Source organism: Vibrio sp. B1REV9 (assembly GCF_905175395.2).
Lineage (GTDB): Bacteria > Pseudomonadota > Gammaproteobacteria > Enterobacterales > Vibrionaceae > Vibrio > Vibrio alfacsensis.
In genome coordinates this window covers 57,672-115,342 of record NZ_HG992746.1, presented here as the reverse complement: position 1 = coordinate 115,342, position 57,671 = coordinate 57,672, and the positions used below count along the sequence as shown (strand labels likewise).

General features: G+C 44.3%; 56 protein-coding genes (1 of these 56 only partly in view). 31 read left to right on the top strand and 25 right to left on the bottom strand.

Annotated features, from left to right (window positions below; translation table 11 throughout):
- Nucleotides 1–138: the 5' end (the start) of a heme utilization cystosolic carrier protein HutX gene (hutX, locus tag KHN78_RS14665; RefSeq protein ID WP_211916692.1), read on the bottom strand. The gene continues 366 nt to the left of window position 1, outside the view; 138 of the gene's 504 nt are visible here — the first part of the coding sequence; the start codon lies at nucleotides 136–138; its stop codon lies beyond the left edge, outside the window.
- Between the two features lie 42 nt (nucleotides 139–180).
- Entirely contained in the window at nucleotides 181–1,548 is a 1,368-nt protein-coding gene (gene hutW / locus KHN78_RS14660; protein ID WP_211916690.1) for a heme anaerobic degradation radical SAM methyltransferase ChuW/HutW, read from the bottom strand.
- Between the two features lie 167 nt (nucleotides 1,549–1,715).
- Here hutW and KHN78_RS14655 point away from each other — a divergent pair, with 167 nt between their 5' ends.
- From KHN78_RS14655 to KHN78_RS14630, 6 genes are read left to right on the top strand one after another with little or no spacing between them, the layout of a single operon-like run.
- Entirely contained in the window at nucleotides 1,716–2,489 is a 774-nt protein-coding gene (locus KHN78_RS14655) for an energy transducer TonB (RefSeq protein ID WP_211916688.1), read from the top strand.
- Nucleotides 2,489–3,187, top strand: coding sequence for a MotA/TolQ/ExbB proton channel family protein (locus tag KHN78_RS14650; RefSeq protein WP_211916686.1), 699 nt, complete (start codon nucleotides 2,489–2,491; stop codon nucleotides 3,185–3,187). Before KHN78_RS14655 ends, KHN78_RS14650 begins: the two co-directional genes overlap by 1 nt.
- Nucleotides 3,184–3,594 (top strand): ExbD/TolR family protein, encoded by a 411-nt coding sequence (locus KHN78_RS14645; RefSeq protein WP_211916684.1) that lies wholly within the window; start codon nucleotides 3,184–3,186, stop codon nucleotides 3,592–3,594. The genes KHN78_RS14650 and KHN78_RS14645 overlap by 4 nt, the downstream gene beginning before the upstream one ends.
- A gap of 26 nt (nucleotides 3,595–3,620) precedes the next feature.
- Nucleotides 3,621–4,511, top strand: coding sequence for a hemin ABC transporter substrate-binding protein (locus KHN78_RS14640; protein WP_211916682.1), 891 nt, complete (start codon nucleotides 3,621–3,623; stop codon nucleotides 4,509–4,511).
- Nucleotides 4,512–4,520: 9 nt separating this feature from the next.
- On the top strand, nucleotides 4,521–5,558 hold the full coding sequence (locus KHN78_RS14635; RefSeq protein ID WP_211916680.1) for a FecCD family ABC transporter permease: 1,038 nt from the start codon (nucleotides 4,521–4,523) through the stop codon (nucleotides 5,556–5,558).
- On the top strand, nucleotides 5,558–6,340 hold the full coding sequence (locus KHN78_RS14630) for a heme ABC transporter ATP-binding protein (RefSeq protein ID WP_211916678.1): 783 nt from the start codon (nucleotides 5,558–5,560) through the stop codon (nucleotides 6,338–6,340). The genes KHN78_RS14635 and KHN78_RS14630 overlap by 1 nt, the downstream gene beginning before the upstream one ends.
- Nucleotides 6,341–6,505: 165 nt before the next feature.
- Here the strand turns inward: KHN78_RS14630 and KHN78_RS14625 are convergent, their stop codons facing one another.
- A complete protein-coding gene (locus KHN78_RS14625; RefSeq protein ID WP_211916676.1) occupies nucleotides 6,506–6,967 on the bottom strand; it encodes a TetR/AcrR family transcriptional regulator in 462 nt (153 codons plus the stop codon).
- 527 nt (nucleotides 6,968–7,494) lie between these two features.
- On the opposite strand from KHN78_RS14625, the gene KHN78_RS14620 reads away from it, so the two are divergent.
- Entirely contained in the window at nucleotides 7,495–7,794 is a 300-nt protein-coding gene (locus KHN78_RS14620) for a YfcZ/YiiS family protein (protein WP_128813184.1), read from the top strand.
- A gap of 72 nt (nucleotides 7,795–7,866) precedes the next feature.
- Here KHN78_RS14620 and KHN78_RS14615 read toward each other — a convergent pair whose 3' ends face one another.
- The gene (locus KHN78_RS14615; protein WP_211916674.1) at nucleotides 7,867–8,142 is read right to left on the bottom strand and encodes a DUF1496 domain-containing protein; all 276 of its coding nucleotides are present in this window, start codon (nucleotides 8,140–8,142) and stop codon (nucleotides 7,867–7,869) included.
- Between the two features lie 231 nt (nucleotides 8,143–8,373).
- On the opposite strand from KHN78_RS14615, the gene KHN78_RS14610 reads away from it, so the two are divergent.
- Nucleotides 8,374–8,922 (top strand): hypothetical protein, encoded by a 549-nt coding sequence (locus KHN78_RS14610; protein WP_211918807.1) that lies wholly within the window; start codon nucleotides 8,374–8,376, stop codon nucleotides 8,920–8,922.
- A 349-nt stretch (nucleotides 8,923–9,271) separates the two neighbouring features.
- On the opposite strand, the gene KHN78_RS14605 is transcribed toward KHN78_RS14610, so the two are convergent.
- Entirely contained in the window at nucleotides 9,272–10,381 is a 1,110-nt protein-coding gene (locus KHN78_RS14605) for a 1-acyl-sn-glycerol-3-phosphate acyltransferase (protein ID WP_211916672.1), read from the bottom strand.
- Nucleotides 10,382–10,569: 188 nt separating this feature from the next.
- Here KHN78_RS14605 and KHN78_RS14600 point away from each other — a divergent pair, with 188 nt between their 5' ends.
- The gene (locus KHN78_RS14600) at nucleotides 10,570–11,178 is read left to right on the top strand and encodes an AraC family transcriptional regulator (RefSeq protein ID WP_211916670.1); all 609 of its coding nucleotides are present in this window, start codon (nucleotides 10,570–10,572) and stop codon (nucleotides 11,176–11,178) included.
- A 131-nt stretch (nucleotides 11,179–11,309) separates the two neighbouring features.
- On the opposite strand, the gene KHN78_RS14595 is transcribed toward KHN78_RS14600, so the two are convergent.
- From KHN78_RS14595 to KHN78_RS14585, 3 genes are all read right to left on the bottom strand, one after another.
- Entirely contained in the window at nucleotides 11,310–11,954 is a 645-nt protein-coding gene (locus tag KHN78_RS14595; RefSeq protein WP_211916668.1) for a GntR family transcriptional regulator, read from the bottom strand.
- Nucleotides 11,955–12,302: 348 nt separating this feature from the next.
- Nucleotides 12,303–12,785: a hypothetical protein gene (locus tag KHN78_RS14590; protein WP_128813191.1), complete on the bottom strand. Its 483-nt coding sequence runs from the start codon at nucleotides 12,783–12,785 to the stop codon at nucleotides 12,303–12,305.
- A gap of 29 nt (nucleotides 12,786–12,814) precedes the next feature.
- Nucleotides 12,815–13,348, bottom strand: coding sequence for a nicotinate-nicotinamide nucleotide adenylyltransferase (locus tag KHN78_RS14585; RefSeq protein ID WP_211916666.1), 534 nt, complete (start codon nucleotides 13,346–13,348; stop codon nucleotides 12,815–12,817).
- 207 nt (nucleotides 13,349–13,555) lie between these two features.
- Here KHN78_RS14585 and nadE point away from each other — a divergent pair, with 207 nt between their 5' ends.
- The gene (gene nadE, locus KHN78_RS14580) at nucleotides 13,556–14,386 is read left to right on the top strand and encodes an ammonia-dependent NAD(+) synthetase (protein ID WP_211916664.1); all 831 of its coding nucleotides are present in this window, start codon (nucleotides 13,556–13,558) and stop codon (nucleotides 14,384–14,386) included.
- Between the two features lie 124 nt (nucleotides 14,387–14,510).
- Here nadE and KHN78_RS14575 read toward each other — a convergent pair whose 3' ends face one another.
- Complete coding sequence (locus KHN78_RS14575) at nucleotides 14,511–16,328, bottom strand: hybrid-cluster NAD(P)-dependent oxidoreductase (RefSeq protein WP_211916662.1); 1,818 nt, start codon at nucleotides 16,326–16,328, stop codon at nucleotides 14,511–14,513.
- 289 nt (nucleotides 16,329–16,617) lie between these two features.
- Here KHN78_RS14575 and KHN78_RS14570 point away from each other — a divergent pair, with 289 nt between their 5' ends.
- The gene (locus KHN78_RS14570; RefSeq protein ID WP_005453437.1) at nucleotides 16,618–16,782 is read left to right on the top strand and encodes a YqaE/Pmp3 family membrane protein; all 165 of its coding nucleotides are present in this window, start codon (nucleotides 16,618–16,620) and stop codon (nucleotides 16,780–16,782) included.
- A gap of 155 nt (nucleotides 16,783–16,937) precedes the next feature.
- Entirely contained in the window at nucleotides 16,938–17,966 is a 1,029-nt protein-coding gene (gene pyrC, locus KHN78_RS14565) for a dihydroorotase (protein ID WP_211916661.1), read from the top strand.
- 157 nt (nucleotides 17,967–18,123) lie between these two features.
- Here pyrC and KHN78_RS14560 read toward each other — a convergent pair whose 3' ends face one another.
- Nucleotides 18,124–19,032 (bottom strand): DUF808 domain-containing protein, encoded by a 909-nt coding sequence (locus tag KHN78_RS14560; protein WP_211916659.1) that lies wholly within the window; start codon nucleotides 19,030–19,032, stop codon nucleotides 18,124–18,126.
- Between the two features lie 174 nt (nucleotides 19,033–19,206).
- Between KHN78_RS14560 and KHN78_RS14555 the strand changes: the two genes are divergently transcribed.
- Nucleotides 19,207–20,127 (top strand): M14 family metallocarboxypeptidase, encoded by a 921-nt coding sequence (locus tag KHN78_RS14555; RefSeq protein ID WP_211916657.1) that lies wholly within the window; start codon nucleotides 19,207–19,209, stop codon nucleotides 20,125–20,127.
- A 218-nt stretch (nucleotides 20,128–20,345) separates the two neighbouring features.
- Here KHN78_RS14555 and KHN78_RS14550 read toward each other — a convergent pair whose 3' ends face one another.
- Nucleotides 20,346–21,170, bottom strand: a complete 825-nt coding sequence (locus tag KHN78_RS14550; protein ID WP_211916655.1) for a DUF2971 domain-containing protein — start codon at nucleotides 21,168–21,170, stop codon at nucleotides 20,346–20,348.
- Between the two features lie 553 nt (nucleotides 21,171–21,723).
- Here KHN78_RS14550 and KHN78_RS14545 point away from each other — a divergent pair.
- Nucleotides 21,724–22,359, top strand: a complete 636-nt coding sequence (locus KHN78_RS14545; RefSeq protein WP_211916653.1) for a hypothetical protein — start codon at nucleotides 21,724–21,726, stop codon at nucleotides 22,357–22,359.
- A 108-nt stretch (nucleotides 22,360–22,467) separates the two neighbouring features.
- On the opposite strand, the gene KHN78_RS14540 is transcribed toward KHN78_RS14545, so the two are convergent.
- Entirely contained in the window at nucleotides 22,468–23,256 is a 789-nt protein-coding gene (locus KHN78_RS14540) for an AraC family transcriptional regulator (protein WP_211916651.1), read from the bottom strand.
- Nucleotides 23,257–23,354: 98 nt separating this feature from the next.
- On the opposite strand from KHN78_RS14540, the gene KHN78_RS14535 reads away from it, so the two are divergent.
- The 3 genes from KHN78_RS14535 to KHN78_RS14525 all read left to right on the top strand — a co-directional run bounded on the left by KHN78_RS14535 (nucleotide 23,355) and on the right by KHN78_RS14525 (nucleotide 25,332).
- Entirely contained in the window at nucleotides 23,355–24,260 is a 906-nt protein-coding gene (locus KHN78_RS14535; protein ID WP_211916649.1) for a DMT family transporter, read from the top strand.
- Nucleotides 24,261–24,390: 130 nt separating this feature from the next.
- Nucleotides 24,391–24,885 carry an acyl-CoA thioesterase gene (locus KHN78_RS14530; RefSeq protein ID WP_211916647.1) on the top strand — a complete coding sequence of 165 codons (495 nt, stop codon included), beginning with the start codon at nucleotides 24,391–24,393 and terminating at the stop codon, nucleotides 24,883–24,885.
- A 201-nt stretch (nucleotides 24,886–25,086) separates the two neighbouring features.
- A complete protein-coding gene (locus tag KHN78_RS14525; RefSeq protein ID WP_211916645.1) occupies nucleotides 25,087–25,332 on the top strand; it encodes a hypothetical protein in 246 nt (81 codons plus the stop codon).
- 381 nt (nucleotides 25,333–25,713) lie between these two features.
- Here KHN78_RS14525 and malG read toward each other — a convergent pair whose 3' ends face one another.
- The 3 genes from malG to malE all read right to left on the bottom strand — a co-directional run bounded on the left by malG (nucleotide 25,714) and on the right by malE (nucleotide 29,451).
- Nucleotides 25,714–26,604: a maltose ABC transporter permease MalG gene (gene malG / locus KHN78_RS14520; protein ID WP_128813212.1), complete on the bottom strand. Its 891-nt coding sequence runs from the start codon at nucleotides 26,602–26,604 to the stop codon at nucleotides 25,714–25,716.
- 12 nt (nucleotides 26,605–26,616) lie between these two features.
- On the bottom strand, nucleotides 26,617–28,194 hold the full coding sequence (gene malF / locus KHN78_RS14515; RefSeq protein WP_211916643.1) for a maltose ABC transporter permease MalF: 1,578 nt from the start codon (nucleotides 28,192–28,194) through the stop codon (nucleotides 26,617–26,619).
- Nucleotides 28,195–28,272: 78 nt separating this feature from the next.
- The gene (gene malE, locus KHN78_RS14510; RefSeq protein ID WP_128813214.1) at nucleotides 28,273–29,451 is read right to left on the bottom strand and encodes a maltose/maltodextrin ABC transporter substrate-binding protein MalE; all 1,179 of its coding nucleotides are present in this window, start codon (nucleotides 29,449–29,451) and stop codon (nucleotides 28,273–28,275) included.
- 664 nt (nucleotides 29,452–30,115) lie between these two features.
- On the opposite strand from malE, the gene malK reads away from it, so the two are divergent.
- The 6 genes from malK (at nucleotide 30,116) to KHN78_RS14480 (ending at nucleotide 35,892) form a co-directional block, all read left to right on the top strand.
- Complete coding sequence (gene malK, locus KHN78_RS14505; protein ID WP_211916641.1) at nucleotides 30,116–31,231, top strand: maltose/maltodextrin ABC transporter ATP-binding protein MalK; 1,116 nt, start codon at nucleotides 30,116–30,118, stop codon at nucleotides 31,229–31,231.
- A 147-nt stretch (nucleotides 31,232–31,378) separates the two neighbouring features.
- On the top strand, nucleotides 31,379–31,699 hold the full coding sequence (gene yqfB / locus KHN78_RS14500) for a N(4)-acetylcytidine aminohydrolase (RefSeq protein ID WP_045457329.1): 321 nt from the start codon (nucleotides 31,379–31,381) through the stop codon (nucleotides 31,697–31,699).
- A 49-nt stretch (nucleotides 31,700–31,748) separates the two neighbouring features.
- A complete protein-coding gene (locus tag KHN78_RS14495; RefSeq protein WP_211916639.1) occupies nucleotides 31,749–32,384 on the top strand; it encodes a TetR/AcrR family transcriptional regulator in 636 nt (211 codons plus the stop codon).
- A 101-nt stretch (nucleotides 32,385–32,485) separates the two neighbouring features.
- Nucleotides 32,486–33,517, top strand: coding sequence for an NADP-dependent oxidoreductase (locus KHN78_RS14490; RefSeq protein WP_211916637.1), 1,032 nt, complete (start codon nucleotides 32,486–32,488; stop codon nucleotides 33,515–33,517).
- Nucleotides 33,518–33,533: 16 nt separating this feature from the next.
- A complete protein-coding gene (locus KHN78_RS14485) occupies nucleotides 33,534–34,151 on the top strand; it encodes a glutathione S-transferase family protein (RefSeq protein WP_211916635.1) in 618 nt (205 codons plus the stop codon).
- 304 nt (nucleotides 34,152–34,455) lie between these two features.
- On the top strand, nucleotides 34,456–35,892 hold the full coding sequence (locus KHN78_RS14480; RefSeq protein WP_009704876.1) for a catalase: 1,437 nt from the start codon (nucleotides 34,456–34,458) through the stop codon (nucleotides 35,890–35,892).
- A 180-nt stretch (nucleotides 35,893–36,072) separates the two neighbouring features.
- Here the strand turns inward: KHN78_RS14480 and KHN78_RS14475 are convergent, their stop codons facing one another.
- On the bottom strand, nucleotides 36,073–36,957 hold the full coding sequence (locus KHN78_RS14475) for an NAD(P)-dependent oxidoreductase (RefSeq protein ID WP_211916633.1): 885 nt from the start codon (nucleotides 36,955–36,957) through the stop codon (nucleotides 36,073–36,075).
- Between the two features lie 164 nt (nucleotides 36,958–37,121).
- The gene (locus tag KHN78_RS14470; protein WP_211916631.1) at nucleotides 37,122–38,993 is read right to left on the bottom strand and encodes a fructose-specific PTS transporter subunit EIIC; all 1,872 of its coding nucleotides are present in this window, start codon (nucleotides 38,991–38,993) and stop codon (nucleotides 37,122–37,124) included.
- 200 nt (nucleotides 38,994–39,193) lie between these two features.
- On the opposite strand from KHN78_RS14470, the gene KHN78_RS14465 reads away from it, so the two are divergent.
- Both KHN78_RS14465 and KHN78_RS14460 read left to right on the top strand, forming a co-directional pair.
- A complete protein-coding gene (locus KHN78_RS14465) occupies nucleotides 39,194–39,493 on the top strand; it encodes a PTS fructose transporter subunit IIB (protein WP_211916629.1) in 300 nt (99 codons plus the stop codon).
- Between the two features lie 9 nt (nucleotides 39,494–39,502).
- Nucleotides 39,503–40,279, top strand: a complete 777-nt coding sequence (locus tag KHN78_RS14460) for a PTS sugar transporter subunit IIA (RefSeq protein ID WP_211916627.1) — start codon at nucleotides 39,503–39,505, stop codon at nucleotides 40,277–40,279.
- A gap of 23 nt (nucleotides 40,280–40,302) precedes the next feature.
- On the opposite strand, the gene KHN78_RS14455 is transcribed toward KHN78_RS14460, so the two are convergent.
- Nucleotides 40,303–41,145, bottom strand: a complete 843-nt coding sequence (locus KHN78_RS14455) for a helix-turn-helix domain-containing protein (RefSeq protein ID WP_211916625.1) — start codon at nucleotides 41,143–41,145, stop codon at nucleotides 40,303–40,305.
- 382 nt (nucleotides 41,146–41,527) lie between these two features.
- On the opposite strand from KHN78_RS14455, the gene KHN78_RS14450 reads away from it, so the two are divergent.
- Together KHN78_RS14450 and manA are read left to right on the top strand one after the other, a co-directional pair.
- The gene (locus tag KHN78_RS14450) at nucleotides 41,528–43,435 is read left to right on the top strand and encodes a fructose-specific PTS transporter subunit EIIC (RefSeq protein WP_211916623.1); all 1,908 of its coding nucleotides are present in this window, start codon (nucleotides 41,528–41,530) and stop codon (nucleotides 43,433–43,435) included.
- Nucleotides 43,436–43,504: 69 nt separating this feature from the next.
- A complete protein-coding gene (gene manA, locus KHN78_RS14445; protein WP_211916621.1) occupies nucleotides 43,505–44,737 on the top strand; it encodes a mannose-6-phosphate isomerase, class I in 1,233 nt (410 codons plus the stop codon).
- 97 nt (nucleotides 44,738–44,834) lie between these two features.
- Here manA and melB read toward each other — a convergent pair whose 3' ends face one another.
- On the bottom strand, nucleotides 44,835–46,250 hold the full coding sequence (melB, locus tag KHN78_RS14440) for a melibiose:sodium transporter MelB (protein WP_211916619.1): 1,416 nt from the start codon (nucleotides 46,248–46,250) through the stop codon (nucleotides 44,835–44,837).
- Nucleotides 46,251–46,359: 109 nt separating this feature from the next.
- Nucleotides 46,360–47,718: an alpha-glucosidase/alpha-galactosidase gene (locus tag KHN78_RS14435; protein WP_211916617.1), complete on the bottom strand. Its 1,359-nt coding sequence runs from the start codon at nucleotides 47,716–47,718 to the stop codon at nucleotides 46,360–46,362.
- 294 nt (nucleotides 47,719–48,012) lie between these two features.
- Between KHN78_RS14435 and melR the strand changes: the two genes are divergently transcribed.
- Nucleotides 48,013–49,014 carry a transcriptional regulator MelR gene (melR, locus tag KHN78_RS14430; protein WP_211916616.1) on the top strand — a complete coding sequence of 334 codons (1,002 nt, stop codon included), beginning with the start codon at nucleotides 48,013–48,015 and terminating at the stop codon, nucleotides 49,012–49,014.
- Between the two features lie 24 nt (nucleotides 49,015–49,038).
- Here the strand turns inward: melR and KHN78_RS14425 are convergent, their stop codons facing one another.
- Together KHN78_RS14425 and KHN78_RS14420 are read right to left on the bottom strand one after the other, a co-directional pair.
- Entirely contained in the window at nucleotides 49,039–49,557 is a 519-nt protein-coding gene (locus tag KHN78_RS14425) for an RNA methyltransferase (RefSeq protein WP_211916615.1), read from the bottom strand.
- 161 nt (nucleotides 49,558–49,718) lie between these two features.
- Entirely contained in the window at nucleotides 49,719–50,450 is a 732-nt protein-coding gene (locus tag KHN78_RS14420; protein ID WP_211916614.1) for a nucleoside phosphorylase, read from the bottom strand.
- Between the two features lie 234 nt (nucleotides 50,451–50,684).
- Here KHN78_RS14420 and KHN78_RS14415 point away from each other — a divergent pair, with 234 nt between their 5' ends.
- Nucleotides 50,685–51,365, top strand: coding sequence for a Crp/Fnr family transcriptional regulator (locus tag KHN78_RS14415; protein WP_211916613.1), 681 nt, complete (start codon nucleotides 50,685–50,687; stop codon nucleotides 51,363–51,365).
- Nucleotides 51,366–51,492: 127 nt separating this feature from the next.
- Here the strand turns inward: KHN78_RS14415 and KHN78_RS14410 are convergent, their stop codons facing one another.
- Both KHN78_RS14410 and KHN78_RS14405 read right to left on the bottom strand, forming a co-directional pair.
- The gene (locus KHN78_RS14410) at nucleotides 51,493–52,698 is read right to left on the bottom strand and encodes a NupC/NupG family nucleoside CNT transporter (protein WP_411912353.1); all 1,206 of its coding nucleotides are present in this window, start codon (nucleotides 52,696–52,698) and stop codon (nucleotides 51,493–51,495) included.
- A gap of 5 nt (nucleotides 52,699–52,703) precedes the next feature.
- Entirely contained in the window at nucleotides 52,704–53,246 is a 543-nt protein-coding gene (locus KHN78_RS14405) for an NAD(P)H-dependent oxidoreductase (protein ID WP_211916612.1), read from the bottom strand.
- A 660-nt stretch (nucleotides 53,247–53,906) separates the two neighbouring features.
- Between KHN78_RS14405 and KHN78_RS14400 the strand changes: the two genes are divergently transcribed.
- Nucleotides 53,907–55,325, top strand: a complete 1,419-nt coding sequence (locus KHN78_RS14400) for a solute carrier family 23 protein (protein WP_223917803.1) — start codon at nucleotides 53,907–53,909, stop codon at nucleotides 55,323–55,325.
- Nucleotides 55,322–56,689, top strand: a complete 1,368-nt coding sequence (gene guaD / locus KHN78_RS14395; RefSeq protein ID WP_211916611.1) for a guanine deaminase — start codon at nucleotides 55,322–55,324, stop codon at nucleotides 56,687–56,689. The genes KHN78_RS14400 and guaD overlap by 4 nt, the downstream gene beginning before the upstream one ends.
- 382 nt (nucleotides 56,690–57,071) lie before the next feature.
- Here the strand turns inward: guaD and KHN78_RS14390 are convergent, their stop codons facing one another.
- Complete coding sequence (locus KHN78_RS14390; protein WP_206513221.1) at nucleotides 57,072–57,443, bottom strand: hypothetical protein; 372 nt, start codon at nucleotides 57,441–57,443, stop codon at nucleotides 57,072–57,074.
- Nucleotides 57,444–57,671 lie beyond the last annotated feature (228 nt).

The following is a 57,671-nucleotide window of genomic DNA, read 5'->3' as shown; positions in this document are numbered from 1 at the left end:
GGCAACGGCCACCATATCTTTTGGTAGCACAGCCACGACATCAAATTCTGACACACCAAGACGCTCCGCCATTGCAGCTGGCAGTAATTGAGGTTCTTGCTCTAGTAGGGTTTCAACCTGTTGTTTAATTGATTCCATTATTGTTTCCATTTCTTTTTAATTAATGATTATTTTTTCAGACTAGTGATTAGATGCCTGAGGCACCGCAATGTTCATTTCTGATGTCAGCACTTGAATACAAGCTTGAGCCAAAGACACAGCCCAGAAACTGCCTGCTAGCGTCAGCACAAGGCTACGTTCTTGCAGTTCCACTAAGCCTTTGTCATGCCAAACTTTAAATAGTGGCATAAGGAAGTTAAACGTATCCTCCCCCATAAACACTGGCAGTTTACTTGCTTGGATAACGCCTCGGTCGAAACCGGATTTAAGCGAAGCAAAGAGCGGTTCTAGTGGGCTTTGCTTCATCATCATGGCAATGGTGCTTTGCCCCTCATTCACCGCATTCATATAGGTTGCTAAGGTTCTGCGTTGCATCATGCCGTAACCACCGATATTGCCACCGGCCCCACAACCTACAGGTAATACCTCCGCATAGGTTTTCGCTAAGCTGTTATACAGACTGCGTTCTCGGTTATCGATTGCCCAGTGATTAACACTAAGCTGTTTCATATGATGGTCAGCCATAAACTTAGCCCCTAGCTCGTACATTCCTGCTTTTTCAGGGGTTGTCGCTGGTGGAGGTATCTTGCCTTTTTCAACCAAATTCAACATTGGAGCGCTACCGCCAACCACAAGCTGATAAAGGTCTAATCCGTGAGCCCCGGTAGACATGAAATCGGTGAGATCTTGTTGTAGTACATCTTTGGTTTGATAAGGCAGGCCATAGAGTAAATCGATGATGACTGGAATTTTGTCTTCTTTTGCCAGTTCTGATACACGCTTTAATACATCTTCACGATCATCAAGGCGCTTTGCACTGCGACGAACTTGAGTATTAAAACTTTGTACACCAAACGAAAAACGGTTAAAGCCACCATCTAGCGCACCTAAATACAGCTCATCAGAAAATCGATTGATACGACCCTCAAGGGTAATTTCGCAATCCGCAGCCAACGGAAAATAGTCGTGAATGGCTTGCCCTAACGTCCTAACCTGTTCCGGAGATAGATCAGTTGGCGTACCACCACCAATGTAAACCGCATGAAAAATGCCACTTTGTGTCCAAGGCAGTGCCGCTTTTTCTTTTAGCTCTTTCATTAATGCTGAAAAGTACTCATCAACGAGTGTTCGACTGGCCGCATTTTGGAAAAAGTTACAGAACGTACAACGCACGCGACAAAAAGGAACGTGAATATAAAGACAACGCTTCTTACTTGTTGCCGTTTCAAACGTAATCCTCGACAAAATAGCACTTTGCTGTGGCGGAGGAACGGGCATGCTACTTCCCCCTGCGTGTGCAGAATGCTTTTTCACGAATGCAAAACGCAAGGGGTCGGGACTATCACTCCCAAGAATGGATTCGTCAAATTTATAAATATCGACGCTCATAGATACTCACTTAAAGCCCAACAAACAAAAGGTTGAGACTAATTTCAAAAAAACTGAAGCGATCATAATTTTACCGTAATGATAATGCAATTGATAATTGATCTTATTTCCAATGTAAGTGATAATCAATTCCAACTTAAGCACAACGTGTAACACCGAGATTTATTGTGAACCTAAAACGATATGCCATCGCCGGAGGCGCCTCACTCGCCATTCATGCCACTCTGCTTTTTGCCTCTCAAGAGACAAAGGTATTTGCCATGCCTGCAGGTAATCCCGTTAGTACTGTTAGCCTAAATCTCGTGTCTGCCCCTAAGCCTGTACCTACAACGCACGAGGCTGTTCACCAAACTGAACCAAAGCCTCAAAAACAGCCAGAGCCGAAAGCACCTGAAGCCCCGCCGCACAAAAAGAACGTTGAAAAGCCGATTGTCAAAAAAGAAGCGGTAAAACCAAAACGGATAGAAAAAAAACCAATAGAAAAGAAACCTACACCCGTTGAGAAAACAAAAAAGACGGCTCAGGTAAAAAAAGCACCGCAGCCAAAGCCAGTAACCAAACAGCAGACTAAGCCAGAGCCAAAGAAAACAGCAAAAGAAGACATTCCCCAACAGAAATCGGCACCGCCGGTGCAATCTAAAGGAGCAACCTCTGAGCCGGTTTTAGTTGAACAACCCACATTCGTATCTCAACCAGTACAACCGCGTTACCCTCGTTCGGCGCGAAAACGTGGGATCGAGGGCGTGGCCATTTATGAAGTTTGGTTAGATGAAAATGGTCATCAAATTAGACAAGTGTTGATTGAATCATCAGGAGCAGAAATGCTCGACACATCAGCACTGCGAGCCATTAAGCAATGGCACTTTTCTCCACATATTTCCGGTGGGCAGCAAGTCGCTCATCGAGTTCAAATCCCAGTTCGTTTTAAGTTGGATGGATAATGGAACAGCTACAACAATTGCACACTCAGTTTGGTCTTATGACATGGCCTTTAATCATTTGTTCTGCACTCACGGTCATGATCATCGCAGAACGTTTATTTCATGTGTTGATAAGCCTTGGTGTAGGTAAAAAAGCAATACGCAAAAAATTGACCACGCTTGACCCAACAAATGGCAAAGACATCGAATCCCTGGCTGATGAGCTTTCCGGAAAACGTCCACTGTTGTACCGCGGCGTGGCAATGTTGCTTGCTCATCACTCATTCTCCAAATCACTTCGCGAAGATGCCGCCGGGATTTGGTTACAAGAAAAACGTCATCAGCTGCACTCTGGCCTGCGCCTACTCACGTTAATTGGTGTCATTAGCCCGCTAATTGGGCTTTTAGGCACGGTATTGGGTTTGATCGATATGTTTAAAGGCATTGCCTCTTCGACCGGAGACATTACGCCTAATGATCTCGCAGATGGCTTAGGTCTTGCCATGCGCACAACCGCTGCTGGTCTTATTATCGCTTTGCCTGCAATTTCAGGTGCTCAACTGATAGGACTTTGGGCGGATCGTGTTATTGCCAAACTGGAACATACACTCAACTACGTCAACCTGTGGTTAGAGGGGATTTCACTTCAACATGTGTCTCCAGATAACAAGAAAACCATCGTGACGGTTGCCAGTCATGTTGAAGCGAGCGTGTCATGATCAAAGCACCTCGTGATAATAACCATGCTCTAACACCAGATTTAACACCATTACTCGACATCATTTTCATCGTTATGGTGTTCTTAATGCTGACTGCTGCTGTAAAACTCGACTCACTCGATGTTGATTTACCAAGCACCGATTCAAAGGCCGTGGCAGAGGTTGATAAACAATCAATCACCGTCAATATCTTAAATGAGGCGCCGTTCTGGGCGATCAATGGCAAAACCTATATTGACTGGGAAAACTTCACGCTTGCTCTTTTGGAAGAAAGCAAATCAAGCGACAAACCCATTGTCATTGGCGCAGAAAAAACTGCCGACATTCAATACCTCGTTAAGTTGCTTGGCTTTTTACAAGAAAACGGAATTCAGGCGACACAACTCCTTACTGAAGAATCGCAGTAAAAGAACATACAATAGAGAACTCATCCATGAAAAATTTAGTACTGCCAGTTCGCAAAAAATTAACTGCCGCAGTGGCAACATTCACAACCGCAATAACGCTAATAACCAGCTCGAATCTTTTTGCCGACGAGGCTCCAACTTCTGAGCGTATCGTCAGTGCAGGCAGTGCGGTCACTGAGCTTTTGTTTGCTCTTGACGCCAAAGAAAATCTTGTTGCCGTAGATGTCACCAGTGAACTCCCTCAAGAAATGGTGCTTCCTAAAGTCGGATACCATCGTCAACTCTCTGCTGAGGGGCTGCTAGCGCTCGCTCCAACCAAAGTGATTGGCTCAGATGAAATGGGGCCAAGCACGACTTTGGAGCAACTTCAATCGGCAGGCGTTGACATCGAAATCGTCAATACAAAAGCCGACGTTGATGGCTTATTGCAGCGTATTGATCAAATCGCCAACCTTGTGGATCGTCAGCCTCAAGCAGTAAAACTGAAGCAAAAGGTATCACAACAAATTTTGGCTCTTGAGCATAATCAACCAGAAAAAGCCGATAAGAAAAAAGTTCTGTTTCTTCTTATCCATGAAGGACGTGCGGCGAATGTTGCTGGTTTAGATACCACACCCGATGCCATCATCAAGCTCGCAGGCGGCAATAACCCAGCCGCTGAGAAGCTCACTTCATACAAGCCCCTTTCGACGGAGGCAATGGTAGAAATGCAACCCGATGTGATTCTCGTCAGTGGTCGTAGCTACCAAACAATGGGTGGTGCGGATGCGATTTTGAAAGCAATGCCTCTCTTAGCGGCAACACCCGCTGGTATGAACAAGACGTTCGTGACAATCGATGGCCATGCTTTGGTGGGAGGTTTAGGCCTTAAGAGTCTTGCTGAAGCGAAACGTCTCAACAGCTTGTTGTACCCATAGAGAACGCCAATGCTGTTAAAACGACTTCCGCTCTCAACGACTCTAGTTACACTCTCGGGGTTTCTCGCTTTTATTGCAGTGGCTTCGATTACTGTAGGTCCAATGAATATTAGCTTTGCAGACAGTCTGCGAAGCTTGATTGGCGCAAGCTCTGATCTTGCGCCACATATTCAACTTGTCATTAACGAAATCCGGCTACCACGAACGATCTTGTGTATGTTCGTCGGTGCCATTCTTGCGATTTGTGGCGTGGTGATGCAGGGGTTATTTCGCAACCCGCTTGCGGAGCCAGGCATCATTGGGGTTTCTGCTGGAGCCGCACTTGGTGGTGCGTTTGCAATTGTGGTTTTTGCCGACTTTAGCCAGCACTACCCACAACTAATTGACTTAGCCGCTCTGCCATTTTTTGCCTTTCTTGGCGGCGCAATCACCACCATTTTAGTTTACTGGTTAGGCACCAATAAATTTGGCACATCCGTTACCATCATGCTATTGGCTGGCGTTGCGATCAGTGCGCTCTCAGGGGCAGCCATCGGCTTTATGAACTTTGTGGCCGATGACCAAATGCTAAGAGATTTAGCACTTTGGTCAATGGGATCATTAGCTGGTGCTAATTGGTCTGGTATTGGCCTCGCAGCCGTTACACTATTGGTTCTTTTTTATTGGTTTCAGAAAAAATCGATGGCCTTAAATGCGCTTTTATTAGGGGAATCAGAAGCCCGACACTTGGGTGTGCCAGTACAAAAACTTAAGCGGCAGCTGATTTTGCTTTCTGCGGTAGGTGTCGGTGTAACGGTCAGTATTTGTGGTGCAATAGGGTTTATTGGGCTTGTTATCCCTCACCTTGGCCGCATGATCTCAGGGCCAGACCACAGAACGCTTCTGCCTATCTCGGCGTTAATGGGAGCGCTGCTATTAACTGCAGCAGATATGTTTGCCCGTGTCGCAGTTGCACCTGCTGAGCTACCAGTCGGTATTGTTACGGCATTGATTGGTGCACCATTCTTTATTTATCTATTGTTCCAACAAAAAGGAAAGATCCTATAATGAATCACACCGCTTTGTCAGGCAAAAATATCTCTATGCAGTACGGCAATCGAATTGTTCTCGATGACATCAGTATTGATATTCGTGCTGGTGAGGTCACTGCCTTATTGGGACCAAATGGTGCAGGGAAAAGTACGCTTCTCAAACTTCTGTGTGGCGAGATACCATCGCAGAATGACATCGAGTATTTCGGTAAACAAAAAAATGACTGGGTGCCTTCTGAAAGTGCTAAACACATTGCGATGTTGCCACAACACAGCACATTAACGTTTCCATTTTTAGCCAAAGAAGTGGTCGAGTTAGGTGCTATTCCGCTTTCAATCACCAATAAAGAAACAACACAACTGGCTCTGCACTATATGGGACAGACGGATGTGTTGCACCTTGCAGATCGCCTTTACCCAGCCCTTTCTGGGGGTGAGAAGCAACGCTTACATCTTGCTCGAGTGCTCACCCAACTTCATCAATCAGGAGAAAGGAAAATACTCATGCTGGATGAACCAACGTCGGCTTTGGATCTTGCCCACCAGCACAACACATTAAAGATCGCTCGCGAAGCAGCGAAACAACACAATGCGGCCGTTGTTGTTGTATTACACGATCTAAATTTAGCTTCACAGTACTCAGACCGCCTTGTGTTGCTTCATAATGGAAAATTAGTTTGTGATGACACGCCATGGAATGCGCTAACGCCTGAACGCATTGAACACGTTTATGGCTATCGTTCGATTGTCACGAAACATCCAACTCTTAACTTTCCACAAGTCCACGCAGCGGCTTAGTACCTTTTTAAGGCTGGATAAACTAACTCACGTCTTGTCTTGTCTTGTCTTGTCTTGTAAGAATGCCACTGCACTAACTTAGAACTTATACCCCGCTCAAACAAAAGAAGCCCTGCTAACTAAATAGTTAGCAGGGCTTCTTTGTAATACTATAAATATAGAGCACTATTTGCTCATCTGAATCAAGGAGCGTCCAATCAGCCACTCTAACTCTTTTGCACTGTTTTCCCCAAACTGGCTTTCAACGACTTTGTAAAGACGGTCTATACCGTTTGCGGCAAATTCATGAGCACTTTCAGACGTCACAATGTGATGGAATAACAAACGTAAAATCGCCAAGAACTCAGGGTTCTCAAGCGCTTTAATCCAACTATCAGAGAATGCATCTAATCCATTATCAAATTCCAAATGCTCTACGAACATTTTGAAAATACGACCATCTAATGCAGCAGTAAAATCTGTTTTCTTCGGGAAATGGTGGCTAATGCCCGTACGCGATACCCCTGTCTGTTGGCTTAATGTGGTATAAGACATTTTGTCGTAACCAAGTCTTAGAAGTTGATCGACAACGGCATCCATAATCTTTTGGATCGTGATTTCAGTATCTTCTTTACTACGCTTTGGCATATTTTAAGCTCTTCTCTTCTTAAATCCATCTAACCCATTATCTTATGAGTTTAAAATGAAATTCATCCTCAATATTATGTACTGTCGTTACCCAAATTTATATTAGGTATCAAATCACTTGTACAAAACGCGCCGTAACGTGCACTTTACAGTGATACTTCCATCAATACATGTGACTCAAAAATCGGCAAAAAATCTATTCCATTATAAATTTATGCCGATAACATTCATAAAAATTATCCTAAAGCCAAGAATGATAACTTTGTGAAAATGGTCAATCGAGAAATAGTCTTATAAATTGATTCCTAGTTCAACTCACCTGACGAAAATCTCATAGAGATCTCGCTCGATTGGAGCAAAACATTGACAGATATCACAATAATTTTCTACAACTGACGCAAAAGATGTACGTAACCTATCGTTAACAACATAACATACCGGCTCTTTTTTGTCCGAAATCATTCATTTTTGTAGATACAGATCAAATACCTGATAGAATACCCGCAGTATTTACAAGAGGATTCGTTATGAGTATCGAATTAGAACAGAACCAAGTTTGTGAAGCTTGCGGTTGTGCTGGTGAAATGGGCTTTATCATCAAAGAAGGCGACGACGTTGCTGAAGTAACGATTTTCGCAGACTCTAAAGCCACACTAGAAGCAGAATTAGCAAAATACGTTGAATTAGCAAAAACAGTATGTGCAAACGTTGAATACAATGTATCTGCCCTAACTGAAGAGTCTAAAGAACTAAAAGCACGCTTTAAATTTGAAGTAAGTGCAGAAAAGCTAATCTTCGAACTAAAAACTCGCTCTCTAATGCGTTAATCATCGATATTTAATCGATAGAGACGTAAAAGCGAGCAATCAGCTCGCTTTTTTGATCGTTTGTCGACCTGTCTAACTCTTGTCTTGTTGAAACACCACCCACTTCAATGCCCCATTGGTTTCAAACTCATTCTCATTGGTACACAGCAGCAATACGCCCTCAACATTTAATATCGCCCCAGTTGTATAAGCTTTGTCATCGTAGTAACAAACTCGTTGTCCTAACTTGCTATCAGCCACGATAAGGGCCTTGGCATCTGGCGTGCTATAAGATTTAGCCATCGCAGCACTTGAAAACAGTACGCTTACCATACTCGCGACGATGAAAGATCTCGATTTTAGGTTCATAACTCCCCCCTTTATAAGGTAATCATACTATCAGGGATGGATTTCACGTTCTTGGCAGCATCTCATATTCTTGATGCTAGAAGCTCATTAGACTTTACGTTATGCTTTTTCTGACTCCTAATCACCAGAATTCTCATTATGCGCTTTTTCGCTTTTTTGCCTCGCTTTTTCACTTTGCCAAGTAATTTATCCCCTTTACTACTTAGCTTTGTGGCTTTGTCCGGTACGTCGATGGCTCATGACCTAGACTACTACACAAAACTGAACCATACCGACAACTACGGCAATCTTGACCTACGCAACAAGCCTTACACTTCGCTTCCAGACGGCCTCGTCGTAAAAGGCAATTTAGACCTCTCACAATCTCCAATAACTAAGCTCCCTAGAGGATTGGATGTAGGAGGAAGCCTAGATGCCAAAAACAGCGCGCTGAAAATCATCAGGCCCGGTATAAAAATAAAAGGCTATGCTAACCTGTTAGGAAGCCAAGTCGAACGCTGGCCTAAAGGGGTAAAACTTGGTGGGTACTTAAATTTAGCCAATACCCCACTCATGAGTTTACCAGCAAGGCTTAATGTGAAAGGAGACTTAAGCGTCATTAGGACGCCATTGACTCAACTACCAGAGGGATTAGTCGTCGATGGTAACCTTTACATTGGCGGATCTGCTATTACAACGTTTCCTGAAACAATGACGGTACGAGGCAATATCTTTTTGGGGGGAAACCGGATTTCCAAATGGCCAAGCCAACTCACCTTAGGGGGCGCGGTTGCGCCATAGCAGTGATAGCATAACGGTTGCAGTACTATAACGGATGCGCCGCCGCCCTACTATATCAGCGAGTGTCACATAAGCTCATTCGGTCTAATCAATTCGGTTTGATTAATTCGCTCTAAGCAATTCGCTCTATGCAATTCGGTCTAAGTCATTAGGCCTAAATAATTCAGTCTAAGTAATGACCTTACAAGCCTCTAACCTATTACTGAATAAATAATGAGCGCTTAAGCTATGAATACTTAAGCCATGAGTGCGTAAGCTATGAGCACGTAAATAACGACTAGACTAGGTGAGGAATGAGGCAGAAACGTCCGCATTCCTCACATTATGTGTTTGCCAATATAATAGGTAATTAAACCTCTTGGTTGTTGACCGGGTTGGCATAACTTGCAACTAAATAAGTTTGAGCACCCGTTGGCAGCTGCTGCAATTTCTCTGCTAGTTGAGACTTTACAGAATCCGTGATGCTTTCATCCTCTCGTCCTGCCGCAAGCAGATTGATCGGGAATACTCGGTAGTTATTATGAATTTGGCGGTCGATTTCATTCGCTAACGCGTCTGGAGTTTCAAACTCTTGGTCAATCACCTCGCCAAACGCGACATGAACTTTACCTTTGTAACCGATAATGCCTTGAATGATGCTCTCGATATCCTCAAATTCACCTTTTTCATAGCGACCATTTTCTGCTTTTTCATACAGTTCTTTTGCTTTCGCAATGTCACACGGATCATTTTGATATGAAATCGATACCGGTACGATTTTTAATGAACGCGTGTACTCACCAAAGCTGACCTTTTGCTTACGTCCCTCTACATGGAACATTTTCAAAATAGCAGGATCGGTAAAATCATTGCCATCTTTTGCTCGGCCCTCTTTCTGTGCAATCCAAATAGAATTGCCCGTCTCTAACGAGTGCTTAATGTAGCCTGACAATTGCCCTAGCGCTTTCATCATTTCACGAGGCGCTTTTACTGAGCGCTTAACGATAAAGCTTTTGTTGAGCTTCATAAGCTCTGTTGCACATGGTTTTTTCAATAAGTTATCGCCAATCGCAATTCGCACCGTTCTGTGTCCACTTTGGTGCAAACCAAAATTCACTAAAGCAGGATCCATCGCGATGTCGCGGTGATTGGAGACAAAGAGATATGAAGTATTCTTATCTAGCTTATCTAAACCAGAAAATGTGACGCCGTCTGTCGTCGAGTTTAGCGTATCTCGAAGGTATTTCTTTACCTCCAGTTGAATCGCTTCAACAGAGTTCAATTTGCTCCACTTTGCTTTCAAGTAAACCCGAAGCACTGGGGCCATCAATGCTTTAAACCAGCTCGCTTTGTTATTAAAGCGATGGTTTATAATTGCACTAATGAACTCATCATCTTGGATCAATCGATCCAAAGCAGCAGGAATTTCATCGTCGTTATATGGACGAATTTCAATATAAGGATCGTTATTGGTTGTCATCTTTCAATTCATTCTTTAAAAAGCTGGCACATTTTACGCATAGTTTTGCCAACTCGCAGCAACTCAAACCATACTTTTAACATGGTCATACCAGTAGCATTACAATCTTGGCAAAAAACTCGGTTAACCGGTTGGCATTCAAAAGCTTTAGCGGTAACCTTATCGGCCCAAAAACTCCGGTAATCATAATGAACTACGCAATTGAATTTCACGATACACATTTCCCATTTCTGCATGTCACAGCGCGCAAAAAAGCGCTTAAGCACAGTTTACTGTCTGTCGTAGAAGGGCTCGTGATCATCAAATTGGGTAAGCAAGAGTATGCCATTGAACCAGGTCAATACTTTTGGATTCCGCAAGATTGTTTGAGTTCCCTCACTTTTTTACCTAATACCAGATTGAATCGTTGCGACTTTTCAATCCGCCTGACTGACGAATTCCCCCAGCAAGCGGGGTTCTTTAAGCCGTCAAGTTTGCTTAAAGCACTGGTCCAAAAGCTATCTATCACACAAAAACGTGACCAATACCAATTGGATTTACTTGCGGTTGTGAAGCATGAGGTATTAACGCTAAGACCAAGCCTAAACAACTCGCCTCTCACCAACTCTATTAATCAATGGCAGCCTGGCTGTGAAGAGCGCATTTCTCGTGAATTGTGTCTGGTTCTCACCTTAAGAGAAGCAAGAAAGATGAAGTTATCGGGCAAAAAACAGCAAGATATCGTAGAGCGACTATTCGCGGGAAATGAAGAAGAATTTGAGCAGCTGTGCTTTTTAGTCTTTGGAGATGCTCTCTAATCTTATCACTGGATAAGACCGCACATTACGGCTCTCCATACGTTACTCCGTCACAGAGCGTCAAATTCAAATAGAAAAGGCAGCCATTTGAGGCTGCCTTTTCTATTTGAATTGTTGAGTTGGAATCGAGTTTATTTAACACTCTTTCCGGCAAGTTCAGCAAAACTGGTAATATTCTCTTTCGCTTCTTTCCAAGCTTTTTCCGCATCACCAGCACAAATTGCATCAACCAACGGCTTGTGGCTTAAACCACTTTGAGACAAATCGTACTCGATATGAGTCATCTCGATATAGCTTTTCAGTTGATTGGCAATTTGAGCGTATATCTTAGCAAATCGTGGACTGTGACTGAGTTCGACCACTTTTTGGTGGAAGTCAAAATCCATCTTATAAATCGCTAACGAGTCTTCGCCGTTATCACACACACGACAAAATTCGTTAAGAAGTTCAATTAGCTCTTCTTTGTCTTGTTCCGTTGCGCGTTCTGCTGCCATTGCCGCGGCTTGGCTCTCAATTGCAACCCTCATATTGTACAGTTCCCACAACTCCTCATCATCGAGCGTAAAAACATGCCAACCGACATAAGGTTTTTGAACAACGAGACCCTCGTGTGATAATGAGTTCAAAGCCATACGAACAGTACTTCGCGAAAGTTCTAACTCTTTCGACAATGTACTTTCAACTATTTTTGTACCTTGTTCCAACTGACCGTCAGTGATCATTTCCCTGATGTATTCTGTCGCTTGCTCTTCCAAGCTTTGCTTATTTATTTTCATTTCCCGACTCATTAACGGTTATTCTTCGTTCTTAGCGACAATTGTCTCACAAAATTGTGACTAAAGTCATTTTTCGTTTACTGTTAATCAGTATAACGCCGATTGTCAGACAGTTTTCAGTCACACATCGACTTTTAGTGTTCGGAAAAGTGGGTAAAAACAGAACATGAAAAGGGAACAAACACCGTAAAAAGTTAACGGGAAAACAAAAAGACGTCCGGTTGACATGTTTATCTTCAGACGCCTAAGTATCTAAATGAGGAAATACGAACCCTTAGTGAGGATTTCGCGCGGGAGTTTACGACAGATCGTGAGCGATGAATGCCCAACTCGGTACAAGACGCTTCATTAGAACGGCACTTCAATTTGCATCATCCAATCGGCGTCGTAGTAGTCATGCCATCGGTAATCAAATCGCATTCTGGGTTGATCGCCGTTTTTCTCTCCAAGACCAATACTAAACATCAGGCCATGGCTACGCAGCCACTCTTCTGTGCTCATTTTGTTCTCTTCGTCTTTGAGCTCTTCCGGCATCCAAACCCCTAAACCGAAGTAATTATTCTCAAGGTTTTGCGTTAAGAATGGCGTATCTTCTTGTTTGATCGCCCACTCATCCCAATAATTTTCTGGTGGCTCATCATAGGTTTTTTCGGATTGGTACCAATTTAGTGTTTCCGTGCTCAGCACTCCGATGCTGTCCATCACATCTTCACATAGAGGAACGATGTTATCCGCAAAAACGACCGAACGATCAGATAAATAGTTACATGCAAAACTTGCTTGTGTTGCAACAAGCAATGCGCATGTACTAAATACGGCTACTCTGACCATTTAAAAATTGACCTCTTAAGTTACCAGAATTAGTTACCAGAAAATGAATCTTGGTATAAACCCTCGCTTACCAATATTTCATTAACGCTTGGTGTCGTGAAAGTACTGATATCTTGGCCTTTCACCAATGCTTCTCGAATGTCCGTGCTTCTCACTTTCACTCTTTCAGGGCACGCCATTACTGTCCATCGCTGAGTAATCTCTTGTGCCTTATAAAATTTAGCAAAATTAAAGAAATTATCCGGACCAATAACAAACGTTATATCGGCTTGGGGGTAAATTTCTTGAATTTTTTCTAATAACGCAAAAGTCGTCACACTTTGTTCAGGTTGGTATAAAGCTTGCTCTTGCTCTGAGCGTTGGACATTAGAAAGCCCGAGATCCGTGATAAAGGCATCGACCAATTTGCACCGTATTGGGTAATCCAGCATATTTTTTCCCCAAGCGTGTGCAATGCTTGGTTCTAGAAGCACAAGATCAAAGTGACTTAGTGATTCGATCACACTCTTGTGACCTAAACTAGGTGGGTTAAATGCACTACCAAAAACGGCGATTTTTTTCATATCCGGTAATTACCTGGTTGAAGGAGTTTTCTAATCCGATGAATTCGGTATGATACTACTAATCTTTAAAGCTTTTTGACACTAAAGCGACATTTATGAACATCAACTGAGTAGTTTATCACCAGTCATATCATAGACGTCTTCATATGGATGAATCACGTCACCCTCGTTTTGTGTCAAATCTATTTGCAGGAAAAGGAACCTTAAATGGAACAATCCATCCGCGATGAAATGCGAGTACTCCCATCGATTGATGCGCATTTCGAAATTGAACGCCGCATCGCTTTCATTAAACGTAAGCTGCAAGACTCTGGATGCAAATCCCTTGTGCTGGGTATTAGCGGCGGTGTGGACTCGACGACGTGTGGCCGTTTAGCTCAGCTCGCTGTCAACCAACTCAACGAAGAATCGGGCAACAATAGCTATCAATTTATCGCGGTTCGCCTGCCGTATGGTGAGCAAAAAGATGAAGATGAAGCGCAACTTGCCCTTTCTTTTATTCAACCGACCCACTCCGTGTCTGTGAATATTAAAGACGGTGTGGACGGGCTTCATGCGGCGTCGCACGTTGCATTGGAGGGTACAGGTCTTCTACCAACTGACGCGGCAAAAATTGATTTTGTAAAAGGTAACGTAAAAGCACGCGCTCGTATGATTGCACAATATGAAATCGCTGGTTATGTAGGCGGCTTAGTGATTGGTACGGATCATTCTGCAGAGAACATTACGGGCTTCTACACCAAATTTGGTGATGGTGCATGTGATATGGCGCCGCTATTTGGCCTGAACAAACGTCAAGTGCGTGAAGTTGCGGCAACACTAGGCGCACCAGAATTACTCGTGAAGAAAGTCCCAACGGCGGACCTAGAAGAGCTGGCTCCGCAAAAAGCAGACGAAGATGCTTTGAGCCTTACTTACGAACAAATCGATGATTTCCTTGAGGGTAAGCCAGTATCCCAAGAAGTCAGTGATCGTCTCGTTGCAATCTACAAAGCGACTCAACACAAGCGTCAACCGATTCCAACAATCTACGATTAGCATCGATGGTGCTCATGAGAGACTCGCTTTTTAAGTCGCTCTAAAGTAAATAAAAAAACGCCGCTAAGTTCAGTTAGCGGCGTTTTGTTTGCTTCGTTAAGGGAAAATAGCTTAATAGACAGTATTAATCTGTCAGCGTCACGTCTGTTTGTGGAATAGCGCAACACGCCAACACCTTGCCCATACTGCGCTCTTCTTCTGTAATTGCAGGAACCTCTGGGTGGTCAACCTGCCCTGACTCCAATTGAACCTTACACGCTCCGCACAAGCCCGCACGGCAGCTATTGGCAATACTCTGCCCTGCATTTTCAACCTGTTCTAACAACGTTTGTTGGTTATTACCGATGAGCTTAAATCCGTTGAACTCGATTTCTACACTCTTTTCTGGCTTCGTCGTTGCAGCAGCGACACCAAACGCTTCTTGGTGATAGTGTTCTTCCGGCAGCCCTTTCTTAAGCAATAGATTTTTCGCTTTTTGCATAAAACCATCAGGACCACAGACGAACACTTGACGCTGTTCAACATCTTTAATCTGTTTGATATGAGATAAACTGATGCGTCCTTTCAAACCAAACCAATCAATCGCTGGCTGGGTTAGGCAAATCTTGACATCCAGTCCTGGGTGTTGGCGTTTTAGTTCATCGAGCTCATCTTTACATGGGATATCAATCTCGCTGCTGCACTGATGGTAAAACACCACATCATCGAGTTGGTTATGATCTGCTAGATAGCGAACCATAGACAGCATTGGCGTTACACCGCTGCCTGCAGAAAGCAGCAGTAATGGCTGAGCTTGATGCTCTCTAAGATGAAATTGACCATCCGGTGTTTCCGCTTCAAGCACATCCCCCACTTGCAGGTTATCAAGCAGTGCATTGGACACGCGTCCACCAGAAACGCGCTTAACGGAAATGGCATAACGACCTAAGCGAGATGGGCTAGATGACAGCGTGTAACGACGCCCTACTTTCTTACCATCCACTTCCACGTCAATGGGTAGATGTTGACCTGGTAAGTACGTTGGCAAACAGCCTTTGCTTGGCTCTAACCAGAATGTCACAAAGTCGCGCGCAATCTCTTCTCGCTCAACGCAGGTTAGCGTCATCCGATTAGGGGAATTATCTGGATAAAACTCTGGCTCTTTATATTCTAAAACCTCAACTTTATCCCCTTGGCGGATAATGCCTTCATTGCGTGCAACCAGATTTTGTCCAAAAAACACACCACCACGCTCATTCGCACGGAATTCTTGCAATGTTCTTAGCGGCTCTTTGCTTTCACGGAATGTGCCGCGTTGAGTGTTCACGGTCGTTAGAATGCATCGTTCGCAAGGTTTGACTGATTCAAATTCAACTTCGCCAATGCGAATGCGTTTCCATGAATCTTCTTCAAACGGTTTCGTGTCTGCAACGACAAGGTTGGTGCGAAACTGATCCATTGAGTGCTGTTCTGAGCTTCTGCGATTCAACTCTTCAAGCGACGCTTCGCTGATCACAAGCACTGGGTAACCATCGGCAAAGCTCACATTGTGACCCAATTTCTCTCTGATACGATTGGATTGCTCGCCGGTAAAAAGCAACTCGACTCGCAGACCCACGACTTTACTAAACCAATCATCCGCTTCGTCGGTTGTCGTGTATGCCGTAAAACGGTCTTTCCAAACCGTTGCCGGTGCTTCCTGCATTTTGAAATCTTGATAGCGGATCTTTAAAGGCGCTTCACCAAGGCTGGTAAACACCACACCATCAGGCAACAATGCTGACTTTATTGTCACCATTTGCGGAAATTTTCGAGCTGTCACCATTGAGCCATCTGAGGTCGCAATCATAAAACGACGATCAAAACTCAAACCTTGTTTTTCTACCCACGCTGAAGACAATGCCACACCGCCAACGGATTTTACGGGGAAAACATTAATCTGAGATAAAACGGAATGTGACATAGCTTCTACCTGCTGGTGTATTTTAATTTTCCTACTATCATATCCTTATCTTCACCCTTGCCCAAGTAAACATAAAACGTTATTTTTGCTAGATTCTACGTAGCACAAGGAAGAGGCAACGGCAGCACAAGAGAAACAACACCTAAGATAAGATGAGCTTCATCATTTAAGACTGAAATCCTTTTAAAACTTGCATCATTCTGACCAAACAACCATTGCCAAAATGTGATATTAGACACATAATGCGTCGGTTTTTTGACGTTAATTCCACCTATCCGGAGCATAATTCATGGATACTAATAAACTGATCCTAATTCTACTTTGTATCTTCCTTCCACCAGTGGCGGTTTACATGGAAAAAGGGCTAGAGAAAGACTTCTTCATCAACCTGATCCTGACGTTTTTCTTCTTCCTTCCGGGCACCATTCATGCGCTTTGGTTGACGATGAAATAACCAGTTCGGCTCTCACCTTTAAGAAATGTGAAAAATGGGATGCAATGGAAGAGTAATTCCACTATCATCCTGTCGCCTAAGCGCAAGCGTTTGCTCTTGAGGTAAATGCAGCGTTTTAGGCTCCAAACATAACTTTTAAATGGTGGGAGCAATTAATGACAACACTGACTATTACTCGTCCTGACGATTGGCACGTTCACTTACGCGATGGTGAGGTATTAAAAGATACCGTTCGCGATATTAGCCGTTACAACGGCCGTGCGCTGATCATGCCAAACACCATCCCACCTGTGACCAATACTGAAATGGCGCTAGCCTACCGTGACCGAATCCTTGCTGAGCAACACGGCGAGCAATTCGAACCTCTTATGGCGCTATACCTGACAGACAACACCACACCAGATGAAATCCGCAAAGCCAAAGCAACAGGCAAAATTGTCGCAGCAAAGCTTTACCCAGCAGGCGCAACCACCAACTCTGATTCTGGCGTAACCGATGCAAAGAACATCTACCACGTTTTTGAAGCGATGGAAGAAGTGGGCATGCTGCTTTTGGTTCATGGTGAAGTGACTCATAACCACGTTGATATTTTCGACCGTGAAAAAGAATTCCTAGACACGGTTCTTGCTCCTATCGTCAACGACTTCCCTAACCTAAAGATCGTTCTTGAACACATCACCACAGCTGACGCAGCAAACTTCGTCAACAACGCTTCAGATAACGTTGCTGCAACCATTACCGCTCACCACCTGCTTTTTAACCGTAACCACATGCTTGTGGGCGGCATTAAACCTCACTTCTACTGCCTACCAATTCTTAAGCGCAATACCCACCAACAAGCGCTTATCGAAGCAGCAACCAGCGGCAGCAAAAAGTTTTTCCTAGGTACAGATTCAGCACCACACGCAAAAGGCGCAAAAGAGTCCGCTTGTGGCTGTGCGGGTTCATACACAGCACACGCAGCGCTAGAGCTTTACGCAGAAGTATTTGATAAAGAGGGTAAGCTGGAAAACCTAGAAGCGTTCGCGAGTTTGAATGGCCCGGATTTCTACGGTATGCCTCGTAATACCGATACCGTTACACTAGAGAAATCAGCATGGGCGGTACCAGAAACCATGCCATTTGGTAGCGACATCGTGGTGCCAATTCGTGCAAACGAAAATATTGAGTGGGAAGTGAAGTAATCACCCCCATTAAATAAAAAAGGTCATGCCGCCTTATTCAATATGGAAAAGCATGACCTTTTTCTTTTTGCTGCTATGTACTCTATTTAGCGCTTATTTGTCTTGGAGCTTATTAACCTTAGGCCTGATTGACCTCGGACCTTATTGCTCACGAACGTTATTTACCTCGAACTTTCTCAACCACTGTCCAAACTGCGACAACCGCTAACCCCGCTAACACACCAATCAAACCGTTAAGCAGTGTTGGCACAATGGCCGTTGCGATAGTATGACCGCGAAAATCCATGATGATAGGTTCAATCAAGTGATGGATCGCAGGTACGTTATGAACAACAATACCACCGCCAACCAAGAACATCGCCGCCGTACCAACAATCGCAAGCATCTTCATCAATTTTGGCGCGAACGCCACTAAAGCACCACCGAGTTTGGCCTTAAAACCCTCGCCGTTAGAAGTGCGTTCTAGGTAGAAGCCCAAATCATCAAGCTTAACGATGCCAGCCACTAGACCGTACACACCAATAGTCATCAAGACCGCAATTAGGCTTACCACGAGGATTTGCGTCACGATACTTGTCCCAGTTACCGTACCTAGCGCAATCACGATGATTTCAGCAGACAAAATAAAGTCCGTACGAATCGCCCCCGCCACTTTTCTTTTCTCGTACTCTTCCACGGATTCACCCGTATCAGAGGACTCCTCCGCTTTATCTTCATGCTGATGAGCATGAGGAAAGAGTTTTTCTAAAATCTTCTCTGCACCTTCAAAACAAAGAAACAAACCACCAATTAAGAGTAATGGCATGATCAGCCACGGAATAAACGCACTAATAAGCAACGCAGCTGGCACCAGTATCAGCTTATTTTTAAATGAGCCTTTCGCGACCGCCCATACCACTGGAATTTCGCGTTCAGCAGCAACACCGGATACCTGTTGTGCATTTAGTGCGAGATCATCGCCCAAAACCCCGGCTGTTTTTTTTGCCGCCACTTTCGACATTAACGCGACATCATCCAATACAGCGGCAATATCATCCAACAGTGTGAGTAAACTTGCTCCAGCCATTTTATTTTCTCTTGTTTGGAATTGAATAAGTAACAATATGTAACATCATTAACTCACTCAGCAAAGTGATGATTCTGCGAAGAATAAGGTCACAAATTGTGTTTTCTATTGCTGTGAACATAAGACAAGTCTAGTCTTGTCTTACCTTTCAAGCACACAAAAGAAAAAGTATAGATGAAAAGCGGATACACTTACCCAATCGGCACCCAAGGCGAACCTTGGGGTGATGCAGAACGCAGAGCATGGCTTGAGCAACGAGACGTAAAACGAAGCTACCAACAAGAAGTGGTCTCTAAGATTGACGCGCTTCGTGATCGTTTCGATGTGGAGCAATACGGGGCCCTTTCTTACGACGAATCTCGCTTCCCTCTGTTTTGCATCAAAACACGCAACTGGGATGCTGACAAACCAATCGTTTTGGTGACTGGTGGCGTACACGGCTACGAGACAAGTGGTGTACACGGCGCACTTAAGTTTGTAGATACACAAGCAGAACGTTACGCAGAGCACTTCAACATCATCGTTGCTCCTTGTGTCAGCCCTTGGGGTTACGAAGTGATTAACCGCTGGAACCCAAATGCGATTGATCCAAACCGCTCTTTCTATGCAGACAGCCCAGCAGAAGAATCGGCGAACCTCATCAAATTAGTGGCAACATTAGGTGATGTGTTAATGCACATTGACCTCCATGAAACGACGGATTCTGACGAAACCGAATTCCGACCAGCGCTAGCTGCCCGTGATGGCATGGAGTACATTGAGGGTATGATCCCAGATGGTTTCTACACGGTAGGTGACACAGAAAACCCTCAACCAGAGTTTCAGAAAGCCATTATTGAATCCGTAGCTAAAGTTACGCACATCGCCCCTGCTGATGATAAAGGCGAAATCATCGGCTCTCCTGTGGTTCAATTTGGTGTGATCAACTATCCGATGGTGAAGCTAGGTTTGTGTGGCGGTGTCACCAACTGTATTTACGGCACCACGACGGAAGTTTACCCAGACAGCCCTAAAGTGACGGACGAAGAGTGCAATGATGCTCAAGTAGCAGCGGTTGTGGGTGGGTTGGATTTCTTGCTAGCCAAGCGCGTATGATTTAAGTAAGTAGTCAGTCACCATTGATGTGATTTGGCACTGTTGAGTTAGCGCAGAACGCGCTAACTCAGAATTGGACATAAACGTGTTATTGGTTTTTCTAAATTAGGGAATTACGGATTATATTTCGTATCGACAACGCATACACCGCAGGTCAGAATTTTAATGGCTTGAAAGGTGTCTACCTCTTTTAAGCCTTGCCATACTTCATATGAAAGCTATCGGTAACTAGCTTTTGACTTCAAAACTTCGACATGTTCAAAGCCATTAGCATCCAAAAACAATCGTATAGTATTGCCATCTGCTTTGCATTTTGGGCCTAGAATGACCCTCTTAATCGAAGGTTTTGAAAATTCAAGCTCAAAGTATGATGCAATAGTGCCTCCTGTTACACGGAATCTTAATTTTTCTTTGTATTTTAATTTATCCAATTCTACTAGTTTTATGAACCTTAGCTCTTTTTCTTCTGAAAATGCGGGGTTTTTACTAAAGTAGGACTGAAGCTCAATGTTAGCCTTGATATCCCAAAACTCTCTTATGGGTAGAGTTTTATATGCATCATTCCTGGTATTGCCTGATATTTTGTTAATTGCATTTACAGTTCTATCTACCAAATTTTTGGACGCAACTTCCTGTTCTTCTTGGCTATAAATTATATCTGAATAGAAAGTAGAATCGACCAACCTCTCTGGCAACTGACTCAGGGAGACTTTATTGAATGCTGACTCATCGAAGAATATCGAGACTCCAAAGCCGTCATCAGCATAGGCACGCCATTGACTAAGTAAGTCTCCCTCTTTGGAGAAACAACATATGTGGGGGGTTAGGTTTGAATTTAAAGAAGAGTTGATGAAATCGTCTAAAATCTCTTTTTGAGATAGAGATAGATGTAAACCTTCAATAGAGCGTTCTAACCCTTTAGCGAACAACTTTCCAAACCAACTTATTTCTAGTGAATCATTCATAGCTCTCGCGTCCGTAAGCCAAAGCGAATTATTTTGTATTATAGATAGAAAACCATTTAAGTCGGTATAATGATACATTGCATTGACTCCTGTAAGGGTGAGGTTAAGTGCATGATTTGGATTGGTAAAAAGCTATAAATGCTTAAGAGGAAAGAATCACCAATACCATGACAAAAAGTAACTCAAAAGGCAATGTATAGGGTTTTGTGCTCAACTATTGCTAGCTCATTATGGGGCACTTTCAAGCTTCAATGTACCGACCGTAAAAATTCTTAACAAAGATGCGTGATAGCGGAATGGCTTCACTGTGCCATTTACGTACACTCAAATTAAACTCACTTTTGCACCACCATCCGCTAACGTAAGTCTTCTGAAAACGGATTTAAGCGATGAAGCGTCATTCGATATGATAAGTCACCGCCCGTCAGCCTACAGAAATCAATTAGATGAGAACTCAACTCGGCATTTATTGCCCATCTTGCTTTAGCTAAATTGACAGTAAACTTCGAGCCCGACTGTCAGAAAAATTTACAACCAGCTCATGGACAACTCCTAACAGATTGTTATATAAGGAAATTTATTATGGCGTGATAATTGCCTTAAAGCAGAAAACTATTGCGAACAGGACGTCATGAAGAATATGAATATTAAGGGCTTAATACTGTTTTTGGTTGTTTCTGCCAGTGTCACATTCAAGGCTGATGCAGGAATGATTTATGAAATATCTGGCGATATTACACCTGATGTGAACAACTCTTTTACTGGCTCATTTAGCATCATGGTTGATTCTGATGATTTACAGCTCGAGTTGTTTGGCGCACATCCAAACCTTCCCACAGGCTTAGTTGATGGCCCTTGGTACAGCTACGATGTTTTCTCTGCCGATGTGTCTATTGATGTTGCCCCTCTAGGGAGCTTAGTCTGGTCAGAGTCTGACATCAGAGCAGATTTTAACGAACCAGCATTAAGCTTTGGTGGTCTAACATCAGAGCTTTGGTTGACGTCACCGATTGAAGATACTTTCCAAGATATGTCGATTGTTTTTGAAAACAGTGACGGTCTTCTGTACCTCGGATTTCAAACGGCAAACTCGCAAAGCGTTATCATCAATCAAGTGATTTTCGATGACAGAAACAACATTATTGAAGTTGGTACATTCACAAACGTGGCTGTTTCAAAGGTAGAAGTTTCTGAACCCCATATGGCAGCAATTTTCGGCTTAATGTTAACCAGTTTGTTATTAATTAGAGCTAGACATAGAGCTTGATTGCGGGTGCGCTGCGGATTCACGCTACAAAAAGGGAATTTAAGGGTTTAAATATATAATGACAGCAGCTTCTGAATCAGAAGCTGCTCAGGTTGATAACCAACTCAACTATAACAAGCGATTCTTATATTGCTCCGGTGTAATACCGGAGTATTTCTTAAACATAGCGATAAATGGACTGGCTTGGTTGTAACCTAACGTGAGCGCCACTTCTTTCACGGTTTGCCCTTTTCTTAACAGCTCCATTGAATGCAAATAGCGCACTCTCAATCGCCATTCTGTAAAGCTCATCCCTAATTCACTCTGGCAGTGGCGCGCCAACGTGCGCTCCGTTGTGTGCACTTTTTCTGCCCATTCTCCTAGGCTAACATCATCTGTCGGCGCCTCTTCAACAGCTTTCAAAATGGGTTCAAGGTACTTATTATTGGTCGTTGGTAAAAAGTGATGCTCGACTTCTTGCTTCGCAAGCTGATCTAGTAAAACTTGAACAATACGCTTGTCTTCATCACTCTGCGCAACGTTGATTTTTCGCTGGCGAAAGTCTTCCACAATCGCCGACACAATTGGCGTTACCTTGATCAAGCTGGTTTTTGTTGGAAAATGTGGGGTTAATTCTGGGGCAATATTGAGAGAACAATATTCCAAAGGTTTTCGGTTATAGCTTGTGTGCCGGACTCCAGCAGGGACCCAAATAGCAAGGTGAGGCGGAGCTAAAAAGCGAGTATCTTCAGCATCCATTTCTAAAATGCCGCCACTTATCAACTGGACTTGCCCCCAAGGGTGGCTATGAATTCGTGTTTCCGTGTTCGAAAGGAAAGCCTCGAAATTCATAAATACATCGGATGGCGCTATATCAATTGATAATGATGGATGAAGATTCCTTGTACTCTTTCTCAAAATTGTCTTCCTATCGCTTACGATGTCTTTCTAGAGATACTTTCCATTATAAAGACCTGTCAGACTAGCGCCATCAATTATTGTGCGATGAGGTTCTCATGGTTTACTTGCTTCCGTTTTTCACTGTTATGATTTGGGGCGGTAATGCCATTGTGAATAAAATGGCCTCAAGCACAATAGAACCGAGCGCAATGAGTTTTTACCGATGGCTACTAGCGATGGTGATTTTAACGCCATTTTGTCTCCCAGCCGTGCTCAGACAACGTCATATCATAAAGCCTCACCTGACCAAATTAGCGGTACTCGCACTTTTGGGCATGGTTCTTAACCAATCGCTTGGTTACTACGCGGGTTTAACGACATCCGCTTCCAATATGGCGCTGATCACCTCCCTTGTGCCACTAATGAGTGTGTTCTTAAGTGTGCCTCTTTTAGGCAAATCCATTTCCATGCTGAGTATTGTCGGTGGGGTACTCTCATTGTCGGGGCTCGCGTTCATGCTTGGCCATGGCGATATTCGCTACTTTTTTCATCAAGACATGACTCAAGGGGATAGCTTGATGATTTTAGCGTCCCTTTGCTACGCGGTTTACTGTGTGCTGCTTAAGCGTTGGAAAATGCCGTTCAACAGCATGACTCTGGTTTACATGCAAGGCGCATTCACTCTGATCATGCTAATGCCTTTATGGCTTCGCAGCGAGCACTTGCTACCAAGCCAAAGCGCACTACCTCTGATTGCTTACGCGGGCATTGCTGCATCCATTTTTGCCCCGCTCATGTGGGTAAAAGCGATCGATTTAATTGGGGCTGACTCAAGCGCTATGTTCATGAACTTAATGCCTGTTGTGTCCGTGGCACTCGCCTCTACACTGCTTGGGGAGAAGATTCATGCCTACCATATCATCGGCGGCATGTTGGTGATCTCTGGGGTTATCCTTTCGCAAATCAAACTACGTCGTAAACCACCTATTGCCAATGCAGATTTGCCGCCCGCAACACCTTAAGTCTTAACTCTTAAGCCTCAAATATTAAGACAAAGCAAAGTTAACAATTTGTTGCACCTGCTATTCCCGAACCAAGCGCATGCTGTTACATTAAATTTAACAAGTGCGATAAATCAAAAAGGAATGACAGATGAGCAGTGGTCAAAGAGATATTACGCTTCGCTTTCTTGCTGAACCAGGGGATGTGAACTTCGGCGGAAAAGTCCATGGTGGCGCCGTAATGAAGTGGATAGACTTAGCCGCTTATGCTTGCAGTGCGGCGTGGAGTGGCAAATATTGCATCACCGCGTATGCAGGCGGTATTCGTTTTGTGGCCCCCATTCATGTCGGTAATTTGGTCGAAGTCAGTGCAAAAGTCATCTACACCGGACGTACTTCAATGCACATTGCGATTGATGTCCAAGCAAGCGACCCCAAAGTGCTAAAAAATCGTCTGACCACGCACTGCATTGTTATCATGGTTGCGGTTGATGAGAATGGCAAACCCACAGATGTGCCGAAGTGGGTTCCGAAATCAGACGAAGATAACGCGTTAGAGCAATCGGCTATCCGCCTTATGAACATGCGCAAAGAGATTGGCGAAGAAATGGAAGCTCACGTCAAATATTTGAAATCGCCCCACTAGCAACTGACAACTGCGGTTTCTGCGGTTTCTGCGGTTTCTACTCTCTCCCACCCCATCATGCAAAGTCACAATGCGAAGCAATGTCATGATTACGACGTTTTTCAAGGTTGTTGTCATCATTTGCTTCGTTATTGTCATAAATATTTCACCAAGATCTGCTTAAATTCTCTGACTTGTTCGGCGTTGTATAGAGTTAGGATCTTGAAATTACAAAGCACAACTTTAAGTGAGAGCACATTAACCAACTTGAAAGCAGTAGAATACCAATGGGTGCGTACCATGTATGTCGAGGGTTATAACGAAGCTGAAATTAACCACTACATTCAAGCCTGTTTTGGTGGTGATTCTACGTTCGCGAACTTGTTTCGTCGGGTCGCTCTGAAACAAGAAAGCCTCTATACCTTGCTGCAATACGTTGGCTGTGCTCCCTCAAGCCGAGAGTTTTAACTTACGCCCTCTTACCCTTTCGTATACCCCTACTTTTTAAGATATTTATGTGATGTGCTACGCAACGCAGTTTTGAGCATCTGTGTAATCCATTACAAAATCGCTAATCTCTAATTAAAACATAACAACATATATCTGTTTAAAAGACAGACATAAAAAAACCTGAGTCTAGACTCAGGTTATGGTTACAAAAACTGTTAGTGATTAAAGCGTAAGGAACTAAGCTAACAGCCAGCTATGCGTAACGCCAACAAAAAGCGGATATTACTGATCGGCGGCCAAACCAAAATTGTAATATCAACGCTATTTAAAAGGGCGACCTGTTGGTCGCCCTATTTCTTATTATTCAGTTTACGTTAAGACTTAATGACCAATTAAGAATTAACCTTTCACACCACCAGCCGTTAGACCACCAACAAGCCAGCGTTGAGCAAGTAAGAATACCGCTGTAATTGGTACTGCTGAAAGTACCGCAGCCGCTGCAAAGTCACCCCATAGGTAGTTTTGTGGGTAAAGATACTGTTGCATACCAACTGCTAACGTATACGAGTTTACATCAGATAGCAGCAGTGACGCTACCGGAACTTCACCGATCACCATGATAAATGACAAAATAAACACTACAGCCAGGATTGGCACAGACAGTGGGAGCAATACCAAACGGAATGCTTGCCATGGTGTCGCACCATCGAGCGCTGCCGCTTCTTCTAGAGAAGAGTCGATACTTTCGAAGTAACCCTTAATCGTCCAAACGTGCAGTGCAATACCACCCAAGTAAGCGAAGATCAAACCACCGTGGGTATTCAAGCCTAAGAACGGAATGTACTGACCCAACTTGTCAAACAGAGCGTAAAGTGCAACCAGTGCCAATACTGCTGGGAACATCTGGAAGATCATCATTGCTTTAAGGATGGTGTTCTTGCCTTTGAACTTCATACGAGCAAACGCATAAGCAGATGTTGTTGACAGTGCCACAATCAAAATTGCAGAAATACCGCCTACTTTTACTGAGTTCCATAGCCATGTCATTACTGGGAATGGCGGTGGTGTCACCGAACCATCAGCATTCGTAATAGACATACCCAGAGCCAATTTCCAGTGATCCAATGTTGGGTTATCCGGAATCAAGCTACCCGTCGCGAAGTTACCCTCACGGAATGAAATTGCGATGATCATCAGCAGTGGGAAGATGATCAGAGCTAAGAATGCCCACATTGCTGCATGCGTAGCCCAAACTCGATATTTTAATGACTTGCCTTGTACCATTGCCATTATGATGTCTCCTTAATCTTGAGCTACTTTGGTTACACGTAGGTTGAGTAAAGCTAACGCGCCAACCAACAGGAAGATCAGTGTTGCGACTGCACTTGCTAGACCAAAGTCTTGGCCACCAGCACCCTCAAACGCGATACGGTACGTGTAGCTAACCAATAGGTCTGTGTAACCTGCAGGCTCTGACGTGCCGATCATGTTCGGGCCACCACCTGTCAACAATTGAATCAATACAAAGTTGTTGAAGTTAAAAGCAAAGCTCGCAATCAATAGTGGCGTTAATGGCTTAAGCATCATTGGTAGCGTGATACGTGTGAAGTTGGTAATAAAGTTCGCACCATCAATCGCAGACGCTTCATATAAGTCTTCTGGAATCGCCTTCAACAAGCCCATACACAGAATCATCATGTAAGGGAAGCCTAACCAAGTGTTCACAATCAGGATCATTGTCTTCGCTAGGAACGGGTCAGAGAACCACGCCGGGCTTATACCAAACAGCCCTTCTAGCAACATATTGATTTCACCAAAGCTTTGGTTAAATAGACCTTTAAAAATCAAGATAGAAATAAACGCTGGTACCGCATAAGGTAAGATAAGCAATAAACGGTAGACAGAACGTCCTTTCAGCGCTTCCCATTGCACAACACTTGCCAATACAAGGCCAATCACCAACGTAAACAGTACCGTCAATGCTGAGAACACAATGGTCCAGATGAAAATACTAATAAATGGTTCTTTGATGCCGTCGTCTTTCCACACACGTTCAAAGTTGTGAGTACCAATGCTAACCACAAAACCAGGTGAAACGGTGTCACCAACAAATTGACCATTTGCATCAACTGGTTGGTAGTAACCGACTTCCATATTAGGGCGTAGCAGTTCTTCCGTACGGTTGTTGTAAAGTGACTCACCGTCTTCTTGTAATGTGTACAATGGTACAACCGCTGCAAACTTACGTAGACCGCTCATACGAATGTCATCACCGTTTGGTAGGTGAAGATCGACCCCACTCAATGCACTACGGTTTTTAACGATCGTTTTGATCGGTTCTTTTTCACCAGTTGGCTCTTGAGTGATTGGCGTTAAATCGAAATCGGTCGCTGAAAGTCCGTTAAGTGTGAAGTTTGGTGTCGCAAGAAGCTCACCGTTTTTCTTCACCACAATTTGGTGGCCTTGTTCAGTTTTGTACAAGGTAAACGGGTAACTTTCACCACTTTGATAGGTTCTATCCAGCAGTACGGTTTGTGCACGATCGAACGATAATTGGTTTTTTGCACTGTAGTTGGTAAACGCTAATCCTATGGTGTACGCCAATGGGAAAAGGATGAACAGAATCATCCCGGCGATACCTGGGTAAATATAACGATGTGCGTAAGTCTTTTTACTACCGAAAATATACAGAGCTAAACCGGTAAGAATAAGCGTCAGTAACGCAAAAGCGATCTCACCGCGAGAATACATTAGGATAGTAGCGTAGCCATTGATAATGCCGACTGTGCCTAATAGTGCCCATTTGATAAACACTTTTTTGCTGCTCGGAAGGTTGGCTTCTGGTGCTGTCATAGCATTTGTACCTTGAACTGACTGCATAGGGAACCTGCTAGCGAATATTGAATAAATATAGAAAAGTAAGGAGGAGTTGCCCCCTCCTTAAAAGGTGTTGCTGAATTATTTAGTCATTTGTTTTTCTGCGTCAGCAAGTGCTGCATCTACAGTTTGACGACCGTCTACAACGTTGATGATTGCGTTCTTAGCTGCACCCCAGAATGCGTTCATTTGTGGGATGTTTGGCATGATTTCGCCGTTCATTGCGTTGTCCATTGTCGCAGCGATACGAGTATCCGCATCTAGCTCTTTTTGGAACGAGTTAAGCGCAACCGCACCTAGTGGCTTGTCATTGTTAACCATACGTAGACCATCGTTAGTCAATAGGTAGTTCTCAATGAACTCGACTGCTAGATCTTTGTTAGGTGATGCTGTGCTGATACCCGCAGTCAGTACGCCTACGAATGGCTTAGAAGATTGACCTTGGAATTTAGGTAGTGTTGCCACGCCGTAGTTGATACCAGACTTCTCGATGTTGCCCCAAGACCATGGGCCGTTGATCGTCATCGCCGTGTTGCCTTGGTTAAATGCAGACTCAGATACTGAGTAGTCCATATCTGCTGAGATAACACCCTTATCAACCAAACCTTTCACGAAGTTCATTGCGTCTTTCACGCCCTCGTTCGCGATACCCGCATCTTCTACATTGTAGCCGTTGCCTGTGTATTTAAACGCGTAGCCACCATCAGCTGCCATTAGTGGCCATGTGAAGTACGGTTCTTTTAGGTTCCACATAATTGCAGATTTGCCGTCTTTCTTAAGTTTTGCGTCTAGCTCTGCAACTTCTTCCCATGTTTTTGGTGGGTTTGGAACCAAGTCTTTGTTGTAGATTAGAGATAGAGATTCAACCGCAACTGGGTAGCCAATCAGTTTGCCGTTGTAGCTCACTGCGTCCCATGCGAAATCAACGATGCCATCTTTTACTTCTTTAGATGGTTTGATCTCTGCTAGAAGACCCGCTTCTGCGTAACCACCGAAACGGTCGTGAGCCCAGAATACGATATCAGGACCATCACCCGTTGCCGCTGTTTGTGGGAACTTGTCTTGTAGGCCATCTGGGTGAGCAACTGTTACTTTGATACCCGTGTCTTCCTCAAACTTCTTACCAACTTCTGCAAGGCCGTTGTAACCTTTATCACCGTTGATCCAGATAGTGAGTTGTCCTTCCTCGATAGCAGCATTTGCACCAAAAGAACCTAAAGCAACCAGAGTACCCAGTGCTACAGCGCTTAATTTTTTCATGTTCGTATCCTTTTTATATTTTTGATGTAGGGCTAGTCCATTGAGGTTCAGCCGTATTTCGACATATATCATCTGTAATAATCCACTATGTCTCATCCTCCTAATCCCTACGCCCTTGCAATTATGACGTATTTTCGTGATCTTCATCTCCCAGGGTTAGCGACTCAAATCACAAAATGGATACGAGCTGTGATCGATTTCAACTTTACGCCACGCAATTATGTGATTTCCGCCCAACTGCGTGAATCCTCCTCCTTTTGGACTCCTCCCTACCTACTCCCCCCACAATAATTTCGATTAGGAGGATGTAGCAGTGAACACAATCTTAGAAACTGCAGTCATCCAAGAGTGGATGGTAAGAACCCTTTTCCAGCAGTACCTGCCCTATAGGTCATAGTTTGCTGGTTTTACATTGCCATACGAGTGGAATGTCATTGTTTGTATTGTTAGTGGTAAATGATTCACGGGGGAGACGATGCGAATAATGTGGGGGAGAGAAACTCGTATTTGGCTATGATGGGTAGTGCTCCTATTCAGGACATTTGGAGCACTACCCAGTTTTTCTTACCAACCGATAACTTACCAATTCCTACTGTTACTGCTCGCGATAAAATTCATATAATGATGAGCGGTGAAAAATAAAAATTGATCGAGGACGAGCTACATGGCGAGTGTCACGTTAAAAAATGTTTGTAAAGCGTATGGCGACGTACTGATTTCTAAAAACGTAGATCTAGAAATTAACGAAGGTGAATTCGTTGTTTTCGTTGGCCCATCAGGCTGTGGTAAATCTACTCTTCTACGTTGTATTGCCGGTCTTGAAGACATTACTTCTGGTGATTTGTATATTGGTGACGAGCGCATGAACGACGTTGAACCATCCAAACGTGGTGTTGGTATGGTGTTCCAGTCTTACGCGCTTTACCCTCACCTAAATTTATACGACAACATGTCATTTGGTCTAAAACTGGCTAAAGCAGACAAAGCTGAAATCGACAAGCGTGTAGAGCACGCTGCTGAAATTCTTCAGTTGGGACACCTATTAGATCGCCAACCAAAAGCATTATCAGGTGGTCAACGTCAACGTGTTGCGATCGGTCGTACTCTTGTTTCACAGCCGAATGTTTTCCTACTGGATGAGCCATTATCAAACCTTGATGCGGCTTTACGTGTAAACATGCGCGCTCAGATCACTAAGCTGCAACGTCAACTCGGTTGTACCATGATTTACGTAACACACGATCAGGTAGAAGCGATGACGATGGCAGATAAAATCGTCGTACTCGATGGTGGTTACGTGTCACAAGTCGGAAAACCACTTGAACTTTACCACTACCCACAAAACCGTTTCGTTGCAGGCTTCATTGGTTCTCCAAAAATGAACTTCATGAGTGTGTTCATTGATGAAGTCGAAGCAGAACGCGTAAAAGTTCAACTATCTAACGGCACTTCTTTCTGGATCCCAGTAGACGGAACGACCGTTAACCGCGGTGACCGTATGTCTCTAGGTATTCGCCCTGAGCACCTGCTTTCTGCATCAGAATCCGATGCGACTATCCACGGTGAAGTGATGATTGTTGAGAAACTTGGTAACGAAACACAAGTTTACTTGAACCTAGAAGGCGCTGACGCTGACGTGATTTTCCGTCAACCAGACACATTAGATGTTGATACTGGCGACAAACTAGAAATCGGCATTCCAGCTCACCGCTGCCACTTATTCCATAGTGATGGTCGTGCTTGCCGCCGTCTATTCCAAGAAATGGGCGTAGAAGCTTAATATACACCTTTGCATGCTGCCAATCCCTCTCAGTCGAGAGGGATTTTTATCTAAAGCTCGATCAGCATTTTTCCATGCAATTTCGTTATGAACGGGGCAAGCTGAACCGTATAATGCGCTCTTATCCCCCAATTAAGAGCATCCATCATGTCATCTCATCCAACGAAAATTACTTTTTTTGAATTCCTAACCCCACTTATCACTGCGGGCAAAAAGACCATCACTATCCGTGACGAATCAGAAAGCCACTATGTACCCAATACCGAAGTGGAAGTGTTTACTTTAGAGACAGACCGCAAAGTTTGTAACATCAAAATCTTATCAGTCGCTCCGCTCAAATTTGATGACATCAATGAGTTTCACGCCGAGCAAGAAGCCATTGAACTACCAAAACTAAAAGAACTTATTCGTGAAATTTACCCGAATATCGATGAGCTCTATGTGATTGAATACGAGTTGATCAAATAACGGCCCGGAAACACTAGACGACTGGTCTAATTTTGTTTATGGTAGATTCATGAACGCAAAAACGAACGATACTCGTCAACACATCTTAGATGTCGGCTACCAATTGGTCGTCGCCAAAGGCTTTACTAGCGTAGGGTTATCCGAATTGCTCAAAGTAGCGGATGTACCCAAGGGATCTTTCTATCACTACTTTAAGTCAAAAGAACAATTTGGTGAGGCTTTAATTGAAGACTACTTCACGCGTTACCTTAAGATAATCAAGGCTCATTTTTCAGAAAGTGATGGCTCTGGTTGTGATCGCATCCTCAGTTACTTTGAACGTTGGATGGAGGTCGAGAACGGTCAATGCAACGCCAATAAGTGCCTAGTCGTCAAGCTGAGTGCTGAAGTATCCGATCTGTCTGATGCGATGCGAATCAAGCTCGCCAACGGCGCGAGTCAGGTTGTGAAAGCCATTGAAGATTGTATTCAAATGGGCATCGACGATGGATCGATTCAAGTTACCTCAGCCGAGCAAACGGCCCACTTAGTCTACCATCAATGGATCGGTGCAAGTTTACTCAATAAGCTCTATCAAGATCGCTCTGGTTTAATGCGAAGCTTTGAAAGCACTCAGAGCATGCTTAGAAAACATTCTGATCATGAACTGAAGGCAATCCAACGAAGCAAAGACGCCTCTCACTAAACAGCTACACTTAATCCGCCTTAATCTTTTCATAAAAAGTACGGCGGATTTTTTAGGAACCACAACTAGACGACTGGTCTAATAATCAATAAGGACACAACATGACTTCAACACATAACCGTCAAATCGTTCTCGCTAATCGCCCTGTGGGTTCTCCAGTTCAAAGCAATTTTCGATTAGAGCAAACGGCTATCCCTACACCAAACGAGGGCGAAGTGCTTTTACGCAGCGTGTATCTATCACTAGATCCATACATGCGTGGACGTATGAGTGACGCGAAATCTTACGCTGATCCCGTTGAAATTAACGACGTAATGGTTGGGGGCACGGTGTGTCAGGTCACCGCTTCTCGCCATCCTGATTATAAAGAGGGGGAATGGGTGGTCGCTTATACAGGCTGGCAAGATTTCGCTCTATCTAATGGTGATGGTTTGTTCAAGTTAGGCAGCGAGCCAACTCACCCGTCTTACGCGTTAGGTGTTTTAGGCATGCCCGGCTTTACTGCTTATGTGGGTCTACTAGAAATCGGACAACCTAAGGCCGGTGATACGCTCGTTGTCGCAGCGGCAACAGGCGCGGTTGGCTCTATGGTGGGTCAGATCGGTAAACTCAAAGGTTGCCGAGTGATTGGTGTTGCAGGTGGCGCAGAGAAGTGTCAGTACGCAAAAGAGACCCTAGGGTTCGATGATTGTCTTGATCACACCGCAGAAGACTTTGCAGAGCAGCTCGCAGCAATATGTGACAAAGGCATCGATATCTACTTTGAAAACGTAGGCGGAAAAGTCTTTGATGCGGTACTACCTCTTCTTAATGTCGGCGCTCGTGTACCGCTATGTGGCTTGATCTCTCAATACAATGCCACGTCCCTACCTGACGGCCCAGATCGTATGTCGATGCTGATGGGAAACATTTTAGTCAAACGCATTAAGATGCAAGGCTTCATCATTTTCGATCACTATGAGCACAGCTACACCAACTTTGTTAAAGACGTGAGCCAGTGGCTCGCAGAGGGAAAAATTCACTACCGTGAACACTTGGTTCAGGGATTAGAAAATGCGCCGGAAGCTTTCATTGGTCTTCTGGAGGGCAAAAATTTTGGCAAGTTGGTTATCCAAACGAATCAACCACTGTAAATAAAAGGAATTTTCAATGATCAAGTTACACCATTTAAACCAATCTCGTTCAAAGCGAATCATATGGCTACTGGAAGAGCTCGGCGTCGACTATGAAGTGGTCCCTTACCTACGCGATAATGTCAGCTTTTTGGCCCCACCAGAGCTAAAGAGTATCCATCCTTTAGGTAAGTCACCTGTTTTAGAGGATGATGATGAGGTCGTAATAGAATCCGGTGCGATCACTGAATACCTAATAGACAAATACGGCGATGGTCGTTTTGCACCACAACGAGGCACAAAAGCATACACCCAGTACATTCAGTGGATGCACTTTGCAGAAAGCTCGGCAATGGTGCCACTATTACTAAAAATGTTTGTCGCTAAAGACGGTGCACCAACCAACTTTCTTGCTGACTATGCAGATGCCGAAACCATGAAAGTAATGGGTTACGTTGAGGAGTGCTTAGAGGGCAAGCTTTACCTTGTTGAAGATCGTCTCACTGGCGCAGACTTTATGATGTCCTTTGTTGTCGATGTGTTAAATAAATTTGGTGTTATCGAACGCTTTCCAAACATTCAACGCTACGGCGCTCAACTCGCATCACATCCAAGTTTCGTTAAGGCCGAAGCGCTTGAAGTTAAGTATGGGTAATCTCTGACTTGGTAGATTTCTGCCTACGTTTATTTCGACAAAACGAGGCAGAAATCATTTCCATAATTCACCCACCAATCCATTCCAAAAATGGATACTTGAAATGGCAAATTAATCCACACGACAAATGTCATTAATTAAGTAAAAGTTGATATTTAACAATACGTTAAAAGATAGGTGATACCTATCACATTGATTGTTAATAACTGTTTTTTTGTTCCCTTGTATAGCGCTATTCTCCTCACATAAATTTCAGCAATCACTGAAAATTCAGATTTAATATCACTATTGCAAGGAAACTCGAATGAGCAAGAAACTGACCACAGCAGCTGGCTGCCCTGTTGCCCATAACCAAAATGTTATGACTGCTGGCCCTCGCGGCCCTCAACTACTACAAGACGTTTGGTTCCTTGAAAAACTCGCGCATTTCGATCGTGAAGTTATCCCTGAGCGACGTATGCACGCAAAAGGTTCTGGTGCTTACGGTACGTTCACAGTAACGCACGACATCACAAAATACACTCGCGCTAAAATCTTCTCTGACATCGGCAAAAAAACAGAACTATTCGCTCGCTTCACTACTGTAGCTGGTGAGCGCGGTGCAGCAGACGCAGAACGCGACATCCGTGGTTTCGCACTAAAATTCTACACTGAAGAAGGTAACTGGGACTTGGTTGGTAACAACACACCAGTATTCTTCCTACGTGACCCACTAAAATTCCCAGACCTAAACCACGCAGTAAAACGCGACCCTCGCACTAACATGCGTAGCTCTACCAACAACTGGGATTTCTGGACATCACTACCAGAAGCATTCCACCAAGTGACTATCGTAATGAGTGACCGTGGTATCCCAGCTTCTTACCGTCATATGCATGGTTTTGGTAGCCACACATTCAGCTTCATCAACGCAGAAAACGAGCGTTACTGGGTGAAATTCCACTTCAAAACTCAGCAAGGCATCAAAAACCTAACTGACCAAGAAGCAGAAGCAATCGTAGGTAAAGACCGCGAAAGCCATCACCGTGACCTTTACGAAGCGATTGAGCGTCAAGACTTCCCTAAATGGAAGATGTACGTACAGATCATGCCTGAGTTAGAAGCAGATGAAGTCAACTTCAACCCATTCGACCTAACACGTGTATGGTCTCAAAAAGACTACCCACTGATCCCTGTTGGTGAGTTCGAACTGAACCGTAACCCAGAAAACTTCTACGCAGAAGTTGAGCAATCAGCGTTCAACCCAGCAGCAGTCGTACCTGGTATCGGCTTCTCACCAGATAAGATGCTACAAGGTCGTCTGTTCGCTTACGGCGATGCTCAGCGTTACCGTCTAGGTGTGAACCATCATCAAATCCCAGTGAACGCACCTCGTTGCCCTGTTCACAGCTACCACCGCGATGGCGCAATGCGCGTTGATGGCAACTTTGGTTCAACACTAGGTTACGAGCCAAACTACAAACAAGAATGGGCAGAGCAACCAGATTACTCTGAGCCACCTCTACGCATCAACGGCAACGCTGATCACTACGATCACCGTGTAGACGAAGACTACTTCAGCCAAGCGGGTGACCTATTCCGTCTGATGAGCGAAGAGCAACGTCAAACTCTGTTCGACAACACAGCTCGCGCAATGGACGGTGTGCCAGAGTTCATCCAACAGCGCCACGTTCAACACGCATACCAAGCGGACGAAGCGTACGGCAAAGGTCTTGAGATTGCACTAGGCTTAAACAAGTAAGCGAACGCGGTCATCACCACACTGTGTGATTAAAAGACATAAAAAAGGAGGTGCCCAACAGCACCTCCTGATTTCAAATCACTAATCCTTAATCACTAGTCACAAACCATGCTCAAGGAAATTCATTATGATTAACTTAGATTTCTTTAAGCTCTTTGATACCAAAGAACTGTTTATCTATTACTGATTCTGATTTTTAGCAACGGCTTTGATCAATACTGATGTATCCATGCGACCTAAACCATCACGTTGCAGGTCTGCGTATTGCTCATCCACTTTCTTAGTCAGTGGAAGTTCTAGACCCACTCGCTCTGCTTCTTGCAGACAGAAACCCAAGTCTTTGCGCATCCAATCAATAGCGAAGCCAAAATCGAACTTATCTTCCGCCATCGTGTTTGCGCGGTTTTCCATCTGCCATGAACCTGCAGCGCCATGTTTCAGCGTTTCAACGACTTGTGCAATGTCTAGGCCTGACTTTTGCGCCAGTAGCAATGCCTCGCTCAAACCTTGTAGTACACCACCGATACAGATTTGGTTTACCATTTTACAACGTTGACCTTGGCCATTTTCTCCTAGTAGCGCCATTTGCTTCGCATACACATCCATTACCGGAGAAACACGTTCAAAAACACTCTGCTCACCACCACACATGATGGTCAGCACGCCATTTTCTGCGCCAGCTTGACCGCCAGAAACAGGGGCATCAACAAAATGATTGCCGTATTTCGCACATGCCTCAGCAAGCTCAACGGCGAGATCTGCCGATGTCGTCGTATGGTCAACTAACACTGCGTCCGCTTTTAAACCAACCAAGATACCCTCTTCACCGTATACAACGCTGCGAACGTCATCATCATTGCCTACACACATGAAAACGATGTCACAGCCCTCTGCGGCTTCACGTGGTGTCTCACACACCACACCTTGATACTCTGACGCCCACTTTTCAGCTTTCACTTGTGTACGGTTATAAACTTTGGTTTCAAAGCCAGCTTTGCTTAAGTAACCCGCCATTGGGTATCCCATTACACCCAAACCAATAAATGCGACTTTTTGTTTTTCCATTGCAAGCCTCCTTGAATTCTAACTGATTGTGTTTTCTGCATGTTACTAAAGAAGCCAGCATATTACTTGCGGTAATTTTTTGTTTATCCAAACATGCTCGGATTAAAAACGCCATCAAACAGATGGCGTAAGAGAAAGAAGAGTTTTAGATGGAAGTAAGTGACTTAAGATGCTCTCTTTGCTTGTAACAGTACCGTAGCATTCAGCATTGCGTCCTTAGTACTGACGTCGATCACTTTCATATTGCGGAAACGCTCTGGTTTTTTAATCGCTACGTCATGGGCAAAGATAACAAATTTTGCTCTCGCGATATCTTTCTCAGTAATTCGATTGATAATGCCGTTTGCACCTTGCGTTTCGACTTTGATCTTAATGCCCAACGCACATGCCGCCTTTTCAAGAGACTTCGCAGCCAAGAAAGTATGCGCCACACCTGATGGACAAGATGTTACGGCAAGAATATCCGCTTCTCCCTCTCCCGTTACCGACGTCGAGGTTTGGTGACCTCCCAGCATGTTTTCATTTTCTGTCACAGTTTTCTTCAATACGATCACAATCAGTGCGGTTGTCAGTGAGCCAGCCATCGTGCCGATGATATAACCGAGCTTTCCATCAACGACGGGAAGCACAATCCAACCACCCCAAGGCGCATGGTTAATCACGTGGAACATAAAACCAATGACGTTACCAACAATACCACCCGCAACAATCGCAGGCAGCACTCGAGCAGGATCACCAGCTGCAAATGGAATCGCACCCTCACTGATGCCTATCATTCCCATAATGCCTGCCGCTTTACCCGCTTCACGTTCATCACGTTTAAATTTCTTCGGTGATAAGAATGTCGCTAGCGCCATGCCAAGTGGTGGCGTACAAATTGCAATACCGACACCTCCCATAAGCCAAGGCTGAGTATTAACTTGTGTTTGGGCAAATAAGGTCGCCACTTTGTTGATTGGTCCACCCATATCAAACGCTGTCATCGCACCAAGTACAGTACCTAGCATGACTTTTCCTGAGCCTGCCATACCAGTTAGGACTTCGTTCATCGTTGTCATGGCATTGGCGATTGGCGCGCCTATCACCCACATCACTGCGCCACAGGTTAAGAACGTACCAACCAATGGGTAAATGAAGATAGAACCGAGGGAACTCATGCTATCTGGTAATTGTATCTTCTTTAACATCCAGACCACGTAACCAGCAAAAAAACCGACAACTATCGCCCCTAAAAAGCCGGTATTATAATGACTGACTGCAATCCAGGTTCCTATCATGCCTGGTGCGAGACCGGGTTTATCTGCAATGGAATAGGCAATATACCCACCAAGGACGAGCGTAAATAGCGTTAAGCCTGCAATCCCCATTTGTGCAATATCGGCCAAAATACCATTTTCCGGAACCGCACCTTGCCCGGTGATCATGACCGACAACGATAACAATACACCACCTGCCACAATAAACGGGATCATGTGTGATGTGCCATACAGAAGATGTTCTTTCATGCGGCCCAGAGTTTGCGCCCAAGGACTTAGTGGCTCAGGTTCAAACGCTAAAGAATGAATGTCCGATTCTGGAGTATTCGCCTGAATATCGGTAAGTAAGGCGCGTGCTTGCTCGACCGTTTCAGCTTGTTTTAACTGACAAACAAAACCGTCTTCAATGATTTTGGTAGAGATTTGTGCCAGCACCTCGATGTGGTGATGGTCATTGCCATCAGGCGAGGCGAGCATAAAGAAAACATGGGATAACTCACCATCGTCAGCACCATAGTCAATGCCATCACGGCTAATCCCAACCGCTACGGCAGGTTTCGCGACGGCATAACTCTTGGCGTGAGGAATGGCAATACCCTCATCAAAGCCGGTATTGCCAATCTCTTCTCGCTTCCAAATATCCGCCAAGAACTGACTTTTGCTAGTGAGTTTGCCCGCCGCGTCCAACATGTCGACGAGCTCTTTGAGCGCTTCATCTTTAGTTTGAGCCTTCAAGTTTAAGCAAATCGTTTCCGGCTCAATAAGGTTTGTAATGTCCATTGTTTGTACCTTGCAATGTTCACGCTCGAACATAGATTAACCACCTAGCACTCCCTGAGATACAGGACAAAAAGTGCATTAACTGGATTAATGTAACATGAAATTTAAACTGTGATAGAGCTCTTGCGTTTACCCGCTTTAAATCCATTCTTTCGTGGACCTCTGTGCTAATATCCTCAAAAAAATAATACGGATAGAACATGAAAATCGTTGCGGTGACAGCATGCCCTACCGGCATCGCTCATACTTATATGGCAGCAGATGCATTGATGAAAGCGGCGCCAAAGCATAACCTACAAATTAAGGTCGAAACACAAGGCGCAATGGGGATCGAGAACCAACTCACGCCTCATGACATTGCTCAAGCCGATCGCGTACTTATCGTATCTGATATTGAGATTGAACAGCCAGCGCGCTTTGAGGGCACAAACAAAATTCAAATCCCTATCGAAGATGTGTTGCTCAACGTCGATAAAGTGTTCCTTGTACACTGTCGATAATCCACGCTAATGAACGAATATCAAATTACTTTCTTTGTTGATGATACAAACGCCAGTGCCCATGTAGCACAACCGCTTTATCGCGTGGCAAAAAAATTCAAAAGCACCTTACGTATCATTAATATCACGCAAAATCGCACCGCAGAACTGACTCGCTCTCTCGCGGTACTTCAAGTTGGTTTACAACAAGGCGATCTTTGCCAAATCACCGCGATTGGCATCGATGCGGAACTGGCTTGCTTTGTCATTAAAGACATCGTCGCGGAGCACTTTACCGTTGTGGGCTCTCAGATTAATTATGAGTTTTCCAGTCAACTGGCTACCCGCCTACCACAAATTTGTCCACCCAGTGAGATCCAGTGGCACTATGCCAAAGCACATACAGAATTAACCAAATTTGAGTGCTTAAAAGGACTTGCTCAACTGATCCACCCCATTCACCCAGATGAATTGATTCTCGCATTTGTAAAACGAGAAGAGCGGTCGTCAACATGCGTCATTCCAGGCATCGCGTTGCCACATGTCATGTTCGACGGTGTTGAGCATATTTCTGTCGCCGTAATTGCGAACGAAAAACCCATGGATTGGGCTTCAAAAATGGGTAACGTTCGTCTTGCTATAGCACTGGTAATACCGGCCAAACCCACTCGAGAGCAAATCATCACTGCAACGAACTTAACCCGCAACTTGCTGACGGACCAAATGGCAAATCGCCTACTCTCAACCAAAAGCAGCGTCGACTTACAGGCTCTCCTTATGTACGCCATGTCCAGACTACTCGCTTAATCTTTACCGATTTTGTTTCCGCTCTAAATAGAGCCTCGATACTCTGTTGGCGTTCGTCCTGTGCGGCTCTTAAACACGCGACAGAAGTAATTCACATCCTTAAATCCACAACGTAACGATACGTCATTCAACTTAAAGTTATACTTTTTGAGCATAAACTTTGCCCGGTCTACCCGTACCCACGTAATGTAATCAGCTAACGTCATATGCCCTTGTTGGCGAAATAAGCGAGACAAATGATTGGCAGAAATACTAAATCGGGACGCAATGCTGTCGCGAGTAATTGGACGATGAAAGTTCTCTTGAATGTATATACAGATACCTTGATAAAGATCTTGCACACGGCTATTCGACTGCTGCTCAACCGGCGCTTCAAGCATCGAATTTGCGTATTGCAATAAGGCTTGCAACAACAACTCATCCATTGGCTTTTTATTGCATTCACGCGCCAAAGAACTCAACGCTTCCAAAATGTTGTCGATAGCAAATCCGGAACGTGTTTGAATACTGTGTTTTTGAATATCGTAAAAGCTCGCTTCGCCTTTGCGTTTACTGACAAAACTTAATCCCAACTGACGGCGACCAAACAGGATACTTAATACTGAGCAATCAGAATCCCAGTCCGGCTTATTCCAACAGTTTGGTGGTATAAATATCGCGTCTCCTGCTTTAGCGACGATATGCGTTACTTTACGGTCATGGCTTTCCATTTCATTAATATATTCACCAGAGAGCACCAATTCCAATCGCGGAAAATTAACCTGATAACTAAATTCAGGTGGCGTATGAAAATCCCCAGCAAACCAAATATTATGAAAGGATTCTCGCTCACTTAATACTGATGAAATTAAATCATGAAAAACCATTATACGAACTCTTAATTACGCAACCATGATGCTATGACTATAGATATACACTGAACTGGATTTTTGTGCTATTGAGCGAAATCACAGTTCAAATTTAATGTTACAAAAATCCAGTCAACGAATCATTTTTCCAGTTACAAACACGAATAACTTAAGCACAAAGCCATATAAAACATAGTCAAAAGATACTATAGAACAAATTACAACCACTTATCACATTGCTACAGATATTCAGTCAATTTTGTCCAGTTGACGATCTAAATCACACTCTAGTTAGACAGTTACAATCCTCCAGTGAATGCATTTTTTATTCACTACAGTCTATTCACGACTAATTTCACAATACCTCTGAAATAAAAAATATATTTATAGGGGTTCTACAATGATCACCAAACTAATAAACGAAAATTTAATTAAGCTTGAGCTTCAAGCAACATCAAAAGAAGACGTATTTAAAGAATTGGTAGCGGTTCTTCACGATCAAGGTCGTATTTCTGATCAAGAACAATTCCTTGCAGATATTAAAGCACGCGAAGAACTGGGAAATACTGGCTTTGAAGAGGGTGTGGCGATCCCACACGCCAAGAGTTCTGCCGTAATTGAACCTGCGGTTGTAATCGGTGTAAGCAAATCAGGCATCGAATATGGCGCAGAAGATGGTCTGCCATCAAAACTTTTCTTCATGATCGCGTCCCCTGATGGCGGCGATAACCACCACATTGAAGTGCTCGCAGAATTGTCTTCAAAGCTGATCGAAGACGGCTTTATTGACGCATTCCTAAACACCACAAACAACAAAGATGCGCTGGCACTTCTTCTTGCGAAAGACGAGCCTAAACCAGTGGCAGATGCACCAGCAAACCAAGGTTTCATCATTGGTGTTACGGGTTGTCCTGCTGGCGTTGCCCACACTTACCTAGCAGCAGAAGCCTTGGAGAAAGGTGCTGCGGCGATGGGCTACCAAATCAAAGTCGAAACCAACGGCTCCATTGGTGTGAAAAACAGTCCAACCGCAGAAGAAATCGAACGTGCAGACGCAATCATCGTGGCATGTGACAAACAAGTCGACATGAACCGCTTTGCGGGGAAACGTGTCGTAAAAACCAACGTCAAAGCCCCAATCCGCGACGCTCAGGGACTGATTAACCAAGCGTTAACCGCACCAGAGTTTCAAGGCGATGCAAGCAGCAGTTCACAAGCTTCGGTAGCAGATAAAGCATCACAAGCACGCTCTGACCTATACCGATACCTAATGAATGGCGTATCCCACATGATCCCATTCGTTGTGACGGGTGGTTTACTAATCGCCCTCGCATTGGCGGTTGGTGGTCAACCAACAGAAGCAGGCATGGCGATTCCAGACGGCAGCATGTGGAACCAGATCCTCAACGTTGGTGTGGTTGCCTTTACGCTAATGATCCCAATTCTCGCGGGTTACATTGCTTACGCGATTGCTGACCGCCCTGCTCTAGCTCCTGGCTTGATCGGTGGCTGGATTGCAAACAATGGCTCGTTCTACGGCGCAGAAGCAGGTACAGGTTTTATCGGTGCCATCATCGCAGGTCTCCTTGTGGGTTACTTCGTGAAGTGGATTACGTCGATTAACTACCACAAATTCATCCAACCTTTGGTGCCTATCATGATTGCACCAATCACTAGTTCGTTGTTTATCGCGAGTCTGTTCATCTTCGTTATCGGAGCGCCAATCGCAAGCCTAATGGACGGTCTGACTGCGCTACTAACGAGCATGAGCACAGGTAACGTGGTTCTACTGGGTATCGTACTTGGTGGTATGGCTGGCTTCGATATGGGTGGCCCATTCAACAAAGTCGCGTTCCTATTCTCTGTTGGCATGATTGCGAGCGGTCAAACTCAGTTTATGGGTGCGATGGCGTGTGCTATTCCAGTTGCACCTCTAGGTATGGCACTGGCAACTGCGTTGGGTCGTAAGTTCGACTTGTTCGAAGCGTCAGAAACCGAAGCCGGTAAAGCAGCTGGTGCAATGGGTCTAGTTGGTATCTCTGAGGGTGCGATTCCATTCGCCGCACAAGATCCAATGTCTGTAATTCCAGCAAACGTACTTGGCTCAATGGTAGCAGCAGTCATGGCATTCTCATTCGGCATCACAAATAGCGTCGCACACGGTGGCCCAGTGGTCGCACTTCTTGGTGCAATGAATTTCCCAGTACTGGCTCTACTTTGTATGGCAACGGGTGCAACAGTCACTGCCGTTACATGCGTCACACTGAAAAAAGTTCGCAAAGCAAAAATGGTCCAAGCGGCCGCTTAATCCTCCTCTCAATAACTCCATGACTTGGGCTCTTCAGCCCAAGTCATGATGCTCTAATGGTGATCACCGATGTCTGCATTAACGATATTAGAAACCGAAACACGTCAACCACATACTGCTCGCTCAATGTTCTACCTTATGAACAATGCTATTCAAAATTATGCATGGGGCAGCAAAACCTCAGTCAACCAACTGTTTGGTATCGAAAACCCAGCGGGCGAACCACAAGCTGAAGTTTGGATGGGAGCGCACTGCAATGGTTGTTCAACCGTGATGCTAAACGGAGAGGAAACCAAGCTCTCTACCTTAATCAATCAAGACATGAATGCGATTCTCAGTGAACAAATCGCAACGCGCTTTGGAGAGCTTCCATACCTATTTAAAATACTGGCAGCAGAAAACGCCCTGTCTATTCAAGTTCACCCTAACAAGCAGCAAGCGGAAGCGGGTTTTGCACGGGAAGAGCTAAGCCACATTCCTCTAACCGCAGCGAATCGTAACTACAAAGATCCAAACCACAAACCTGAGTTGGTCTACGCACTTACACAATACAAAGCAATGAATGGCTTTCGCCCTATCGCTGAGATCATCAGTTTCTTCTCAGAAATGGCCATTCCAGAACTACAAGGTCTAGTTGACGATCTTATTAGTGATCAAACGCCTACAGGCTTAGCTCACTTCTTCTCTGGATTACTCTCTCTTGAGGGTGAGCAAAAAGAAATGGCCTTGACGGTACTTCTCGCGCAAGCGCGGATCACAGACCTGCCTTTGTTTAATCTGATCTTAGAGCTAGAGAAACAATACCCTGGTGACATTGGTTTATTTGGTCCCCTGCTACTGAATGTGATCACACTTGAGCCCGGACAGGCGATGTTCTTAGATGCAGAAACACCTCATGCATACATTCACGGAACAGGATTGGAGATCATGGCAAACTCCGACAACGTGTTGCGAGCAGGCTTAACACCTAAGTACATGGACGTAGAAGAATTGGTGGCGTGTACACGCTTTAATGAAATGCCATTTGACCGTTTGTTGCTAGAGCCAAATGAAAACAACGGCATGTTAGAATACCCAATCCCTGTTGATGATTTTAAATTTGCTATTGTTCCGCAATCAGATAAACGCGACCTTGAGGTTCTCACTGCTGAGATCTTGTTGCCATTAGACAGTACGTTAGTGCTCACTCACGAAAATGGCGAAACTTGTATCGTAGACAAAGGCCAGTCAGTTTTTATTCCCGCATACAGCAAACGCTACACCTTAGACTGCCAAGGCCGAGTTGCTCGCGCTTACAGTTAGTCGTTGATTCTAGTCTTTTTGATAAAACAATGCCCCGCAACTGCGAGGCATTGTTTTTAACGTGATAGAGAATATTAAGTCTGTCGTGATTTAACTTTTAACCGTTGCTTGATGCGATGGGTATTGTGACCACGGGAATCGTCTCATCTGTTCTATCACCGTATTTGTCCATCAATTGATCTTGGATCTTTTGCTGGAACTCACCATTTAACTTATAGAACTTAAAGTAAATAAACAGAGTAATCGCAAAGAAGATACTTGGTAGTGCGACCATCACATACTGCATACCTTGAATGGTCTCAGCCGATTGCACGACATTTGGCACATAATTGACCAAGGATAAACTTAAACCAATAAAGAATGCTGCGAAAGCAGAGCCCCCTTTCACCACCAATGTTTGCACCGAGTAAGCCACACTTTCACAGCGCACTCCTAGCTTACATTCACCGTAATCCACCGTATCAGCAACCATGATGACTTGAAGCACCCAGAAGAATGCCGTGCCAATATTCAAACATACACCCGCTAGAACAATCAGCGGTACCGTAACAGAACCTGTAATACCAATAAACATTAACACGACACTGCCCAATAGCGGCATGATGGATGCGCCCGCCCAAAGCACACGACGCGAAACAAATCGAGCCAATTTAGGGAAGATAGCCAAAGTAATCAGATTAGCAATACCCGCGTATGCCATGTAGTAAGGGAATAAGTCCTCTCGGCCCAAAACATAAGTGAAGTAGTAAACGGCAAAACCAGTAATGATATTGGTCGCTAAGTTGTAGCACAGTGACATGCAAAGCAAGCTGGATAACTGATCATTTTTATAGATCATGCCGAGCAATTGCTTAATCGACATTCTTTCGTTAGATTGTTCATCACTTTGAGCCGAAGAGTAACGCTCGTGCACATTGGTGAGCGTTATAGCGGTCGAAATTACAAAGAACGCCACTAACACCCAAGTAAACATTTGGAAACCAAAACCTTTGTCATCCCCGCCAACATAATCCACAAACGGCATGACGACAGCAGCCGTTACAATCCACGCAAGGCTCGCAAAGAAGCGGGGAAAAGGCACTAGTTCTTCACGTTCGCGCTTATCTAAAGTTAACGTCGGAACCAATGACCAAAAAGGGATATCCATTAGGGTGTAAGTCATACCCCATAAAATGTAAGTGAACGCAATGTAGGGAATCAGCCATGGTCCTTCAATATGATGAGCACTAAATACCAACACAAGCGCAATTGAGTTAGCAATCGTGCCAATAAAGATCCACGGTTTAAACTTACCCCACCGTGAACGGGTATTGTTCACAATCCACCCCATGATCGGGTCATTCACCGCATCCCAAATTCGAGCCACGAGGAAAATGGTTCCGACTATACCCGCCGATATCCCAACGACGTCTGTGTAATAGTACATTAGATACATATAAACGATGCCGATAGCAAAATCTTTACCGTATGCGCCCAATCCATAACTGAGCTTGGTTTTAAAAGAGACGCTCATGTGCATTCCTTACAGCGTAATGCTGTGTTTATTCATTCGTTATTGGAGGGTGTTACTTAAGGAGATATAACACCCTGTTTTAGTTATTCTTTGTATTCGCTATTTTGTTTTACTGCTTTTGATGCACCCACGTTGGTAGCCAATCACCATGAGCTTCTATCAGTTCATCGACCAGAGCATAAATTTCTTCCAGGCCTAGCACGGCTGCGGTGTGAGGATCGAGCAATGCGGCATGGTAAATGCGATCTCGGTTTTCAGTCAAAATGGCCTCTGTGAGCAGTGTTTGCACATTTATATTGGTTTGCATAAGCGCGGCTAAATGATTAGGAAGTGCACCAACTTTGGTTGGCTGAATACCATTTCTGTCAACTAAACATGCGACCTCGACACAACAACCTTGAGGCAGATTGGCAATGACACCATCGTTTTTCACGTTGCCATAAATAACACTTGGTGTACCCGTCCAAATAGAATTCATGATCGTACTGGCATACTCATGAGACTCTTTTATCTCAATCTTGTCGGCTTGTTTAAAGGCCTCAAGATCTTTCTTCCAGTTCGCAATTTGTTCCACACAACGTTTTGGGTATTCGTCCAACGGCACTTTATAGCGCTCAATCAAATCGGGACGATTCGGTTTAATAAAGTAAGGCGTATATTCGGCGAAATGTTCCGAGGATTCTGTGACGAAATAGCCAAGCTTCTTAAACATTTCATAGCGAACAATATTTTCACAACGAGGATTACCATGAATATTTGACTTAGGTACAGAGCCGGCCTCATACGCCGCCAATAAATCGGGATAGATACTGTGATATCCACCTTGCTCGTCCCGTTTTTCTAGTGTGAGGTAGTAAGCCATATGGTTGATGCCCGCGCAGGTATAACGCAAATCAGCGTAATCAATGTCGAGATCTCGAGCCAACTCCTCAGCGGTACCTTGTACCGAGTGACACAACCCTACCTGTTTAATATGCGGGAACTTTTCATACATCGCCCACGTATTCATGGCCATTGGGTTCACGTAGTTCAGCATGGTTGCTTCTGGACACACTTCCGTCATGTCTTCACACAATTTCCAAAGATGAGGAATAGTACGCAAAGAACGCATGATTCCACCCACGCCTAACGTATCCGCGATGGTTTGCTCTAACCCATAACGTTTACACACATCAAAATCGATGACCGTACAAGGTTCATATCCACCTATTTGGAATGCCACCACAACAAAGTCTGCATTTTCGAGCGCCTCTTTCTGGTTTAAATGACAGCTAATTTGTCCTGTTGCGCCTGCGCTCTCCATCAATTTTGAGATCACAAAGTGTGATTCTTCTAAACGCACTTCATCAATATCCATCAAGGCAATATGTGCATCTTTTAGTGCTTCTCTGTGAAAAACATCACCGAGGATATTTTTTACAAAGATGGTGGACCCTGCTCCGATAAAGGTAATTTTTGGCGAATTCATTTCTGTATCCTTTGCTTTGCGATTTGTTGAATACAGAATGTCATTTGTACTACGGTTTTTGCGTCCCATATCTGCGAGTAAAAATCCCATTTTCTCAGATATAAACACCTAACATCATTGATCTGAGAAAATGGGAATAATTAACGCCTTTATAGGAATCCCAAAGACTGTTTGCTCCAATGCACACTTTTGCACTAATTAAGCGATGAATTTTTAGAAATCATGCACCAGCTATCATTACTGCAATTCCTACTTTGTTAGGTTGGTGTGCATACCGTCTAAAAGGAGATCATCGTGACCAGAGTAGAAAACTGCAGCTATACACTCGCCACGCTTGATCATTACGGCGATGAAACTCAATGCGTGAGTCCCCTGTCGCTCTATTCTCAATCCCAACAAGTCGATGCCGAACTGAGAGCGCCTCATGCAATGTCGAGTAACCACTGGCATGGACAAGTAGAAATCAACATTCCCTTTGGTGATGATGTGGATTACGTCATCAACGGCGAGCTTGTTACAATTAAAGCGGGACATGTTGGCCTATTTTGGGCGACGGTACCTCACCGGTTACTCAATCCAAACCAAGCGCATAATATGGGTATCCTAAATATCCCAATCCATCTATTCCTTACCTGGCCATTAAACAAAGAGATGGTGAATCAAATTACCCATGGTCTGGTCTTACAATCAGATCATCGGGATTTAGTCTGTGAGTTTGAGCTCCAGCGGTGGTGTGCTGAACTGACTCATCCGGCATCGAATATCCAACAGCTTGCTACTGATGAGATAAGCATGATGCTCAAACGATTGGGATTAGTCGGGTGGGAAAAGATCAACGTCGGTCAAATCAAGACAGCTCATCAAGCAGGCGTATCAAAACACGCTCAACAGTACGTCAGCCAGATGCTAGAGTTCATCGCGCGAAATTACGACTCCCAACTCACCGTCAAGCAAGTCGCCGAGCAAGTCACGCTTAATCAGAACTACGCATCGGAAATTTTTCAACGCGTGATGCAAATGACCATCAAACAGTATGTAACAACGATGCGTATTAACCATGCAAGAGCGCTGCTGTCGGATACAGAGAAAAGCACACTAGACATTTCGCTGACGGTGGGCTTTAACTCGAATAGCCGTTTTTACGATACATTTCAAAGGTATGTTGGGGTTTCTCCCCAAAAGTATCGCAAGCTAGCACGAGCAGAGATGGCGCGTTCAAAGTCCAATAATGATGAATATGAATGTAAGGTGGCAGGAGCCAGTGATGGAAAACATCCTCTGGCTGCTATGAAATGATTTCGATGACGCGGGAGGCAGCGTTTAAGCGCAAGTTTTCACTTTAAGGCGGTTTTTATTGTCCCGATTTGCGATGACTTGTTGGTGATGATCAATGGCATCTAGCGATTTCGCCAAACGATCATACAAAACCACATTCACTGTCGCTGCTAGGTTCATACATCCGGTTGTCGGAACATAAACCACATGATGCGCTTTATCGACAACCTCTTGCGGTAATGACCCATCTTCAGGACCAAACACATACACCGCTTTCTTTGGGTGGGAAAAGTGAGGAAGTGCCGTTGCACCCACCGCCAGTTCAACGCACACAATTTCTACATCACTTTCAAGCTCAGCAGTAAGATCATCCATCTCAACCAAACCAATGCGTTCATGCATATTCTTAGTGTCTGTTTGAAATTTTGCCGCACGATTATAACGCGTACCGTTGTAACGTACTTGTGTTGCGTCATAACAGCCTGCTGCACGCATTACTGCACCAACATTGGTTGGATTTTTAGGATTGTGCAGGCCAATAATCACCGTTGACTGTGTTGTCATTACTTGTGTTCTACTTGTTTAGGTTGGAGTAAAAACGAAGCGAAGAATTTTAGTCGAGAGCGCACAACATCGCTAGAGAAAAAAAACCAAAGAAAGAGCATCAACGCCACAAATTGTTTAACCAACCTATTGTGGCGTTGTTATACAGATAAAAAACCGACTTAATCGACGTTAATTAGCGCTTCAAGTGCTGCTATCGACGCGGTCTTTTCACCTTGCATCATCACTTCGGCTTCATTGACGTATTGATCTACGCCCTCTTTTACATCTTGTTGGTAAAGCACCACATTATTCAAAATAGCGGCAACATTAAGGCCACGTAAACGTCCAACAGCAAAAAGGGCTGACGTTTCCATATCCGCACCAAGAATGCCTTTCTTATTCCAATATTCACAGATGCTATCTTCATCATCTGTGTAGAAACTATCGTGAGAGCGAACAACACCAAAATAGTACGGCGTGGCTTGACCAGATAAGAAATGTTCTAACGATTTCAATAATGAAAAACTCGCATACGCCGGATAAGAGGCTTCCACATACGCTTTCGAGCCCCCCTCATCACGCACAGCCCCCTCAGCAACAATGAGATCGCCAAGTTGGATGCCACTTTGCATGGCCCCAGCTGATCCCACACGCACAATATGAGTGACGCCACACTGTTTAAGCTCTTCTACTGCAATGATCATGGATGGAGCACCAATACCTGTACTACACACTGATACTGGTACCCCTTTGTATCGTCCAGTAAATAAACGGTATTCACGGTTTTCTGAAACCATCTCTGCGCTATCAAACAGGGTCGCAATACGGGTTGCTCGATCAGGTTCACCGCAAACAATCACAAGGGGTGCGACTTGCGTTTCATCAACACCAATATGAGGCTGTTTAAGCATGGGATAATCCTCTAATTCTTATTTTTTATAGACTTTGATTCTTTCTCAAATATTGAACGGATAAATAGGTATCCAATTTCGTTCAAGAAAGTTCGAAGTCCGTCAGCAATGTGTATAAACTACGCCAATCTTAATGGGACTCAGACTAAAACTAGAGGACATTTGTCCTTTGAACTCCCATAAACCGTGACATAAAGAAAAGAAAAATCACCGTTTCATTCATTCGAGAACACTATGAGAATCAAACCGTATCCGAAAGGTCGCTTCAGCACCTTATTGGCCAAAAAGGCAACGGACTTTCGGGCATTCATTTATCAATGCCAGATAGGCAGCCGCTACTTCAATTCAGGTGATGCGATCCTAAAGCAAGGAGAACCTTTAGATTACATTTATGTGGTGCCTGCCGGACGGGTTTCGATGAGTATTTTGGCCGCCAATGGTCGACGCTTTCAGTTAGGTGAAGCTAACTGTGATGATCATATTTTTGGTGAGATGGAGTATTTCACGGAAACGCCTTGCCAGTGGAGCGTGGTGGCAGATGAGCATATGCAAGTTGACATCATTTGCATTAAAAAGCTAACGGAGTTGCTTCACGCTCAGCCTGAAATGCTGTTTTTCTTTGCTTCTGCATTAGCGGATGATTATCAAGACTCTTTAGATATTTATACCAACCGCTTGTTACATCCAATTGCGTATAACATTGCGTATGATCTATTGGAGAGGCAGCAAGCTACCCCCTCGCTCAGTGGGTTCGACAAGGTAAACCAAGAAGCGGAACGTTTTGGAACGTCTGGCCGAGTTTACCGCCGCGCAGTGAAAACATTGATGGAAAAAGATCTTATCCGAAAAGGGAAACTGGGATTAGAAATCGTCGATGAGCAAGCGCTCAAGCTATTTCTTGATACTTACGAATAATAAAATAAGAAATAAAGCGACTAAAACCTCTTAAAAGAGCCACTTAAAAGCAAAACGCCACCAGCAAAAGCAAGGTGGCGTTTTCATTATCGGGATTAGATTAGAGCCGTCTTGTCTAATCTCTTAATTAAACGAACAGGCCTACGATCGCAGCGTTCATTAAGTTCGCTAATGTTGCCGCAAGCAGTACTTTCATACCCAGTTTACCGATCACACCAGCACGTTCAGGGATCATGCTACTTAGAGCACCACACACCATCGCAACAGAACCAATGTTCGCAAAACCACATAGCGCAATGGTCATGATCGCCGTAGTACGATCGCTTAGTTCAACTGCCCCCATGCTCGCAAAAGCCACAAACTCGTTTAGTGCAATTTTCTGACCTAAGAACGCACCTGCATTCATCGCTTCATTCCAAGGTACACCAATTAACCATGCAACCGGTGCAAAGAAGAAACCTAGAATCACGTCTACCGTGATACCCTCAAAGCCAAAGTAGCCGCCAATCGCTCCAAGAGCACCATTAAGCATCGCCATCAAACCAATACATGAAATGATAACCGCGCCCACGATAGCCGCAATAGAAGTACCAGCAATAGCACCTTTCGCAACTGCATCAATAAAGCTCGTTGGTTTTTCGTTATCTGGAAGTTCTGGCACTTCGTCGATAGTCTCTTCCGTTTCTGGAATGATCAGTTTTGCAAACATCAATCCAGCAGGCGCTGACATGAAACACGCCATGATAAGGTAGTTTAGATCCACCCCCATGCCAGCAAGACCCGCTAGAATTGAACCTGCGATCGAAGACAAACCACCCACCATAATGGCAAAGATTTGTGCTCGAGTAAGCACTCGGTGGTATGGCTTAACAAGCAAAGGGGCTTCTGTTTGACCCAAAACAATGTTGCCTGCTGCGTTCATTGATTCCGCACGAGAGGTGCCCAATACGCGCTGCAAACCGCCACCGATAATGCGCACAAACCATTGCATGATACCCAAGTAGTACAGCAATGACGTCAGTGATGCGGTAAAGATGATTTGTGGCAAAACTTGCAATGCCCAGATAAATCCAATGCCATCGACACTAAAGTTTACTAGGCTGCCGAAAGCAAACTTAATACCCTCAGTACCGTAGCTAAAGACTTTACCTACACCGTTAGAAATCGCGAGCAGAACGTCAGCACCGATATCGGTCGCCAGCACGAAACCTGCGACAATAAGAATAATGCCAAACGCACCCGCAACTGCACGCCAGCTAATTTTGCTTCTGTTTTCAGAGCATAGGAAGCCCACGCCAAGAAGTACGGCGATACCAATTAAAGATTGAAACATAATGATTATCCGATGTTATCGTTTACAGCAATAATGACTTTTACAGTGTGCTCATGAGCCAATTTAATGGTCTTTTCTACATCCCCACCCTCTTCAGGAATAGCATTCATCTCGAACGTGACAATCGTATCGAGAATATCCATCTCTGCCGCTTTAAAAGCGTGCTCAAAAGAGCGTTGGTAGTTTTCTAGAGGCATAAAGTTGAAGCCTGTTTCTGAGTAAGACTCAGCCGTCGCTCCCGCTGTAATTGAAAACAGCAACTTTTTGCCTTTTAATTGACTGCCGTCGGGACCAAAAGCAAAACCGTAAGTGAAGACTTGATCGATCCATTCTTTCATGACCGATGGAAAAGTACTCCAGTAAAGAGGGAACTGCACAACAACGACGTCTGCTTTTAGGAGCCGCGCCTGCTCTGCTTTAATATCGTTGGTAAAATCTGCCGCGTGGGTAATTTGCCAATCCGTGTGTTGTCCTAGCAGACGAAGGATCTCCGCATTAGCAAAAGATTTATCCAAGTTTGGATGACCATTGATAACAAGTACGTTCATGGTATTAACCTTTATCGATTGCGCTTTTACCTCTTTCTTACATTTCACCATCCCCTGTTCCGAAAGCGAACTTTCCGTTAAGGGAAGAGAGAAAAGAAAAGCACATCTCTTTTTGTTTATTAAGAATTTGAGCCAAGCATAACGTTGACTCAATCAGAACGAGAGGACAAAAGTCCCTCTTGTTTGGTGTCAGGTCAAAAGTTTAAGAATTCCACTCACACTGATGGTGCAATTGGACTAACTTACCTGCTCTGGGTCACCAGGGCGCGGGATTCTCCCACACAAATCGCTTGGAATGAACAACCAAATAGACACAGAATTTGTTGTCAACATGATAAATATTTTTTATCGCAAACTAACCAAAGACCCTAGTCAGAAAATTAATCGATATAAATCAGTAAATTAATGAGTTTTCATAACAAAAAAACAAAGAGAAAAACCCAAAAGGCAAACGTTTGCTTTTTGTGATTGATAATGTAGAATTCCCGCACTTTCTACTCGATGGCCAAACACCGTTATTCTGCAACGGTTATTTCGTCACCAATTTCGACAAGTTAACGTTTGCTATGCACTGATTCCTTGAAAATCAGCGCAGGCTTTTTGCAACCTAAAAACCGCTATTCCAATCCAGTAGCGGCAAGACTATTTGCTGATTGTCTAATGAATACAAACCAAACACCCAACATTGATGAACCGATTTCAATCCCTCGCTCGCTCTCTTTGGGCGCTCAACACGTTCTCGCAATGGACTTATACATTGTCCCGATTATTCTGGCGAGTTTGCTATCTTTAACGGTCGCGGATACTTCTTCTCTTATCCAAATGACATTTGTTGTTGCTGGTCTAGCGACCATATTCCAATCTCGTTTCATGTTAAAACTGCCAGTAATGCAAGGCCCTTCCTACATTCCGATTGGTGCCATCGCCGCTATCGGTAAAACCATGGGAATGGGCGCAGTTTATGGTGCACTTATCCCTGTCGCATTGTTTGTTGCTCTATTGGGTAAACCGCTTAACTTATTCAGCAAAGTCGTGAAAAAATTCGTACCGCCAATTGTAGGTGGGACGGTCATTATTGTGGTTGGCATCTCTCTATTACCGATCGCCTTTAATGGTATCTACAGCAGTGAAAATGCAAGCCAAAACATTGTGATTGCGCTCGTCAGTATTGTTTCATTATGTAGCTTTATTCTGCTTGGCTGCATGTGTCATAAACTGCACTGGTTACGCTTAACGTCTGTTTTGGGTGCTATTGTTCTGGGCACGATTGCCGCCTCTTTTTATGGCATGACGGACTTCTCTTCGGTAGCACAAGCGGCATGGGTTCAATTACCAAGCCTCTTACCATTCGGTGAACTTGTGTTCGATCCTGTGGCAATTCTCACCATGCTATTCATCTCTGTGATTGTGCTTGTTGAAACCACGGGTACTTGGTGTGCGATAAGCGCGGTGACGGGAGTAAAACTGGAAGACGAGCGTTTAAATCGAGGGGCAACTGGCGAAGCGGCAGGTCACTTTATCTGTTCCCTACTTGGTGGCAGCCCGGTGACTGGTTACTCAACCAATGCGGGCATCATCGCTGTGACAGGTGTAGCATCACGCCGTGCAATTATTGCCGGTGGTTTTATCCTGCTTTTACTTGGTTTAATGCCAAAGCTGACTAGCATCATTGCTTCCATTCCACATGCGGTTATCTCTGGCATCTTTACGGTTATCTGTGTGGTCATTGCCATGAACGGCTTCCGTGTTATCCAGCACATTCAGCTTTCAGAGCGCAATATGTTGGTTGTTGGTCTTCCTATTATGCTGTCACTTGGCGCGGTTCTAATGCCAAGAGAGTTAGTTTACGGATTACCAGAACTAGTGGGATATCTCGTTAACTCAGGTATCGCCATTGGCGCATTAGCAGCGGTTGTCTTGAACTTTATTCTGCCTATGGATAAAGAAACTCAAAACGTGTCACAGGCCAATGACAATACAACGTTAAACGATACTGAGCTAAATAATGCTACGTCAAACAGCGTAGAAACTGGTCAACAGAACGTACAACCAAGCCAAGAAAAGGCAATGCAATCATGATCGCAACCAACGCTATTCAATTTGCGCTTCAAGGGGATATGTTTCACTGCCCAACCAAAGGGGAGTTTGAGTACTTATCTGACGCGCTTATCCTCATTGACCTCAATGGTAATATTGCCGCTACTTACCAACCGTGCGATGCCGAATACGCCCTCGCGCGCGATGAGTTAAAACTGGCGGGTAAACTTACCGAGCTGACAAAAGGCCAATATCTATTACCTGGGCTTGTTGACTTGCATTGTCATGCACCACAATGGCCTCAAGCTGGAAAAGGATTAGATTTACCCCTGTATGATTGGCTACAAAACTACACCTTTCCGTTAGAAAACCGCTACACTGATTTAGACTTTGCGAAAGAAGTCTATGGCGATGTGACGAAGACGTTATTAGCAAATGGCACCACCAGTGCGGTGTATTTTGCGTCCATCCATCGTGAGCCAACCGAGTTACTTGCACAAACCTGTTTAGATGTTGGTCAACGTGCGTTTGTGGGCAAAGTGAACATGGACAACGCAGAACAGTGTCCAGACTACTACCGCGAAGCCAATATTGAAAAAGCGCTTTATGAAACCGAATTGTTCGTCAACAATGTGTTTAGCTTAAAAGGCAACGACTCTGGTCTTGTATCACCTGTTATCACCCCTCGTTTTGTACCGTCTTGTACACCAACCATGCTGAATAAGTTAGGTGAACTGGTACAAAAATACGATTTACACATGCAGACCCACTGCTCTGAAAGCGACTGGGCGAGAGACTATAGCCAAACACAATTTGGTAAAACGGATATTGAGATCTATGCCGATGCAGGGCTTCTGAATAACAAATCTGTTCTTGCACATTCGATCTTCCTAACGGAGAACGACGTTGAGATGATCAAGCGTTACAACGCAGGTATTGGTCATTGCCCATTATCAAATATGTTTTTTGCTAACGCTGCCATGCAAACTCGTGAACTGCTTGATCACGGCGTTCAAATTGGACTAGGAAGCGATATCGCGGGAGCACCATCGCCATCCATTTTCCGTGCGGCTTTTGATGCAGTCAGCCACTCTCGTGTGCGCGAAGAAGGTGTGGATGTAAAATTGAGTGCGAGTGACCGTGGTACGGCGGGTTCACGAGTCAGCTTCGTTGAGGCATTTTGGATGGCGACCACTGGTGGGGCACAAGTATTGGATTCGAAAACAGGGGTATTTGCTAAGCATTTTCACTTTGATGCGATTGTCCTAGAAGCCAATAAAGACGTTGGTAACCTACGTATATGGCCGGACTTTGACACGCCAAAAGACATTCTTGAGAAGATCATCTGTTTAGCGCAAAAAGAAAACATCAAGCGTGTTTGGGTGCAAGGTAAACAAGTCGTGTAACTTATTTATCCTATCATCTTTCCATACTCTATTTCGTAAGCTCGATGTTATGCATCGAGCTTTTTTATACGAAGCTGTCTAAATCACAGTAAAGAACGGAATAGATAGGCAACCTCAAGGTGTTAAGGCGCGCGTTATATTCAAAACACGATTCCTAAACCTCTTATGCTCACAACGTGACAGCGTCACTAAAATTACTGCGTAAAATTGAATTATGTAATGGTTGATCGGTTTAGTGGTGGCGTCTCTGCGCTTTAAAAAATCACTTGATTAGGTGACTACTCGATACCAAAACGCCTCCAAAATGGGAGGCGTTCTTAATTGAGTACCTACTCCGTACTCACAATCCAGTTTGAATCGTTAAGCGTTAAGATCTGCAAACCTAGTAATATTCACCTAACGAGCAGTCGTGCAAGTCAGAGATTCGATAGTTACGTAATGAGTTGATTTGGAAATTAAATATCACTTCTTTACACACATTACGCCCACGATTACTAAACGTAATATAGCCCTCACTATAAGCTCGTTGCCCGTCGGTCGACTTAATGTCTGCGTTCAGCTCCAAGTGTGCCTTGTGCGCCTCAACTAAGACCATCATTTCTTGCACATTAAGCCACTCTTCTCGGTTCGCCATTTGAATCAACATAGATTCAGCCTGAGTTTCGAGCTTATGCGGATAAACATAAAAGTGGTTATAGGAAAAATAGGCACTGATTAAAATAAGGATTAACACTGCTGAGGTAGTTCTTGTCATGCAAGGTGCCTCTTATCGTTATGAATGTTTTGCTCTGCTTTAATGCTTTAATGCTATATCAAAGAAAATCGCTCAAAGACCATCAATGGCATCAAAGTAGTGAAGTTTAGGTTATAGAGTTAACACAAATAACAAGCGACGGTCAGCGTCCGTCAATTCCATGACAATCCGCCGCTTGATCTCACCTAAATTTAATCTGTGCTTTTGATGCCACTATCGTTAGACAGC

Coding starts and splice junctions, on each gene's coding strand:
- hutW (WP_211916690.1), bottom strand. CDS start 1,548: ATGAGCGTCGATATTTATAAATTTGACGAATCCATTCTTGGGAGTGAT.
- KHN78_RS14650 (WP_211916686.1), top strand. CDS start 2,489: ATGGAACAGCTACAACAATTGCACACTCAGTTTGGTCTTATGACATGG.
- KHN78_RS14645 (WP_211916684.1), top strand. CDS start 3,184: ATGATCAAAGCACCTCGTGATAATAACCATGCTCTAACACCAGATTTA.
- KHN78_RS14640 (WP_211916682.1), top strand. CDS start 3,621: ATGAAAAATTTAGTACTGCCAGTTCGCAAAAAATTAACTGCCGCAGTG.
- KHN78_RS14635 (WP_211916680.1), top strand. CDS start 4,521: ATGCTGTTAAAACGACTTCCGCTCTCAACGACTCTAGTTACACTCTCG.
- KHN78_RS14630 (WP_211916678.1), top strand. CDS start 5,558: ATGAATCACACCGCTTTGTCAGGCAAAAATATCTCTATGCAGTACGGC.
- KHN78_RS14625 (WP_211916676.1), bottom strand. CDS start 6,967: ATGCCAAAGCGTAGTAAAGAAGATACTGAAATCACGATCCAAAAGATT.
- KHN78_RS14620 (WP_128813184.1), top strand. CDS start 7,495: ATGAGTATCGAATTAGAACAGAACCAAGTTTGTGAAGCTTGCGGTTGT.
- KHN78_RS14615 (WP_211916674.1), bottom strand. CDS start 8,142: ATGAACCTAAAATCGAGATCTTTCATCGTCGCGAGTATGGTAAGCGTA.
- KHN78_RS14610 (WP_211918807.1), top strand. CDS start 8,374: ATGGCTCATGACCTAGACTACTACACAAAACTGAACCATACCGACAAC.
- KHN78_RS14605 (WP_211916672.1), bottom strand. CDS start 10,381: ATGACAACCAATAACGATCCTTATATTGAAATTCGTCCATATAACGAC.
- KHN78_RS14600 (WP_211916670.1), top strand. CDS start 10,570: ATGAACTACGCAATTGAATTTCACGATACACATTTCCCATTTCTGCAT.
- KHN78_RS14595 (WP_211916668.1), bottom strand. CDS start 11,954: ATGAAAATAAATAAGCAAAGCTTGGAAGAGCAAGCGACAGAATACATC.
- KHN78_RS14590 (WP_128813191.1), bottom strand. CDS start 12,785: ATGGTCAGAGTAGCCGTATTTAGTACATGCGCATTGCTTGTTGCAACA.
- KHN78_RS14585 (WP_211916666.1), bottom strand. CDS start 13,348: ATGAAAAAAATCGCCGTTTTTGGTAGTGCATTTAACCCACCTAGTTTA.
- nadE (WP_211916664.1), top strand. CDS start 13,556: ATGGAACAATCCATCCGCGATGAAATGCGAGTACTCCCATCGATTGAT.
- KHN78_RS14575 (WP_211916662.1), bottom strand. CDS start 16,328: ATGTCACATTCCGTTTTATCTCAGATTAATGTTTTCCCCGTAAAATCC.
- KHN78_RS14570 (WP_005453437.1), top strand. CDS start 16,618: ATGGATACTAATAAACTGATCCTAATTCTACTTTGTATCTTCCTTCCA.
- pyrC (WP_211916661.1), top strand. CDS start 16,938: ATGACAACACTGACTATTACTCGTCCTGACGATTGGCACGTTCACTTA.
- KHN78_RS14560 (WP_211916659.1), bottom strand. CDS start 19,032: ATGGCTGGAGCAAGTTTACTCACACTGTTGGATGATATTGCCGCTGTA.
- KHN78_RS14555 (WP_211916657.1), top strand. CDS start 19,207: ATGAAAAGCGGATACACTTACCCAATCGGCACCCAAGGCGAACCTTGG.
- KHN78_RS14550 (WP_211916655.1), bottom strand. CDS start 21,170: ATGTATCATTATACCGACTTAAATGGTTTTCTATCTATAATACAAAAT.
- KHN78_RS14545 (WP_211916653.1), top strand. CDS start 21,724: ATGAAGAATATGAATATTAAGGGCTTAATACTGTTTTTGGTTGTTTCT.
- KHN78_RS14535 (WP_211916649.1), top strand. CDS start 23,355: ATGGTTTACTTGCTTCCGTTTTTCACTGTTATGATTTGGGGCGGTAAT.
- KHN78_RS14530 (WP_211916647.1), top strand. CDS start 24,391: ATGAGCAGTGGTCAAAGAGATATTACGCTTCGCTTTCTTGCTGAACCA.
- malG (WP_128813212.1), bottom strand. CDS start 26,604: ATGGCAATGGTACAAGGCAAGTCATTAAAATATCGAGTTTGGGCTACG.
- malF (WP_211916643.1), bottom strand. CDS start 28,194: ATGCAGTCAGTTCAAGGTACAAATGCTATGACAGCACCAGAAGCCAAC.
- malE (WP_128813214.1), bottom strand. CDS start 29,451: ATGAAAAAATTAAGCGCTGTAGCACTGGGTACTCTGGTTGCTTTAGGT.
- malK (WP_211916641.1), top strand. CDS start 30,116: ATGGCGAGTGTCACGTTAAAAAATGTTTGTAAAGCGTATGGCGACGTA.
- yqfB (WP_045457329.1), top strand. CDS start 31,379: ATGTCATCTCATCCAACGAAAATTACTTTTTTTGAATTCCTAACCCCA.
- KHN78_RS14495 (WP_211916639.1), top strand. CDS start 31,749: ATGAACGCAAAAACGAACGATACTCGTCAACACATCTTAGATGTCGGC.
- KHN78_RS14490 (WP_211916637.1), top strand. CDS start 32,486: ATGACTTCAACACATAACCGTCAAATCGTTCTCGCTAATCGCCCTGTG.
- KHN78_RS14485 (WP_211916635.1), top strand. CDS start 33,534: ATGATCAAGTTACACCATTTAAACCAATCTCGTTCAAAGCGAATCATA.
- KHN78_RS14480 (WP_009704876.1), top strand. CDS start 34,456: ATGAGCAAGAAACTGACCACAGCAGCTGGCTGCCCTGTTGCCCATAAC.
- KHN78_RS14475 (WP_211916633.1), bottom strand. CDS start 36,957: ATGGAAAAACAAAAAGTCGCATTTATTGGTTTGGGTGTAATGGGATAC.
- KHN78_RS14470 (WP_211916631.1), bottom strand. CDS start 38,993: ATGGACATTACAAACCTTATTGAGCCGGAAACGATTTGCTTAAACTTG.
- KHN78_RS14465 (WP_211916629.1), top strand. CDS start 39,194: ATGAAAATCGTTGCGGTGACAGCATGCCCTACCGGCATCGCTCATACT.
- KHN78_RS14460 (WP_211916627.1), top strand. CDS start 39,503: ATGAACGAATATCAAATTACTTTCTTTGTTGATGATACAAACGCCAGT.
- KHN78_RS14455 (WP_211916625.1), bottom strand. CDS start 41,145: ATGGTTTTTCATGATTTAATTTCATCAGTATTAAGTGAGCGAGAATCC.
- KHN78_RS14450 (WP_211916623.1), top strand. CDS start 41,528: ATGATCACCAAACTAATAAACGAAAATTTAATTAAGCTTGAGCTTCAA.
- manA (WP_211916621.1), top strand. CDS start 43,505: ATGTCTGCATTAACGATATTAGAAACCGAAACACGTCAACCACATACT.
- melB (WP_211916619.1), bottom strand. CDS start 46,250: ATGAGCGTCTCTTTTAAAACCAAGCTCAGTTATGGATTGGGCGCATAC.
- KHN78_RS14435 (WP_211916617.1), bottom strand. CDS start 47,718: ATGAATTCGCCAAAAATTACCTTTATCGGAGCAGGGTCCACCATCTTT.
- KHN78_RS14425 (WP_211916615.1), bottom strand. CDS start 49,557: ATGACAACACAGTCAACGGTGATTATTGGCCTGCACAATCCTAAAAAT.
- KHN78_RS14420 (WP_211916614.1), bottom strand. CDS start 50,450: ATGCTTAAACAGCCTCATATTGGTGTTGATGAAACGCAAGTCGCACCC.
- KHN78_RS14415 (WP_211916613.1), top strand. CDS start 50,685: ATGAGAATCAAACCGTATCCGAAAGGTCGCTTCAGCACCTTATTGGCC.
- KHN78_RS14410 (WP_411912353.1), bottom strand. CDS start 52,698: ATGTTTCAATCTTTAATTGGTATCGCCGTACTTCTTGGCGTGGGCTTC.
- KHN78_RS14405 (WP_211916612.1), bottom strand. CDS start 53,246: ATGAACGTACTTGTTATCAATGGTCATCCAAACTTGGATAAATCTTTT.
- KHN78_RS14400 (WP_223917803.1), top strand. CDS start 53,907: ATGAATACAAACCAAACACCCAACATTGATGAACCGATTTCAATCCCT.
- guaD (WP_211916611.1), top strand. CDS start 55,322: ATGATCGCAACCAACGCTATTCAATTTGCGCTTCAAGGGGATATGTTT.
- KHN78_RS14390 (WP_206513221.1), bottom strand. CDS start 57,443: ATGACAAGAACTACCTCAGCAGTGTTAATCCTTATTTTAATCAGTGCC.